This window comes from Chloroflexota bacterium (genome assembly GCA_009840355.1).
In the GTDB taxonomy this organism is placed as follows: Bacteria; Chloroflexota; Dehalococcoidia; order Lucifugimonadales; family JADFKI01; genus Bin90.
Genome location: VXNZ01000021.1, coordinates 1 through 57,671, shown reverse-complemented (window position 1 = coordinate 57,671; position 57,671 = coordinate 1). Strand labels below are relative to the sequence as shown.

Genomic DNA, 57,671 nt, shown 5'->3' with positions numbered 1-57,671 from the left:
ACGGCGGTCAGGCTGCGCCTCACATGCGCCAGATGATTTTCAACGAAGAGATGGCGTACCGCGGCGTGCCAGCCGGCGATTCCGGCGTGCGCATGGTCGGTCCCATCCTGATGCTGTACGGCTCGGAGGAGCAAAAGCAATACTTCCTGCCACGCATCGCGCAGGCGGACATCGACTGGTCGCAGGGATATTCCGAACCCGACAGCGGCTCGGACCTCGCATCATTGCAGACGCGCGCAGTAGAAGACGGCGACGACTTCGTTGTTAACGGCTCGAAGATATGGAACGGCGCGCACTCCGGCTCGGACTGGATGTTCATGCTGGCGCGCACCGAACCGGACGCGCCCAAGCATCGCGGCATCAGCTTCCTGCTTACCGAAATGCAGCAGCCGGGCGTAACCGTAGAGAAAATACCGATGATGTGGGACGCACATCGCGCGCTGGTAACCTTTGAAGATGTGCGCGTGCCGAAGAAGAACCTCGTGGGCGAACTAAACCGCGGCTGGTATGTCGGCGCGGCATTGCTGGACTTCGAGCGCTCCGGCGTGGACCGACCCGCGCGCGCCAAGCGACTGCTCGAAGACATTGTGAACTTCTGCAAGGAAAACGAACGCAACGGACAGCCGCTCGCCGCCGATGTATCCGTCCGGCAGCGCATTTCAGAGATGGCAGTGCAAATAGAATCCTGCCGTCTGATGTGCTACAACGTCGCATGGATGCAGAGCCAGGAGATGATTCCAAACAAGGAAGCGTCTATCACGAAAGCATACGGCACCGAGATGATGATCCGGCTGTACAGCCTCGGAATGCAGGTGATGGGCTTGTACGGTCAGCTCGACCCTGAATCGAAGTGGGCGCCGCTGCGTGGTCGCATCGAAAACGGCTGGATGCGCTCACACGGAGGCACAGTCGCCGCCGGCACATCCGAGATAAACCGCAACGTCATAGCGTCAAGAGGATTGGGCTTGCCGAGGTAGGGGGAGGCGTCAGGAAATCTTTGCGCTTTCGATAGTGAAGTGATCGGTGATGAGATCGCGGAAAAACGCTTCTGATTTGGCGACAGACCATCCCGAATAATTGCGGCAGTGGTCATAATCGCAGAGAGCTAGAAACAAACTCCAGAACGCACCGTAGTCGACGCCGGGAAGGTTCTCGTCCTCAAGCCTAGTAGGGATGTTGTCATACGCCCATCGGCGAAGTTCTACAATGGAGATTTCCCCATCGAAGTAACGCCGAATCCGTTCCTGAACTAAGGCTTGATTCATGTCTTCTAACCGACCTGAAGGAATTTTTGTTTCACCGACCATTATACGGGAAGCTTTCAACTCTGGGCAATTCTGGGAGCGAGCGTTAAGGGGAGAGTTTTACACACGGCTAGAACGCGATACTCATTACACTCCGGAACAGGCGCGAGAGAAGGGCTTTCGATATTGTTCTCGAAGTCAGGCTGTTCGCTATTATAACGATGTACATGAACTTATCGCTGTAGTTCATCAGGTAAGAAGCCCGGACGGCACGCTCGGAGCGAGCGGCCTGCCTGATCCTAAGTATCTCGACTTAGGCGATCAGATTCTGAAGACTAGAACCTAATCAATCAGCCGATTAAGAATCATAATCTAGGAGAAGCAAGCAATGGACCTTGGACTGAACGAAACCCAGCAGATGCTCAGGAACAGCGCGCGCGAGTTCCTGCAGGCGGAATGCCCGGACACTTATGTGCGCGAGATGGAAGAGAACGAGCGCGGCTATACGCCCGAGATGTGGCAGAAGGTCGCCGAGCAGGGCTGGCTGGGCTTGATTTTCCCCGAAGAATACGGCGGCGTCGGCCTCAGCTACCTTGACCTCTCCGTGCTGCTGGAAGAGACGGGACGCGCTCTGCTACCGGGACCGTTCTTCTCCACCGTAGTGATGGGCGGTATGGCGATTATGGACGCCGGCTCCGACGCGCAGAAGCAAGAGTTGCTGCCGCAGATTAGCGACGGGCAGCACATCGTGACTCTCGCGCTCACCGAGCCTAGCGCGCGCTGGGATGCCGAAGGCGTGCAGACGACCGCCACGCAGAGCGACGATGGCTGGGTATTAAACGGCGTAAAGCTATTCGTGCCGAACGCCCATGTCGCCGACACATTCGTGGTCGCGGCTCGCACCGGCGAAGGCGAGCAGGACATCACCCTGTTCCTGGTACCGCGCGGCGCTGACGGCGTGAGCCAGACGCTGCTGAAGACCATCGCATCCGACAGGCAGTCCGAGTTGGCATTCGACAATGTGAGCGTGCCTGCGTCCGCAGTGTTGGGCGAGGTCAACGGCGGCTGGAACACCATCGAGAAGGTTCTCGCATGGGGCGCCATCGGCAAGTGCGCAGAGATGGTCGGCGGCGCGGAGCAGGTGCTCGACATGACCGTCGAATACGCCAAGCAGCGCACGCAGTTCGGCAGGCCCATCGGCACATTCCAAGCGATACAGCACCACTGCGCGAACATGGCGACCGATGTCGAAGGCTCGCGCTACATCACCTATCAGGCTGCGTGGCGGCTGTCCGAAGGCGAGGACGCGACGCAGGAAGTCGCAATGGCGAAGGCATGGGTCAGCGACGCGTACCGCCGCATCTGCGCGCTTGGACACCAGTGCCACGGCGCGATCGGCTTCACCAAAGAGCACAACATGCAGCTATATTCGCGGCGCGCGAAGGCTGCGGAACTCGCATTCGGCGACACCGATTTCCATCTGGAAGTCGTGGCGGACAACATCGGGCTGTAACGCGGAAAAATGCTATGGATTGCACCATTCCGGGCTGTACCGGCAAGTATGAATCGCAGTACATCGTGCACACATACAGGCACGGCGAGCGAATCGTCTTGTTCGACAACGTGCCGGCGGAAGTCTGCGCGACCTGTGGCGATACGCTGCTGAGCTCCATAGCGATGCAGCGTATCGAGAACATGCTGCGGAATGGCTCGAAGCCGACAGGCGTTGTGCCGCTGTACGACTTCCTGTCGCAGTGAATGCTGTCCAGTGAACATCGAGACAAGCGCGGCGCGCGCAAGCCATCACATCGACCCTGAATCGGGCGCGATTCTTACGCCGATACAGCCATCGACGACATTCGAGCGCGCGCCTGACGGCGAATATCCCGGCGGCTACATCTATTCTCGCACGGGCAATCCGAACCGCGAGCAGCTTGAAAACACACTGACAACCCTCGAAGGCGGTGCGATGTGCGCCGCCTTTTCGTCAGGGTCAGCTGCGAGCGCGGCGGTCTTTCAGGCGCTCGCCGGCGGCGACCATGCTATCGCGCCGAACGACTGCTATCACGGCACCCGCGCTCTGCTGCGCGATGTGTTCGCGCGATGGGGCTTGCAAGTCTCGTTCGTGGACTTCACGGACGCAGCGCAGGTGCAAGCCGCCACATTGCCGAACACGCGCCTAATCTGGGCGGAAACGCCGTCCAACCCGATGCTGAAGGTTACGGACATACGGCGCATCGCAGACATAGCGCACGACGCCGGCGCCGTGTTCTCGTGCGACAACACATGGGCAACGCCAATGCTGCAACGCCCGATTGAGCTGGGCGCGGACTTGGTGGTGCACTCCACGACGAAGTACATATCCGGCCACAGCGATGTCATGGGCGGCGCGGTGGTATCGGCGCGCGACGACGCATTCTTCGGCAATGTGCGGCAGGTGCAGGTGACATACGGCGCGACGCCGTCCGCGTTCGACTGCTGGTTGACTTTGCGCGGCATTCGCACGCTGCACCTCCGTATGCGCGCTCACTGTGAGAACGCGCGGGCAGTCGCAGCATACCTCGCAGAGCATCCGCGAGTCGAAGCCGTGCACTATCCGGGGCTTGCCGCGCCTGCGGAGAAGGCAGTCGCGGCGGCGCAAATGTCGGAATTCGGCGGAATGCTGTCGTTCCAAGTCGTAGGCGGACGGCGGCAGGCGATGGAAGTTGCGGCAAAACTGCGGCTATTCACGCGCGCCACAAGCCTCGGCGGCACGGAAAGCCTGATAGAGCACCGCGCCTCGGTCGAGGGACCTGACACGCAGACGCCGGACAACCTGCTGCGCGTGTCGGTAGGCATCGAGCATATGGACGATCTGCTGGCGGACATGGCGCAGGCGTTGGGCGGAAACTAACAGGATGTACAGGATAGAGTGGTAGGCGCGGAGGGCGCAGGACTTTTGATGTCCCGCGCCCTTTTTTGCCCCCATCTCCTGCCTTCGCAGGGGCAGGCTCTAACCTTCCCCCATCAAAGGGAAAGGAACTTGTGAAATCGTCTTATCTAGTCGATGAATCCGAAGAGTTCAGCCGCGCGGTTTGAACTCTGCGCGCTACCTATCCCGATTCGGTCGGCAACGCTATCGGCGATGGCTTCGACATCGTCGATCGGCGCGTAGTCATGAGTGTCGAGCAGGTAGTAGGTAACCGAGCTGACGATGATGGAGTCGGCGTTCAGGAATCTAACCTCGGTCGCCGTGAACTCAAGCGCATCCGAATCGCTCTCGACTTCGTATCGATACCTGAATGCCAGCATGTCGTCGCCGATGTACGACGGGAATACCTGTTCATGATCAAGGACTTCAAAGTTTGAGCCCAATTGCTGCATAGCCGTTGAGTAGTTTAAGGAGTTCCACCGCGCGTTTTCGATGCTGTCGTATTGAATTGCGCCGCAAGCAATGGCAGCGACAACGCCATTGATCCAGGAAGTGCTGTGCCATCCGATTACGCCCCAGTAGCCCGGGTCGGCGGAACGGAAACTATTGGCATCGACAAGGAGGAAGCCGCTGAGATTGGCGTTGGCGATGTCGTCTTCGTTGCAGACGGCGGCTTCGAGGGTTGAAGGTGGGGTTGGTCGGGGCGGCGGCGCGACTGTCCCGCTGAAGATCACGGTCAGCTCGAACGTGCCCTCCGTGTTCGGGTCGAATGTGGTCGCCTCGATGGTGTGGTCACCGGCGCCAAGCGATGCCGTTATGCACGAGTCGTATTGTTCGAGGCAGGAAGCGTCGGCGCAAGCTTCGGTATTGACGAGTGTGGCGTGGTCGTCGTTTTCGTGCGATACTCTGCCGTCCCTGTCCGCACCTGCAAGCAAGTAGAGGTATGTGTCCGCGCTCGATTCCAGCGTTATGGTTACCTCAGCTTGCTCGCTCAGGGTGAGTGTATAGTAGCGTGAGTAGTGGTTTGGAGACCTGTTTTCAGAGGCGCAATCGTCTGCCCATTTGCCGTTCACTACGCCGTCGTCAGGTAGCTGCTCTACGCACTGGTCGTCGGGGGTTGGCGCACTTCGTGCAGGCGGAACACCGTTTTCAAAGTACCATTGCTCCGGGAAGCCAGTGTTCGGCGTTCTCAGAGGCCAGTCGTTGGCGGCGGTGTCCGGGACATTATTGAGATTGTTCTTCTTGACGATAACGCCCTGCACCATCGGCGACAGCCCGACGATGCCGATGTTGTACTGGTTCTCGACTATGGTCCTGTAGATTCCCTTGCCCAGCGCGTTACGCTCTGCTTCGGGCAGGCTGGGACCGCGCCTGTGCATCTCCAGCAGGTCTATCGATTCTTGCAGGCACGGGTAGGCATATTCATCATTGGCGTCTATCAACCACAGCCCACAACCCGGCGCGTGGAAATTGCCAATGCCCTCGGGCGCGCGAAGGTTTATGGAGCTGAAGGTGAAGCCCGATGTGAACTCGTTCCACACCATCACAGCCCATTCGTTCGTCTGCCAGCGTGTGAAGTGCTGGCTGCGCGTGGTCACGTTCACATCGGCCTTGACGCCGACAGCCTCCCAAGCACGCCCGACGACCTGCGCGGCGTCCGGCCACGTGCCGAATGCGTCAGTGACGGTGATGCTCATCACAATGCGCTCGCCATCGTTCAGGCGGAAGCCCTCTCGATCCTTGTCAGGGAATACGCTGTCAAGCAAGGCATTCGCCGCATCGGGGTCGTATTCGGTGCGGAGTCTTGCGATGTCGTCGCCCGGATAGTGTGGGTGACCAGGCGGGGGCACACTCTGCCGAATCTCGCCAAGCCCCAAGAACTGGATTTCTTGGATTGCGCTCCTATCGATAGCAAGAGACAGCGCCTGTCGGAACTCCTTAGTCCGGATAGCGTCGCCCGTAGGACCGGGCAGGCTCATGTTGAAGAAGAACGCGACATCCGAGCCTGCGAAGGCGGGCCAGGTCAGAACTTCATAGTCGCTGTCGGCTTCTCCTTGTTTCAGTATCGTGTACTGGTCTAGCTGGATGTGCCGACCCTGCATGTCAACATCGCCCTGTACCGCCATCAGCGTGCCAAGCTCGATACCATCCACCAGCGTCAACTGAATGTCGTCAAGGTACGGAAGCTGGTTGCCGGCCGGGTCAACAGCCCAGAAGTACGGGTTGCGCTCTGCTCTGACTACCCGGTCGCCCAGGGGATTGGCGTACTTCCATGGTGCGATGGTGGGCTTTTCAGGGTTCAAGTTGTACTGGGTCTTAAAGTCGTAGTATTGCGTCCAGCTCTCGAACTCCGCAGCCTCGGCATTTGCCCGGGCATCCGGGTTGTATTTCGCATGGAACTGCTTCATGTAGTGCGAAGGCGCCCAAGGCACGTTCTTCGTCGAGCCGTAGCAAGCCTCGTCCGCCTGCGCCACTATCTCCAGAAACAGGAAGTTCGGCACAGGGAACTTGAACATAACTGTGGTGTCGTCCACCTTATGTATCGAGCCTACCTCAGCGCCAATCTTCAGGAAGAATGGCGGATTCGGATTCAGCTCTTCGTTCAGAATCACATCTTCGTACTGATACACGAAGTCGTCCGCAGTGAAGTCGTCACCGTCAGACCACTTCATCCCCTCGCGCAGAAAGAATGTCCACTCCCTACCGTCGTCCGAGACCTCCCACCATCTGGCAACCGACGGGATGAGCGAGAAGCCATCCTGTGAGTAGCGGACGAGCGACGCCCTCGAAAGACGGAAGAAGTTGCAGCCGTCGGCGGGACCTAGGTAGAAACGCCTGAGTGTGCCGCCGTATTTCCCGATGCCGTCCTCCAGCGTCGGGATAACCATGGGCTCGGATGGCAGACGCTCCCAGACCGGCGGAAGCTCGCCGGCCGCGACTTTGGCGGCGAGGTCGGGAGATTCACCATAAGCGCTGGGCGTCGTCTGTGGTTGCTGAGCGCTGGCGGTAGGCGGATTTGAGGACGCCAAGAACAACAGTGTCATAGCTAGAATGACGGCAAGAAGAGTTAAGGCAGTGCTAGAGTTTATATACGCAAGAGTATTTCGCATTAGGTCCGTTCCTTCGGCAGAATTGGGCCACGGTGTCGGGGCTGATAATGTCAATAATCAAAGGATGTTAGATAATACCATTCTTCTATGTCACAATGTGGTAACTTTATTGTGAAGTTATATGACTTCTTGTGACTGTAATTGCCTCAGCCAACACCGAATCGGATTCTGAGTTGTGGGCTGGGGTGTGGACTGCTCTGCATTTCAAACTGAGACGCTGAAGATTTAACAAATCCGTCTTTCCGTTCGGGTAGGGGCGAGCGGAAAGAGCCGCGATCTTGATCTGCGAAATCGTCTTGTTGATGGGAGAAAGCACGGGGGTTGCGATTATGTGCTACTATGGCGTTGCGGGTGTCGAAGGCGCTTCAGCCATCATATTGAGTTGAAAGCTTCAAGCGTGTGCCTGCCCTTGATGCAAGGATTTTAGATTCCTCACTTCGCTCGGAACGACAGGTGTGGGTGTTCGGAATGACAATATAGGTAATGCGTTCTTTTTCGACTTTCGGGTACATCGCGAAGCGATTCAGCTCCGACTGGAAGCTTCTGCTCAGCATCTTTGCAGGCATCATCATAGCGTCCACACTGGTTGCGGGCGCGCCCGTGTATCTGAACTCGCTGGCGCGTCTCACGCTCAACACTTCCATCGACCGCTCCTCCATCCTCTTCCTGAACATCTTCGCCTACGCGCCGAACATTCCCCTGAACGAAGAGCGCCTGAATGTCACCGACGCCGAGATAGACAGGCTCATCGAAGATAACATCTCGGACTTCTATGTGAGCCGCGAGCGCTTTCTCAAGGGCAGCACGATGCTCGTTGGCACGCCTTGGCGTCCGCTTGCCAATGCCGATGTTGATCTCGTGTCGCGCGGCTATCTGCAATACTTGTCCAATGTGGAACACCATGTCGATTTCACATCCGGTCGCGCGTACACGGACACGGTTACGCCGGTCGGTGACGGTCTGCATGTCGAAGTGCTGATTGGCGCGACTCCGGCGAATGTGTTCGACCTGCAAGTGGGCGACACGCTTGAACTACGCCCTTCGCTCGGCAGCGATGTGGCGATTTTCGCCGAAGTCGTCGGTCTGATAGATCCTACCGACCCCACCGAAGACTACTGGCAGCAGAACGCGAATGTGTTCATGGAACCCGCGCCGCTGGAAGAAATCCCCGATGTGGGCATCGAGGTCGATCCCGAAGAGCCGCCCATCGCGATGTTCGTAACGCGGCAGGCGCTGTTGGACAGCCTCGGCGAGGCGTACCCCGGCAGCCTGGTATCTTCGTCGTGGTTCATCTTTGTGGATAAGGCGCCGCTCAAGCGCATTCGCCCGGAAGACTTGCGCACGCGCATCGACAATCTGGAAAACGGCATGGCGGTGCAGATGCAAGGCAGCGCCGTGTTCACGGGCATCACCGCGCTGCTTGACCGCTTTGAACGGCGCAGCTTCTTCACGAGCATTCCGCTGCTGCTGCTGCTGACAATCATGGTCATCACGGTGCTGTACTACATGTCTATGATGGTGTCATATCTGGTGCAAAGCCGCGAGGACGATGTCGCGCTGCTGCGAAGCCGCGGCGTGAGCATGGCGCAGCTGGTGCGCCTGTACTCCATCGAAGGGCTGGTGATAACGGCGGTCGCCGTCATAATCGCGCCGCTGCTTGCCATGGGTGTCATCGCCATATCGGGCAAGCTGCCGTACTTCACGGAAATCACGGGCGGCGACTTGCTGCCCGTCAACTGGCGATGGACGCCGTTCTTAGTCGCTGCCGGAGTGGGCGCGCTTAGCCTTGTGATATTCGTCGTGCCAAGCGTCATCGGCGCGCGCACCGGGCTTATCATCCACAAACTGCGCTCGTCCCGCCCGCCCGAAGTGCCGTTCTTCCAACGATACTACCTCGACATCATGGTACTCGCTATCGGCGGGCTGGTCTTCTGGGAGCTGAACGCGCGCGGGCAGCTGGTAAGCGGCGGTCTGTTCAGCGGCATCGAAATAAACGAGGCGCTGCTGTTCGCGCCCGTGCTGCTGCTGACGCTTGTCGCGCTGGTTTTCATGCGCTTCTTCCCTCTGTTCGTGCGCTTCATTAGCGGCGAATCTCCCGGCTTGGTACACCTGTATGTGTGGGTCATAACCGCGGCGCTCGCGGCTACTCTCGCGTTGGACGGCATGCGGCAGGGCGACCTTACAGGCGCGATTCTGCCAATCTGCATTGCGCTTGCGGGCGCGGGCGCGTACTGGGCGACGCAGCGCGCCGGGCGGGTTCGCAGCACGCTGTACGGCTTTGCCGCGCAACTCGTCGTCATCGCCGCTCTTATATATTTCTACCCGCCGACGGACGGCACGGTCGCCTACCTGCCCACGCTCGGCTTCGCCGCGATAATAGCGCTGCAGCTGCTTTTCTACGGGCTGGTACTGCTGTCGCAAAGGTCGCCCGTGTGGGTGTCGCTGAGCCTGTGGCACATGGCGCGCAACCCGCTGCAATACAGCTGGCTGGTGCTGCTGTTGGTGATGGTAACCGGACTCGCGGTGCTCGCCACGACGGTCGGAGGCACGCTCAATAGGAGCTACCAAGAGCGCATACTCTACGACACGGCAGCGGACATGCGCGTGTCCAACATACCCGGCTTTATCGCGCGCAGCGTTGACGGGCTGCGCGACCGCTACCTTACCATCCCCGGCGTAACTGCTGTGTCGCTGGCGTGGCGTGACCGCGGCACGCTTGGCGCGAACTACTCGGGCAACACTTTCCGCATGCTCGGCGTGGAATCGGACGATTTCCACTATCACGCGTGGTACAGAGACGATTTCTCTCGCAGTTCGCTGCCGGAAGTGATGCGCGCGCTTAGCCCGCTCACCGTCAGCGAGTCCATCGACCTGCCTGACGATACCGAAGGCATAGGCGTCTGGGTTAAGCCTGCGGAAGTGTATCCGAACATGTTCATGTGGCTAGTATTGCAAGACGCGGACGGCGTGTTGGACACCGTGTCGTTCGGCAATATGGGGCCCCCGGAATGGCACTTGCGCACGCTGCGAGTGCCGCCGCGACTCAAGCGTCCGTTGCAATTGGCGTCCATTCAGATATACGAGCCGGTCTTCGGTCCCGCCGGCACGGCGGGCAACATCCGCATCGACGACCTGCACGCCATCCGGCGCAACGGCACAACGCAGGTGCTGGAAGACTTTGAGGACAGCCGCTCCACATGGCTGCCGCTCGCCACTTCGACAATATCTTCGGACTCGCTGGCGTACGCGAGAGACGATGTGTTCGAGGGTGAGCAGACCGGGATGTTCTCATTCGGCAAGGACACGGACAACGGACTGCGCGGCATATACCGCAGTCCGAGTGGAGGTCCTGTGCCGGTTGTTGCGAGCAACTCGTTCTTGCGGACATCCGGCGCGCGCATCGGAGACGCACTCATCGTGGAGCTGAAGGGACGCTTTGTGCCGGTGCAAGTGCGCGATTCCGTTGACTTCTTCCCCACGCTCAATCCCGCCGGCGCCGGCTTCCTGATTGCCGACATGGAAACGCTGGTCCGCCATATCAACATCCTCAGCCCGGCGGTCGTGGCGTCTCCCAACGAGATGTTCATCGAAAAGGCGTCCGGCGCGGGTACATCGGTACGCGATGTGGTAACGCGGCTTGTCGGGCGCGATCTTGTGCACGACCGCGAGACGCAGTTGGATCAGGTGCGGCTAGACCCGCTCATCACCGCAGGCTGGCAGGCGATGGTGCTGCTCGCGATGATTATCATCGTCTTCACCGCAGGGCTAGGCTACATAACATACCTGCTCGCGTTCGCCAATCGCAGCCGCAACGAGATGGGCTTCTTGCAGTCTGTCGGGCTGTCGTCGCGGCAGATGGCGGGCTTGCTGATGCTCGAACACTTCATCATCGTGGCGGTGGGCATAGGCTTGGGCACGGGCGCGGGCTGGCTAATGAGCGACCTTATGGTATCATCGGTTGCGGTTACCGAGAACGGCAGGGAAGTGATACCGCCGTTCATACTGGAAACCGACCTGCGCTTCCTCATAGCGCTGTACGCCGTGCTAATCGGCATATTCGCCTTAGCCGTTTATCGCCTAACCCGCAGCATGCGCAACCTAGACTTCCACGCCATATCACGGCTGGAATAGCAATACCGCCTAGCCGCTCCCGGCTGACAGACTGATAGACTGACCCACTGAACGACTGACTGACTAACATGCGCGCAGCACTTTCAGCAATAATCGCGGCCTGGCCAATGGTGGCTAAGCGCAGCCTGTCGCACTGGCGGCTGCTGTCCACGGTCGTCATTGGCGTGCTGCTGTCGTCCACGGTGATGGCGGGCACGGTCATCTACTTCGACGCGCTGCGCGAACTTGCGCTCAAGAACTCGCTCAATCAGGTAGAGCCGCTGCAGCTTGACATATTGCTGAAGGCTGAGCGCGGTCCGACCACGGTCGAAGAATACGGGAGGGTCGCCGATGCGATGACCTACCAGTACGAAGGGCGGCTCAACTGGCTGTTCCAAGATGTGCAACGCAGCGCGAAGACCGCGACATTCTACCTAACCGTGCCGGGCAACGAAGAGAACGCGGGCAGGGATGACGCGCGCGCGTTCTTTACTTTCAACCCGCGCCTGACGGACAACATCACGCTGCTGCCCGGCGGCAGATTCCCCAACGAACAGCCCATCGAACTCGCCGGCGCGCCGCTCGCACTCGAAGCGCTGGTGCCGGCGGACGCAGCCGAAATGTTCGGCGTTGGCGTTGGCGATAATATATCCGCCGTTCCATACTGGCGCGACCGCACTCCATACACCAGCGTTGTCATCAGCGGCATATTCGAGCGCAATGACCCGAACTCGGAGTTCTGGCATCAGCACGACACGCTGTTCAGGTCAATCACTTCCGGATCATTCCGCACGATGCCGTTCTTCGTCTCCGAGCAGATGTTTTTCAACATACTCGGCGCGAACTTCACCGATATGGACTCGTCGTACGCGTGGCATTTGGACACCGACCGCGATAGGCTGAACGCGGGGAACACCACGATAACGCACCTGCAAGTGCGCACGATGCGCTCGCAGCTCGCCACGAACCTGTTCGGATTTCGTCAGCTGACAACGCTCGATTCCACGCTCGCCGACTACGACAGGCGGCTGTTCTTCAGCAAGATCCCTATGTTCGTGGTGATGGTGCTTATAGCGGTTGTCATTATCTACTATGTCGTAACGCTGTCGTCGCTGCTAGTCGAACAGCAGCGCGGTGAACTAGCGCTGCTGCGCAGCCGCGGCGCAAGCTCCGGGCAAATACTCGTCGTGTTCATATTGGAGGGCGCGACGATCTCGCTTATTGCCATAGTGGTCGCGCCGCTGCTTGCCGCGTCTATAATCAGCCTGATGGGATTCACGCCCGCCTTCGCAGACCTGAGCGGCGGCGAACGGCTAAATGTGTTCATCACAAGAGGCGCGTATCTGATGAGCGGGCTGGGCGGACTGTTCAGCTTTGCGGCGCTGCTCATACCCGCAGTGCGCGCGTCTCGCATCGGCGTTACGCGGCACAGGCAGCAATCCGCGCGTCCCACGGGCCCGCCGTTCTACCAGCGCTTCTACCTCGACGTAATGCTGCTGGTGATTAGCATCTTCCTGTTCCGCCAACTGCACGATCAGGGCTCAGTGGTAGCGACCGGGCTGTTCGGTACGGTCGCGGTCAATCAGGCGCTGCTCGCCGTGCCTGCGCTGATACTCGTCGCGTTCGCCGTGTCGCTGCTGCGGCTATTCCCCCTATCCATCCGCTACATCAGCGGAGATTCGCCTAATCTAATGCACCTCATTGTCGGCGTGGCGGCTGCCGTGCAAGCGGCGACCATCATATTCGGCAGCGCAAATGGTGGCGCAAATGGTGGCGAATGGGACTGGACGGCGCGCGGCATATCTCTGGGTATAGTGGCGCTTATGACCGCGATGTACGCCGCGACGGAACGCCTGCGAGACGGCAGACTGCGCGCGATAGGACTTGCCGCGCAGTTCGTCCTGATTGCCGCGCTGGTGCTCAGCCCCGCGACCGTGCCTGTGCTTGAGTTCCTCGCGTACAACAACGGCAGCACGGCGATAACGCCCGGCATCGTGGGTGGTGTGCTGCTGGTAAGCGTGTCGGCAGGCGTGAATTTCTTCGTGCCGCTGCCGCTCGGTCTGATATTCTTGGCGTTTGCGGCGTTCGCGCAGAGAGCGCCGGTCGGTTTCTCTATGGGAATGTGGCAGATGGCGCGCAACCCCACGCACTACGCGCGGATGTCGCTGCTGCTCATCCTGATGGCGGGCTTGGGCATATTCGCCGCGAGTTTCGGCGGTACGCTGGAGCGCAGCTTCAGAGAGCAGGCGCAGTACGCTACCGGCGCAGACATCCGCGTGGAAGGGCTGACTGTCAACAGCCGCGGCAGCAGCGTCCCGCTCGTTGAGACATACGAGAACATCGAGCTGGTAGATGAGGCGTCGCCCGTCGTGAAGGCGTTCGGCACGGACTTGTCGAAATTGCTGGGCGAAAGTTACACAATGGTCGCGGTGGACGGCGATACGCTCAACCGCGTGGGCTGGTTCCGCGGCGACTTCTCGGAACGCCCGATGTCGCAGTTGCTCACGCAGCTCGACCACGCCAACCCGCCCATCGGCATTGACCTGCCAGTAGATTCGCGCGGCATTGGAATTCGCGTCAAGCCGGATAGACCGCGTGAAAGCCTGGCGCTGTCCATCCGCATCAAAGACGCCAACGACAGGTACTTCACCTATGTGATGGGACTGCTTGGCGGCAATGGCGACTGGCTGACGCTTGAGCGCGGACTTGCGCGAGGCACGAACTTCCGCCGCTTCATACCGCTACAGCCCACGCAGCCGCTGACGATGGTCTCGCTCGCGATACACGACACAAACTCGCGTGGCAGACTGCGCGCCGGCAACATCACCATCGACGAAATCTGGGTGCGCGACGGCTCAAACCGCGTAACCGTACTCGAAGACTTCGATGCCGTATCAGACTGGACGGTGCTGCGCGGCGCGCGCGAGTCCATCACAGACATCCTGCAGCCCGTGAGCGCCGGCGACAACGGCGAGGCAGAACAAGGCGCGGCGCAGTTCATCTGGTCGGAAGGTCCCCCGCTCACTGGACGCGGCATATACCACGGTCCGGAGGCAAGCCCGCTGCCCGTGCTGGCGAGCCGTTCGTTCCTGTCGGACACCGGACACAGCGTCGGCGAGGAGTTCACGGTCTCGATTTCAGGACACCGCACGCCGATACGCATCATAGATTCGTTCGAATACTTCCCGACGCTCGACACCGTTGGCAAGCGATACCTCGTCGCCGATGTCGCGTCTGTCGTGCGCTACACGAACCTAGAGCCGACATCCGCCGAAATTAAGCCCAACGAGATGTGGCTGCGCACGACATCCGATACGATTTCCGGCGCGGCGGGCAACGGTTATGACCGGGCGATGCTGGTGGCTGACATGCGCGACAACGGCGAGCCGTTCCAGAGCAGGGCGGTGTACGACCGCGCGGAAGCGCTGGAAGAGGCTACGGTCGATCCGCTGGTGCAGGCTGGCTGGCGTGCGCTGCTGTTCATGGCATTCGGCGCGGTGCTGATACTGAGCTGCCTCGGCTTCCTGGTGCATTCGTATGTGTCGTTCCGCGAGCGCGAGATGCAGTTCGGTCTGATGCGCACGGTCGGCTTTTCCATGCGGCAGCTGGTAACGCTGGTCTGGCTGGAGCAGGCGATAGTCATCGGTGCGGGCATGGCGCTCGGCGCGGAGATGGGACGGCGGCTCGGCGCGATAATCATGCCGTTCCTGAGCCACAACGAGCGCGGCACACAGGTGCTGCCGCCCTTCGTGCTGGAAATCGACTGGGGCACGCTGGCAATCACCTACGGCTTCATGATCCTAGTGTTCACCGCAATAATACTGGGCATGATTTGGTTCATCCGCCGCATCTCCCTGCAAAGGATATTGAGGCTGGGCGAGCTTTAGTCTGATACAGACATCGATGTACAGCACAAAAGGAAAAATACATGACCTACGCAAACCGAGAAGCGTATATCGTCTGCGAAGACCTGTTCAAGATATACAAGATTGCCGATCTGGAAGTGGTGGCGCTGCGTGGGCTTGACCTGAATGTGCAGCGCAGCGAGGTGGTGGCAATCGTAGGTGCGAGCGGCAGCGGCAAGAGCACGCTGCTGAACATCCTCGCCGGCTATGATTCGCCGTCGGCCGGGCGTGTGAGCGTGGGAGACAAAGACCTGCTGCGAATGACGCCGAACGAAACAGAATTGTACAGGCGCGACGAAGTGGGGTTCATCTGGCAGCAGACGAGCCGCAATATGTTCCCGTATCTGACCGCCGTGGAAAATGTCGCGCTGCCGATGATGCTGACCTTTACATCGCCCGGCGAGCGCAGAAAGCGCGCTGAAGAACTGCTCGAACTCGTCGGGCTAGGACATCGCATGGGGCACACGCCCGAGAAGTTGAGCGGAGGTGAGCAGCAGCGCGTCGCCATCGCAGTCGCGCTCGCCAATCACCCGCCTCTGCTGTTAGCAGACGAGCCTACCGGCGAACTCGACGACAACACCGCCGCCGAAATACTCGACCTGTTCGGCGAGATTAACCGCGAACTGGACACCACGATTCTAATCGTTACGCACGACCCGGACATCGCGTACAAGGTCGGGCGCGTGGTGATGATTCGCGATGGCAAAATGGCGACGGAAGTGCGCCGCAGGGTAACATTCCAGCGACTGTCCGGCGCCGCATCCACCGACGACCCGCTCGAAGAGTTCATCTTGGTGGACGGCAGCGGCAGGGTGCAGATTCCGCGCGACATCATCGACCGCCTGAAAATCGGCGAACGCGCACGTATCGACACCCAAGACGGCATGGTTACGCTGACACCGGACGATGTGCAATAGGGACTTTTGTTATCAGTTATCAGTGGTCAGCGCGGACATTTCCGAATAAGACGACTGATTGCCGATAACTGAAAACTGAAGACAAAAAACTGACAACCAATCAGGAGCAAGGCAGTTGAGCAGAGTACAGAGACTACTGGCAGCCGTTGATGTGGAGCGCAGATACGACTTAGACTCGGAAGAGGTGCACGCGCTGCGAGGCGTGAATCTGAACGTGTTCCCCGGTCAGTTCATTGCGGTCGTGGGCAGGTCCGGCTCCGGCAAAACATCGCTGTTGAACATCATGGCAGGCTTGGACAAGCCCAGCGACGGCAAGGTGCTGTTCGAAGAGCAAGACCTTGCCGAGATGAGCGAGCAAGAGTTGACCGACTTGCGCCGCCATCGCATCGGGTTCATATTCCAATCGTTCGGGCTGCTGCCCCTGCTGTCCGCGTTCGAGAACGTGGAATTGCCACTGCGAATTCGCGGCATGAACGCCGGCGAACGCGCCGAGCGCACCAAGGAGGCGTTGGACATTGTGGGGCTATGGACACGTTCGCGGCATCGTCCATACGAACTATCCGGCGGCGAACAGCAGCGCGTAGCCATCGCGCGAGCCATCGTCATCCGCCCATCGCTAATCCTCGCGGACGAACCCACCGGCGAACTAGACTCCAACAACGCGCACGCAATCTTCGGCCTGTTCAAAGACATGGTGATAAAGCAGGGAATCAGCGTGGTCTCCGCCACCCACGACTCGACGCTGCTATCCATGGCAGACGAAGTAAAAGAAATCCGCGACGGGCAGCTCCTAGAGCAAGCCGAAATAGGCTTGCGCTTCCGAGACTGACGACGGCTGACATCACGGCTAACATCGATGGACAGAATGGGGAAGATATGGGGTTGCTATAAGTGAGCCAAGAAATACGCTGGAAATATCGCTTCGACAACTATTCACGTGCGTACGCTCTACTTCGAGAGGCGCTTGAGGATGGCGTCGAGCCGTTGAACCAACTCGAACTTGAAGGAGTTGTTCAGCGATTTGAATTTACCTTTGAATTGTCTTGGAACCTCCTGAAAGATCGATTGCAATATGATGGCGTTATAATACCAACTCTCACTCCTCGTAATGTAATCCGTGCGGCTTGTAATGCTGAGTTGATTGACGAATGCGAAGATTGGATAGACATGCTGATAGATCGTAATAAAATGTCGCATACTTACGATCTTGAAAGTTTCAAGGAGGTGGTAGATAACATATTCTCACGGTACCTTGCTCTATTTGACGCTCTTTATCAGAAGCTAATGTTAGAGAGGTTGAAGAATGAACACCCCTGACTTACCAGATCGAACTGTGCAAATGTTGACAGATTTATTCTCTTCGTATCCCGAATTGAAGGAAGTCAGACTGTACGGCTCGCGAGCAACGGGCAATGCGAAGCCGCGCTCGGACATCGATCTTGCCACTATTGGAATCATGGACGTACATCGACTTGGTAGGCTCGCGCTTGACCTCGAAGACATGCCAATCCCACAAAAATGCGACCTGACGGCATACGAAAGCATCCGATACAAGCCGTTCAAGCGGCACATCGATACTTATGGCATCACGATTTACCAGAAGTGACATGCTGCGGTATTTTTGCCTTCCACTCCGCGTGAAGGCTATGATGGAGCATTAGTATGAAGTGTGATGTGCCGATTTGAAGAGTCGCCCTACGCCATCGGCCGGACATTCTCAACATCTAGCAATGTCGCGCCGTAGCTTTCGAGGGAGCTGTCGCTGACCATGAAGTGCTGCGCGGCGGCGTTGATGTTGCGCAGGCAGCGTTGCAGTATATTGCTACGGTGTATCGCCGAGCCGCCTTCGTAACGGAACGCCGTCGTCGCCACATCCACCGAGACCTGCGTCACATACGCGGACACGGCGCGCATCTCGGATTGTACATTCGCATCCGGCACTTCGCCCGCGCAGCAGATTGCGTAGGCGCGCTCGAAGACATCGTGCGCCAGCATCCGCGCGGCACGCAGCCGCATGTCGCACACGCCTATGTCCCCGCGAAACGCCTCGCGGTCCGCGAGCGATGCCGTTGGTGGGTTGCCGCGCTTCTTGAACGGCGCCTTGTACATTATCTCGTCGAGCGCCCGCCTTGCGATGCCAAGCGCTACGCCGGAGTGTTCGTTCGCCACGAAGCCGGGCCTGCCCATGCGGTAAATCCCGCCACCGCGCTTTGGCTCCCAAAGCGCCGTCTCCCACACGAACGCATCCGGCACGAACAGGTTCTCCACCGAGATGTCGTTGCTGCCGCTGCCTTCCAACCCCATCACCTGCCAGTTGTCGTGGATGCGCCCCTCTGACACGGGATAGACCAGCGTAACGCCCGTCTCCTCGGTGTTGCCTCGCGCGGGAATGCTCGCGCCCGCCGTCATCCACTCGGCGTGCCGCACGCCACTCGCGAAGGGCCACCTGCCGCTGAGCATATATCCGCCATCGACCGGAATCGCCTTGCCCGTGAGCGCGGTGGATGTCGCGGCGGTGGGAATGCGCCCGCCCGGGAACATTTCCGGCACCGCGTCTTCGCTGATGAACGCGCCCGGTCTGCCGATGGCGGTCGCGCCAATCATCAGACACCATCCGGCAGCCGCATCGATGTACGCAAGCTCTTCGATGATTTCGATCTGCGTAACCGGGTCTGCCTCCGCGCCGCCGAGCGCCATCGGCAGCTTCAGCGTGAACAATCCCTCATCTCGCACCGCATCAACGGCATCCGGCGCAAGCGTGCCCAGCCGCTCCGACTCATCGGCAGACGCCGCCACGCGCTCGCGTATCGCATCTACGGCATCCAGCAAATACTGCCGCTTCTCATCGCGCTCCGTGGGAAACTTCGGAAGTGTCATGCCCATACTCTACCATGAATTTCGCAACACAGCGCAAGGCTGATACGATTTCACAAATCCCTAATGTTGTCGTTCCGAACGCAGCGAGGAATCTAAAATCATCACACGTAAATCTGTTTCCGACGATGAGAGAGGATAGGTTGGGAGTGAAAGAATCGCTGACCGCTTGTCGCAGACGCAGCCATCCCAAACTCACCGCAGCGACACGAGGAACGATACCGCGTCCTGGCGCTGGTCAGGTGGCAGTCCGAGGCGCAGCGAGGCGCTGATGTCGGAGCGCGCTTGGTCGGTTGCGCCGATTCGTGCCATTATCTTGCCGCGCGTATAGTATGCGCTGCCGCTGAGCGAGTCCAATTCCACCGCGCGCTCGGCGTGCTCTAATGCGCCCATTACGTCGCCGTCCTGCAGCAGGCGTTCCGCGCGGACGACGAATATCTGCGACTGCTGTGTGTCGGATACATCCGTGCCGGTGTACCAGATGAACGCTACGAGAAATGCAGCGAACGCGGGCACGGCAAGCCAGCGCGCGCCGAGCGGCAGCTGCGCGACGATGCGGCGTATTGTGCCGAACGGCGTTTCGACGATTTCATACATGTACCGTGGCGCGAGCGCCAAGCCCATCACGAAGCCGCCCGCAAGCCCGCCGAAGTGCGCCCAGTTATCGATGTTGGGGATTAGCAGCCCGATGACGAGGTTGATGGCGGCGATGGTGGCGATACCCGTGAGATTGCGCCTGCCCATCTCGCCTAGCGTGTCGCGGTGCACGATGAAGTACGCGGCGAGCGCGCCCAGAATGCCGAATATCGCGCCGCTCGCTCCCACGCCAATCGCCGTCTTGTTGAACATATAACTGAGCGCACCGCCGGCCAGCCCTGCCAGCAGGTAGATGACTGTGAAGCGCACATTGCCGTACACCCCTTCGACTAACCTGCCGAATATGAAAAGCGCGAAGCAGTTGAACAGCAGGTGAATGATGTTGGCGTGCAAGAACATCGCGGTGAAAAAGCGCCAGTACTCGCCGGTTGCGATGAGCGGCCCGAACATCGCGCCAAAGCGCAGCAGCACGTCCACATCCTGGTTGAACGAGCCGCTCGCGAGCTGAATAATCAGCCAAACGCCGATATTGATGGCGAGAAATATCCATGTGATGACAACAACGCCATCCGCGCCGGGCATCGTAAGTCCCGCGCCGAAGCCCGCTTGCTCTCGCCGCTCTCGCTCTGCCCCGTCTTCGCGCTGAGGCTGCTCGTCGTCCTGCTCGAACCTGTTCATCGTCCGCCCTTGTCGCGCTGCAATGCCACGCCGCGCTGCCGTTCCTACGAAATAGTCCTAATTTCACGATAGCACCGGCGCACTACAGGTTCAAGCGCGCAGCGTCCGATGCGGTTACTTTCCCCGCTACTGAAATAATGCCGAATCTCAAAGTCCCTTCCCCTCGCGGAAAGGTCATGCTAGAGGCAATTAACAGGGTGGACAGGATAGTCAGTATGATTGGTCTATCGTTGCCCGGACGGAATCGCCTTACTAACTGGCAATGTCTAGGATAAGCCGCCACGCACGCTGTACAATACCTCCTGCTATGGATGTGCGCGAAATAACGATAGACGAGTTGGTGGAGCGGTATTCCGTGCTGCTGTTCGACGCCTTTGGTGTGCTGTCGTATTCGGTCGGCGCGCTGCCCGGCGCGGCGGCGCTCATCGACCGGCTGAACCGAGTTGGCAAACCGTACTATGTGCTGACAAACGACTCCTCCGCGCTGCCGGAAAGACGCGCGGCACGGTGTCGCAGCGAAGGCTTGAATGTCGATGCGGCGCGGATTATCACTTCGGGCGGGTTGTTGACCGGATACTTCGCGGCGAACGACTTGCGAGGCTCCAACTGCGCGGTGCTTGGTACCGTGGACAGCGCCGAATTTGTGCGCCGCGCTGGTGGCATCGTCGTGGATGCCGCTGACGAATTCGATGTGCTTGTCGTCGGCGACCAGGATGGCTTTCCGTTCGTGGACGGCGTGAACGCGGCGCTGACTACGCTATTCCGAATGATCGACGGCGGTGATACGCCGCGCCTAGTGCTGCCCAATCCTGACATCGTATTCCCGGACGACGACGGCTTCGGTATGGCGAGCGGCAGTGTCGCGCTGATAATCGAATCCGCATTAGAGCAGCGATACCCGGACCGCGCAGAGTTGCAATTCGACAGGCTTGGCAAACCCAACGGCGCAATCTTTGCCGAGGCGCACGCCCGCTCCGGCACGATGGACATGGTGATGCTCGGCGACACGCTGGAAACGGACATACGCGGCGCAAATAGCTTCGGCATCGAATCCGCGCTAGTAGCCGGCGGCGTAACCCCCGTTGCCAAAATCGCCGCGTCCGAGGATATGCCGACATATTGGATTAGAGACTTGCAATCGCGGTAAGTCCACGATTGCCATTCCGAGCGAAGCAAACTACGCATAGTTCGCAATGACACGTCCGCTTTCTGATATTATTGCGTGGTGAATTTGCCAGCGATCGCGCTTGGCAGAAAACGCTATCAGCGAAACGCTGCGTAACAAACTTTGCGAATGAACTATTGGACTAAGACATCACAAGGACTTGTTGGATGATTAAGAATTTTTCGGTGCTGTATGTGGGCAATATCGACCTAGACGATGTGGGCAGCGGCGGCACGCCCTCGGACGAAAGGCGCTATCCTAACGAACGGCTGACAGAGAGCATGGAAACCGCAGAGCAGGTCGCGGGACTGATGGACGAGCTCGGCTTTTACGCTCTGTGGATGGCGGAGCACCACTTCCAGCGCGAAGGATACGAGACGATTCCGAATCTCATACTGATGGGGACGCATTTGGCGGGCAAGACCGAGCGTTTGAAGTTCGGCTGCGCATTCAACATCGTGCCGATGTGGCATCCGGTGCGGCTCGCCGAAGACTACGCGATGGCGGACATCCTGACGAACGGACGCATCATATTCGGCGTCGGACGCGGGTATCACAGCCGCGAGGTCGAGTCGTTCGGCGCGCCCGTCATCGACAACGACGCCAACCGCGCGCTCTTCGAGGAGCAGATGGATGTCATATTCAAGGCGTTCAACGAAGAGTCGTTTTCGCACAAGGGCAAGCACTTCACCATCCCGCCGGAAGTCGAATATCGCGGCTACGACCTGCAAGAAGTTACGCTCGTGCCGCGACCAAAGCACCTGCCCGTGCAGATGTGGCAGCCCATCGTAAGCGGACGCACCATAGATTTCATCGCGCGCAACGGCATCAACGGCGTAGTCGGGCTGACCGGCGAGACGCTCGTCGAAGGTATTTTCGAGCAGTACAAAGATGCCAATGCCAAGTACGGCCGCGACCTCGAATTGGGGGAGAACCTCGCGCTCGAAGTGGGCTTCTACATCGCGGACGGCCGCCAAGAAGCGATGGACAAGTTGCGACCGTATCACGACGAGCGCTACAAATGGTTCGCGCCATTCGGCTTTGTGCGCTATGCCGACGAGCAAGGGCGCGTGTGGGGAACGCCCGGTGCGCCCGCACGGACGCCGCATATCGAAGACGGCGTGCAGCAGCGCGCGTGGATATGCGGCACCGCCGAAGAGTTCGTCGAGTTCCTGCGCGAGCTAGAGGCAAAATACCCCGGCTTGGAGCACATAATGCTGCACTGGGCAGAAGGCATGCCGCGCGCCGAGTTCATGGAGCAGCTGCGCCTCTTCGCGGAGGGCGTAATGCCTGAATTCGTGGGAAGATGATGCGTGGGACCGTGATGCATGGGAACATGATAATGGCGCGGGAGAGGCATCCGGCCGTGATTTGATGCGCCCCGCCAACCGGACGCAAATTACACATGAAGTAGAAGGAATTATTATGAGCACACTCGAAGGCAGTCCAAACCCATTCGGCGGCTTTGTGGTGAATCCGGGGGCGCTGCCGGTGGATTCGTCTCGGTTCAGGCGGCGGCTGGCAGATGCGATGGACGACTGGCAGGATGTCGGCTACAAAGTTGCATGGCTGGAAGTTCCGGTCGCCAACGCTGCGCTGGTGCCAATCGCGGCTGAGGCGGGCTTCCGTTACCACCACGCTGGCGAAGACTATGTGATGATGACGCTGCAGATCGAGAAGGGCGCGTACATTCCACCGCACGCCACGCACTACATCGGCGCGGGCGGCGTGGTGCTGAGCGAAGATAGGCAGCTGCTAGTCGTGTCCGAGCGGCATCAGATTCGTCCACGCAGCGGGCCGTCGTACAAGCTGCCCGGCGGCGCGCTCGTACAAGGTGAGCATTTGGCGGATGGCGTGGTTCGCGAAGTGCTCGAAGAGACGGGCGTGCGAACGCGCTTTGAGGCGATGGTGTGCTTGCGTCACTGGCATGGGTACAGGTACGGGAAGTCTGACATCTATTTTGTGTGCAGGCTGTCGCCGCTCAGCACTGAGATAACGATGCAGGAGGAGGAGCTGGAGGCGGCGCTTTGGATGCCGGTGGACGAGTATTTGGCGGCGGATACGGTGCATCTGTTCAACAAGACCATCGTGTCAGCGGCGCTGAACTCGGAAGGTGTGTCGCCGGGATTCATCGAAGGCTACGGCGACCGTCAGCAGTTCGAATTCTTCCTGCCAAAGACCATCATGCCCGAAGGCGTAGAATACGAAGAGACGCCGTAGTAAGTCTGTGAGTGTGGCAGTTTTTCAGTCTGTCAGCAAGGTGGTACGATAAGCCCACTACGAACGGGAATGATTTGCGAAGATTAGAGGTTTGAGATGGCACAGGCAAAGCGGGTGATAATTGACGCCGACCCGGGTATTGACGACACGGCGGCTATTCTGATGGCGTTGGCGAGCGACAAGTTGCAAGTGGAAGCAATTACTACGGTGCATGGCAACGCATCAGTGGAGCAATGCACGGTGAACGCGCTGCGGATACTGGAAGCAGCCGGACGCACTGATATTCCGGTGTATCAAGGCGTGGGGCGGACACTGACCTATCAGGTGCCGACTTACGCGTCCCATATTCACGGCGACGACGGTATCGGAAATATCGAATGGCCCCTGCCAATCAAGAGCCTTCGGGTGAGGCATGCCGTACCCGAACTCATCGACCGCGTGCTGACGGCACCGGGCGAACTAACGATAATGGCTATTGGCCGGCAGACCAATGTCGCGCTCGCTATGAGCATCGAGCCTCGCTTTGCCGAGTGCGTCGGCGAGATTGTGGTGATGGGTGGAGCGCTCTTCCAGCCGGGCAATGTAACCCCGCTGGCGACCGCAAACATCGCAGGCGACCCGGAGGCTGCTGACGCCGTGTATCGATCGGGCGCGCGTGTTACGCAGGTCGGCTTGGACGTGTGCAACCAGGTGGAAGTGTCGGGCGCGCAGCAACAGCGCGTTTGGGATGCCGGAACGCCCGCGACGAATTTGCTGCAGCAGGCGACGCGCTTCATCAACCGCGCTTATAAGAACGACAACCGCCTGCACAACCCGGATGGCGTGCAATACTCCGACCTCAGCCCGATGGCGTATGCGATCGCGCCCGAGCTATTTGGCTTGCGCGATATGCATGTGCGAGTAGAAACGCAGGGCGAATTCGCGCGCGGCTTCACGGTGGCGGACCTGCGCAAGAACTCGACCGCCAAGCCGAATGTGTCCGTAGCCATGGAAGTGGATGCCCCCGCCGTCACCGAGCTGTGGACAAACCTGGTCAGCACGATTTAGGCGCGCGGCTGTCGGATAGCAAGCCTCCTAGTGTGCAAAGGCTACTGACCTTGCAGGCGGCGTAACTGCTCGCCGAGACTGGCGTTTTCCGCCTCTGCGGCTAGTCGTGCTTGCCGTTCCGCTAGGCTAGTCTCGCGCTCCAAGTCTAGGCGCTCTTGCATTTGGCGCAAATCTTCGTGGGCGATTGTCAGTTCGTTGATGGTGCTTCCCGTATCAGGATCTAGCACGTCGAACTCGCCTTCGTGATAGTAGAAGTCTAGGTTAAGCAGCCGCGCTGTGCGATATTAGCGATCCGTCCTCGCCGATTTGGATGTCGATTGGCTGATACTCGCCATCGACTAGGCGCAAACCCTGCATCGGCCGCCCGTAGATGTCGCCGTCCGCCGGATCGAACAACCAGTATTCTTTGACGCCCATTTCTGCGTACAGGTCGCGCTTTGCGCCTAGATCGTTCTGGGCAGTGCTTGGCGAGCCGACTTCCATCACGAAGTCCGGCGCCTTGCCCGCCTCCCATAGCCAGTAGTTCGGCAAACGCCAACGTATCGCTTCCGCGTCCACATCGAACGATATGAAGTAGTCCGGCTGCACACGCCTATTGCCGTCCGACTTGTCGTAGGCAACATAGACCATGCCTGCGATAAACACATCCGCTAGCCCACCGTATCGCTGCCAGAGCAGTCCTTTGATTTGCATGAGGGCGGTTTCCCCCACGGCAGCGTCCTCGGCAATCTCCGGCTCTTCATAGAATATGTCGGGGAACGTCCTTGTCTTCCACTCATTTGGGATTGTCCGTGAATTCGCCATTATAAGGCTCCGAGTGTCACTTTCGGCTAGTCAGACTGTATTGTAACGGGTTCACCGTTAGGTTTCGCCGTTGTTATGCTGATATAATGGCACAGGGTTTCGGGTATCATGCCCTACCGCCGCGTACATCAACCGCAACAGACTGCTGCCGAGCCGACTATGCAGAACTCACACGATTCCACCGACACAACCATAGCCACAGCCAATTCAAAGACCGCCCACAGATGGAAGGGCTGCCCCGACAGCAGCCGTGTCGTCATCAAGGCGGGCACTGCGCTGCTGACCGGCGGCGGCGACAACATCGACATTGAAGTGATGGCGGCGCTAGTCGGACAGATTGCCCGGCTGCACGCTCGGAACAGCGATGTGCTGCTGGTGTCGTCGGGGGCGGTGGCAGCAGGACGGCGCGTGCTCGGTGTGTCCGCGGAGGGCGGCAATCTGCCGCTGAAGCAGGCGCTCGCCGCCGTCGGACAGGGACACCTGATGCACACCTACGAGCAGCTCTTCAGCTGGCAGGAAATCCCCATCGCGCAAGGGCTAATCTCGCAGCGCGACATATCCGACCGGCTGGGCTACATCAACATCCGCAACGCACTGATGGAACTCTCGCGGCGCAGGGTCGTGCCTATCATCAACGAGAACGATGTGGTCGCCATCGAAGAACTGTCCGGCGAGGTGTTCGGCGACAACGACAGGCTGTCCGCGCTCGTGGCGAATCTGGTCGATGCCGACCTGCTCATCATACTGGGCAGGGTTGATGGCTTATTCACTGCCGACCCGAATATCGATTCTAACGCGCGGATGATTCCGCTTGTTGAGCGAGTCACGCAGGAAGAGGTGGAACGGCTGGGAGGACCATCGCTCGACGCGCTGGGACGCGGCGGCATGCGCACGAAACTCCAGGCGGCGCAGCTCGCGGCGAGCTCCGGTGTCGATGTGTTCATCGCCAACGGCAAGACGCCGAACATCATTGAGCGCATAGTGGACGGGGAGCACCTCGGCACATTTTTCCCGGCGCGGCGCGGCAGGATGGAAAGCCGCAAGCGCTGGATGCTGAGCGGGCTGTCCATCAAGGGCGAAATCGGTGTCGATGGCGGCGCGGCGCGTGTATTGCAGCGGCGGCACGGCAGCCTGCTTCCGGCAGGTATCATAGCGGCGGACGGCACATTCCGACGCGGCGATCTCGTATCCATCGTAAACGACAACAGCGTGCAGATTGGCATGGGCATCACCAACTACAGCGCCGGCGAAGTCGCAGAAATAAAAGGCAAGCACTCACGACAAATAGCCGACATCCTAGGCGTCACCTACGGCGACGAAGTAGTCCACCGCAACAACATGGTTATTGTTTAGCTGCCCGTGTTGTGTAAGTGTAGGAGTATCTGCTTAAACTAGGTTCTGTGGACATTTGCGCAGATACGCTTATCATGTCGAACGCAGTGAGGAATCTAAAGCATGTCCCTGCGAAGGCAGGGGTCATTGTATATCAGCCTATTTTCGACTTTAGATTTCTCGCTTTCGCTCGAAATGACAAGCAAATTAGAGACATCGTCAAAATGCCCACAAAGCCTAGCAGAAAGAACAATTGAATCAAATATAAGCACAAACCTTTGGAATGCGGAGTTTTCCGATGCAGAGTACAGCGACAATCGAACGAACATCCGGCACGGCGAGCGATGAACTCGAAGTCAAGGGACTAGTGGCTCGCAAGGCGGCGCGCAGGCTGGCGACCATCAGCACGGAAGTGAAAAACGCCGCGCTGCACAATGTAGCCAACGGCTTGAAGGCGCGCGAAGAAGAGATACTAGCCGCCAACGAACTAGACATCGCCAATGGCAAGGCTCGCGGGCTGGAGGACTATTTCCTTGACCGTTTGCTGCTCACGCCTGACCGCTTGGAAGGCTTGGCGAACGATGTGCGAGGCGTCGCCGCGCTGCCTGACCCGATTGGCGAGATGATCGACATGCGCAATGTGCCGAACGGTATGAGCGTTGGCAAGCGGCGCGTGCCGCTAGGCGTCATCGGCGCGATCTACGAGAGCCGGCCGAATGTAACCATCGACATCAGCTCCCTGTGCTTGAAGTCGGGCAACGCCATCATCCTGCGCGGCGGCAGCGACGCCATAAACTCCAACACCGCGCTCGCGTCGCTGGTCAAGGATTCAATAGCGGATGCAGGAATTCCGGACGACGCGGTGCAAGTGATGGAGACGACCGACCGTGCCGTCGTCGGGCAGATGCTTACGGCGAAGGGCATCATTGACTTGCTCATTCCGCGCGGCAGTCAGGCGCTCATCAACCGCGTGGCGTCAGAGGCGACGATTCCGGCGATAACCGGCGGCGTCGGCGTGTGCCACACATACGTTGACTGCCAAGCAGACATAGACATGGCGTTGGACATCGTGAACAACGCCAAAGTATCGCGCCCCTCTGTGTGCAATGCGCTGGACACCGTGTTGGTGCACTCGGCGCAGGCGCAGTCGTTCCTGCCCGCGCTTGCGAAGCGTTGGGAAGATGCCGGCGTCGAGATGCGCTGCGACACGCGCGCGCTCAGCCTGCTCGGGTCGTCCGCCGGTTTGCGCGCGGTGCATGTTACCGAAGAAGATTGGAGCACGGAGCATCTGTCGCTGACGGCAGGTGTGCGCGTGGTGGACTCGCTGGACGAGGCGCTGGAGCACATCGAGATGTACGGCTCCGGCCATTCCGAGGCAATCGTAACCGACGACTACGCAGCCGCAATGCGCTTCCTAGACGAAGTGGACGCCGGCGCGGTATTCGTGAACGCATCCACGCGCTTCAACGACGGCGGGCAGTTCGGGTTAGGCGCAGAAGTCGCCATCAGCACTGACAAAATGCACGCTCGAGGACCAATGGGTCTGAAAGAACTGACATCGTACAAATGGACAGTGCTGGGCAGCGGACATATCCGAGGATAGTTATCTAGCCCCGTTCGCAATAGTCTCTTCCCCGCAAGAGAATGGCTAGGATGGGGACAATGAATTACAACGCCACCCATTTGACCGATGAGCAAATCGTTGAATATCCAATAAAAGCAGCATCCGATATGAGTGCAAGGGCAGACGTTCAAGGTAGGCAAGGTAGGGGATAACAGTGGCAGATTATGACTTCGTACGCGAGTGCCGCACACCGTTCTCGGAATGCTACACGGTGATCGAAGGCAACAGAAACGTCGGCAGGCTGGATGTGCACTTTGCCGATGTGATTGTACACGGCACATTGAGTGTCGATGAAAGCCTGACCGGCGAAGACGTCCACGAACTCATCGACATTTTGGACAGCGAACTGCTGGATTCCGCAGGCATCGTGCGGCAGGAAGTTATCATCCATGTGCACCAGGGACGAGACCTCGGCGTGTACAGCACCCGCGAATACGACAACAACGGCGGATTCCAGAATATGAGCTAGGAGGAGTGCGATGGTTTCAAAGACGCAGACACGCTTGACCGCCCAAGACTACTTCGACCTGCCGGAGTCCGACGAACGGTACGAACTCATAAACGGGGAGCTTTGCATGGCGCCAACGCCTATCCCAGAGCATCAGATTTTTCTGTATTACTTCACCAAAGTATTTGAAGAGTTCATCACGAGGCACAACCTAGGAAGGGTCATTATGTCGCCTCAGGATGTTCTGCTCGCTGACGATGTCGTGCTTCAGCCGGACATGATGTTCATTTCCAACGCGCGATTGAGCATAATCAAATGGGGAAAGTGCATCCAAGGCGCCCCCGATCTGGTGGTCGAGGTCTTGTCGCCGTCAACCACGCGGCATGACCGCACAGTGAAGCGAGAACTGTATGCAGGGCACGGCGTGCGCGAGTATTGGATAGCCGATATAGTCGCGAGAACGATAGAAGTCCATGTCGCGCAAGGCGGGGAATTTCTTCCTGCGGTAGTGTACGGCGAGGGCGATGTTGTGAAGTCGCCGCTGCTGCCAGACTTAGAAATCGATGTATCCGGCGTATTTGAGAGCGCAAGATTGTAGGAAATGTATATAGGAGAGGATAAAATGGCAGATTCCAACTGGGCAGAGATTTACAAGGAACTGGGCGCAACGCCGATAATCAACGCCATTGGCAGCGTTACGATGCTGGGCGGCTCAACGCCCGCGCCGGAAGTGCGCGAGGCGATGGACAAGGCGGATGCAGCATACATCCCGCTGATGGACTTGCAGGAGCGCGCGGGACAGGCGATTGCCGACATGGTGGATGTGCCAGCCGCGTACATCACATCGGGCGCGGGCTCCGCGCTCACGCTCGCCACGGCTGCGCTGATGGCGGGCGACGACGACGACAAGATTCAGCAGCTGCCCGACACCACCGGCATGAAGAACGAAATCCTCATCCAGCGGCGGCAGCGATATATGCAGCACTACTGGTACGACCGCTGTCTTGAACTCGCCGGCGCGAAACTTGTGGACTTCGGCTCTGATGAGCAGACGACGCGCGAAGATTTGGAGAACGCCATTGGACCCAACACTGCGGGCGTGCATTACTATGCCGTCGAGCAGTCGCCGGACCCGCAGGCGTTGTCTTTGGAAGACACCATCGAGATAGCGCACGCGCACGGCGTGCCGGTAACCGTGGACGCGGCGGGGCAGATATACCCGCTGGAAAACTTCGGCAAATATGTGCGGATGGGCGCCGACTTCCAGTGCATCGCGGCAAAGTACATGGGCGCGCCGCAGTCTGTCGGGCTTGCGCTCGGCACTGAGGACATGATTCGCAAACTCAGCTATCAGGCATTCGCCTCTTACGAGGGCAGGCGAGTGCGCGGCGTGGGCAGGCCGCAGAAGATTGACCGCCAGGAGATGATTGGCGCGGTCGCCGCCACGCGCCGCTGGATGACAATGAACCACGAAGAGCGTCTCGCCATCACCGAGAGCAGGACGCAGACCATAATCGACGCTCTGCAAGGCATCGACGGCGTGAGTGCGGTGATGCTGGACAACATCATCGGCCATCAGCCGTTCGGACTAGACCTGCGCGTTGACCCAGCCGTAACCGGCATGACCGTGCAGGAAGTCGTGGACAAGCTAAAGGCAGGCGACCCGCCGATATGGACGCGCGTCCGAGACTGGGAAGACTGCATCACCATTCACACCTTCGGCCTAAACGAAGGCGAAGAGCATGTGGTCGGAGAGAGGATAGCTGCGCTGTTCAACAAGTAGAGATAAGTTTGCCAGTTAAGCGGTGTTCCGGTACGTCAGTTCGTCTGGTCGTAATCGTCCTTGCGGTCGTGGGCGCGCTGTTCGCGCAGGCGAACGGCGGGACTGCCGGCGCGCAGCCCGACACGTATGCGCCACCCGCGCATTACGTAGATGACTGCGTCGATCCTGTGTATCCCATTCCATTCTTGCTTGCCGGCTCGACCATCGAGGGAAAGTGGAATGATGGATGTCTCTCCGGGAACAGACCTGTCGATGCGGACAGACCCAGCGATGGCGACTACTACGCTCGCTACCATCCCTTCAGCCTGAGCCGCACAACGGAGGTGGTGATAACGCTGGAATCGTCAACGGACACATATTTGTATCTGCTAAGCGGCGCAGGCAAGGACGGTGAGGCGCTGCGCAAGAATGACGACATCGATAGGGGAAATCTGAACTCGCGCATAGAAGCGACGCTTGATGCCGGCGTGTACACGATAGAGGCGACGACCTATGATCCGGCTGCGGGTATCGGAGAACTCTTCATGCTCACGCTGGAATTCACGGCCGACGACCCGGGGATACCCGTGCCGCCCGGCGCAAACCTCTTGGACTTTGAGGTGCTGGTCGCGCTCTACTACGCCACTAACGGCGACGACTGGCACAACAATGAGAACTGGCTGAGCGACAGGCCGCTGCGCGAGTGGCATGGCGTGCATGTGGATGCAGACGGGCGGGTTGTCGTATTATCGCTTGGGCACAACGAACTCGTGGGTACGATACCGCCTGAGTTGGGGAATCTCAGCCACCTGCAATATCTGGTGTTGGGGAACAACCGGATTAGCGGCGAAATACCGCCCGAGTTGGGGAATCTCAGCCACCTGCGAGAACTGGCGTTGGGATACAACCGGATTAGCGGTGAAATACCGCCTGAGTTGGGCAGGCTTGCCAACCTGAATTCGTTATGGCTTGAAGGGAACGAGCTCACCGGCGGCATTCCGTCCGAGCTAACGGAAATCCATAACCCGAAAGGCTTGTTTCTGAGTCATAACTACCTTACGGGTGAGATTCCGTCCGAACTGAGTCTTCTCGGCAGTCTGGTATATCTGGAGTTGGAATTCAACCAACTGACCGGGCCCGTCCCGCCGGAGTTGGGAAATCTCACCTATCTGAACTCCCTGATACTGAACGACAATTCATTGTCGGGTCAGTTGCCGCAGAGCCTGACCAACTTGCGGTATTTGCAGACTCTGCATTTTCACGATAACGCCGGGCTTTGCGCACCGGACGACGCCGAATTTCAGGACTGGACGCTGACCGTCCCCAACTTCACGGGTGATACATGCGACGAGCCTCCGGTGGTAGATGACTGCGTCGAAACACTGAGCGCAGACGGCACTATCAGCGGCGTGTGGACTGACGCCTGCCTATCCGACAACAGACCTGCAGACGACAAAAGACCGAGAGGTGGCGACTACTACGCGCGATACTATACTTTTCGCCTAGTCGAACGCTCGGATGTAACGATAACGCTGGAATCGGAAACCGACACATACTTGTATGTGCTGAACGGGGCGGGCGCCGGCGGAAATGCGCTGCACTCGAACGACGACATAGACTATGCCGCCGGCGACTCGAACTCACGCATCGAGGTTCCGCTGCAAACCGGGGAATACACGATAGAAGCGACGACCTACGATTCGGACGCAGGAGGCAGATTCACGCTGACGGTGAGCGGCATAGATGCGCCGCCAACGCCCCCGGATCCTACGCCGCTGCCTTCTGCCGATGCCGACCGCGCCGCGCTGGTCGCGCTCTACAACGCCACGAACGGCGACGACTGGCGCGCCAACACGAACTGGCTGACCGACGCGCCGCTGAACCAATGGTACGGTGTGCGAACGAACAGCGAAGGGCGCGCTACCGAATTGAGGATTGGATGGAATAATCTGATGGGGCAATTGCCGTCCGAGTTGGGTAATCTGCGCGATTTGCGAGAATTGTGGCTGAACAATAACAGTCTGTCCGGCGAAATACCTCCGGAGTTGGGCAATCTGACAGATCTAGAGGCACTGGATTTTGGGGATAATAAATTGACAGGCGCGATACCAGTAGAGATGGGCGACATGGTCAATTTGACCTGGCTTAGCGTGGGAAGCAATCAGTTGACGGGGAAGGTACCGGATGAACTAGGCAACCTCGTAAATCTCAAGCACCTAATTCTTCATGCCAATCAGTTGATGGGAGAACTGCCGGAAAGCCTGACATCTTTTAATCAACTTATAGAGTTTCGCTTCGATAGCAACTCCGGTCTGTGCGCTCCGGACAGTACCGAGTTTCAGGAATGGCTGCAATCAATTGCTACGGTCGTAGGCATCAATTGCTCCGACAACTATGGATGGTCTCACAGGCCCGTGTTTGACGGTGGAATTGACTTAGGAGTTACTTACATAGAGCGGCTACCACGCTACCCAAGTTACATGGTTACTTACTTCGCAAACCAGTATGAATGTCCGTATCCATTCGACGAACCTAGAGGTCCGATAGTATGTCCTGAGCAGGACAATGTGAAACGATGGCCGGATGCAGGCGAAACGGTTGACCTGAGGGCGCATATATGGAACTTTGGCGATACGGCGTCGGGTCCGTTCAATTATCGTTGGCTGTTGGGCGAGATAGTTGTATCCACGGGACGGCATGAAGGGCTGGAGACGGGCGGAAGTGCCGAAATCCCGCTCTCGATGCGGTGGCCAGGCAGTGGAAGCAACCCGACCGTTACATTCGAGATAGACCCTGATGACAGCGTTCTTGAGTTGCTGGAAAACAACAACACGCTTGTTGACTGGATAAAGGGGTACACTCTGGGGTTTTACTTCACTCCCGTTGCCTACGAATCTCTCAGATTATCCAATGAACCCGGTCAGGCGATCCAGTCGCCAGAGCATTGGATACACGGTAACGTATCTCGCCTGAATGAGCTGTTAGCCGAAGCGGGTCTTGATGAGCGTGTTCGGGCTGAACTTTTCCATATATCGGAAGATCGCAACTTAGCCTCCAGCCATAACTTGCGCCGTTACATGGACGGCTGGTGGGGTACTATCGATAACGAAGGTTCGTTCTTCACTCTTGACGGTTATCAGAACCGTCCGGAAATCGATTGGGGATTGCTCCACGAACTGCTGCATCAACTCGGTACTATTGACCTCTATCAAATGCGCCCAGGACCACAAAACATCTTGCTTAGGGACGCCAATAGACCCGGCTACAAGGCTGGATGTGGCGAAGATTACTGGACCCATGAATGGATCTGTTATGAGTTTCCCAAGGGAATTGGTGACATCATGTCAGGTTCCCCTGATCAAATAGTCGGCGCGCACACTGCCGGCGGTTTGCGTAGCAACACGGGCCATAGGCGCGGCTTCTATGGCGAATACCTGTACGACACGCCGCAAACCACATCCGTCAGGGTGCTGGATTCGGACGGCAGCCCGACGCCTGATGTGTCCCTGCGCTTCTATCAGTATGAACTACAGCCGGAAGGGCATATCTTGGACGCTACGCCGGAGTTCACGCTGACTACCGACACCTCCGGTGTCGCCGTGCTGCCGAATCTAGGAATCACCGGCATCGTTACGGCGACGGGGCATCAGCTCAAGCCTAACCCATTCGGGCATATCGACGTGGTCGGGACGAACGGCTTGTTCATCATTGAGATGGAGGGTGCGGCTTGCACTAACTATGAATGGCTGACGATAGTTGACTTGAACCTGGCATACTGGAACGGACAGACCGGAAGCGCGCTGTTCGATAGGACGTTTCGCTGCCCGCCGCCTAGCGGCTCTGGCATGCCAAGCGGCATTCCCGCCGACGCCGGTATAGAGCATCGAATGCCGCCGACATATTCGCCGTACACGCAGTTCGCGCCTCAGACGGACTCGCGTTCAACGCCTGCGCGCTAGTAACTCTGGAACAGCCTGCCCCACTCCGTCCGCATCGCGGCTTCAACTCGCTTTTTGCCGATTAGGGGCAGCCAGTAGCCGTTGTGGTACAGGTTGGAGGCGGCGATGGCTAGGTTGACGAGCGGCGAGCGCGCTATGGCGTTCTCCAGAGGCTTGAACGGTCCCCAATAGACCGACTTCTGGCCGCTGCTGAAGAGCGTGTTTTCGCCGCTGCTGAATCCCCAGTCCACGCTCGATATGTCCGCGCCCACGATCTCGATCTCGCGCATATCGCCGCATCCCAGCCCTTTTTCGTGCGCCAGCCGTATGAACTCAATGCCGAGTGGATCAAAGCCCATCATCTTGGCGGAAACGGCGTCGATAGCGACCTGATCCGCGCTCGCGAGTATCACATTCTTCGCGTGCCACCGCATCGCTCTGGGACCAGGGCCGTCGCCGGCGAATGTGCCGTCGGTCACGGCGAAAATGCCCGGGTGAATCTGCCTCTGTATCTGCAGCAGGTCAACCAGCGTCTCGTGAATAGCGGAGTGCGTCCAGTGGCGATTGTGGTTCAGCAGCCCGCCGAATGCGTTCTTCATCGCTCCGGTAATGGTCGTGAACACATGCGTCTTCATCGTGGGCAGGTGCAGCACGTTCTTGCCGATGAAGTCCGCCGGAATCTGAAAGCCGTTCGGATAGATGCGGTCGAGCGCGAGCATTCTATCCTGCGGCTGAAAATCGACCCAGTTCGCGTCTTCGAGATACAGCGCGTCCAAGTCGTGCAGCCGCTCGACGGTCTTGTGCTTGTTCCTGACCGCGCCTTCTTTCGCGTCCACGACCACCGTGCCGTTGTGCGCCGGAATCAGGCGGTCGTATCCATCGGCTCTCAGCGCGCGTATTGCGCCGTCCAACTGCCAAGGTGCCGTGGAGCAAGCCGGGTAGTAGTGCTGCCAAGATATATTGATTTTCAGCAGCGTGGCGTAGTCTTTGGGCAGTGCCCGCTCGTAGCCCGCGAGCCGCATCGCTGCGCCGATGTCGTCTAGCACAGTCTCAGGTGTCGTATGCACCACCGCGACTGTGGGCGTTGTGCGTGCTGCGTCCGGCTGTGGCGCTGGCTTAGGTTGTGTTAGGGTTGTCATTCGCACTCTTCTTATCGTGGATATTCGTTCCCCCATCCTAATCTGAAGGGACTGGGTTGCGGGAATATCCATTAGATTGACTTATTCATAAGTCTGTATGCAGGGGCTGGATAGAAGGCCTACTCAAGGAAGTCCCGCAGCTTCTTCGACCTGTTCGGATGCCGCAACTTCCGCAGCGCCTTCGCCTCAATCTGACGGATGCGCTCGCGGGTAACGCCGAAATCTCTGCCGACTTCTTCTAGCGTGCGGCTGCGGCCGTCTTCTAAGCCGAATCGCAGTTGCAGCACGCGCGCCTCGCGCTCGCCCAGCGTTTGCAGCACATCATCGACCTGCTCTTTGAGAAGCTGATATGACGCCGCTTCCGCCGGCGCGAGCGCGCTGCGGTCTTCGATGAAGTCGCCGAGATGGCTGTCCTCTTCCTCGCCGATTGGCGTTTCGAGCGATACAGGCTCTTGCGAGATTTTCAGGATTTCGCGCACTCGCTCGGGCGTAACATCCATGCCGGAGCCAATCTCTTCGCTGGTCGGCTCTCGGCCGTATTCCTGCACGAGGCGGCGGCTGACGCGCAGCAGCTTGTTGATGGTCTCGACCATGTGCACGGGTATGCGGATGGTGCGCGCCTGGTCCGCGATCGCGCGCGTTATCGCCTGTCGAATCCACCATGTCGCATAAGTGCTGAACTTGTAACCCTTGCGATAGTCGAACTTTTCGACCGCGCGTATAAGGCCGATGTTGCCTTCCTGAATTAGGTCCAGCAGCGACATGCCCCTGCCGATGTACTTCTTGGCGACGCTGACCACAAGGCGCAGATTTGCCTCGGCTAGGTGGCGTTGCGCGCGCCTGCCGGCGACCTTTGTGCGGCTGATATGCCGCGTGAAGGCGAGTTCGTATGTCTCGATTTGCTTGTAATAGCCCGGCGTTTCGCCCAGCGTACTGAGCTGGCTTATGGTCGGCGAGACCTCGAAAATGTCGTGAATCTCGTCTGGTAGCAGGCGGCTGTTCAACGAAAGTTCACGAATTTCCTCTTTGACATCGTCCGGTTCGCGGTTGAGGATTTCGGCGATGAAGTTGAGCATTTCCTCGCCCAATTCGCCGTCGAGACATTCGGTCAGTGCTTCGTCGGTGAGCATCTGGTAGAGGGTTGAGGGCTTGGGGAGATTATAGTAGCGGCAGAACGCGCCGAGAAGTGGTTCGGATGCGGCGACGTTTATCATGAACTGGTGGATGGTCTGCCAAGCGCGGGGACGCCTGCTGAGAAGGGATTGCAGTTCCGCTTCGACCTTCTCGATGTGCTTCCACTCTTCCATTTCGCGGGCGAGCTTGCGCTCATCGGCGGCTTTGAGCAAGCCGACCCTGCCGATTTCGCGTAGATACATGCGAACCGGATCGTCGATGATGTCAACGTTTTCCAGCTTCTTGACCCACTCGCTGTCAATGTCCGGCTCGTCGGATTCCTTCTCTTCATCGTCGTCGTAGCTCGCGCCGTTGCGGTCAGATGCGCCGTTGCGTCCGGATAGGATAATCTCAGGCTCTCCCATCCGGTATCCGTCTTCCCGCGATTTGCTAGTCTGGATGAGGTCTCCGGTCGATACGCCTTGTGGTATGCCCATCACCATATCGTCAATGCCGTCGCCGTCCAAGTTCGCGTTCATATACTTATCGCCCCCAATCGCTTCAAAAAGGTTTCGTTCCGTTGCCGCCGTTGCGCTCGCCGCCGCACCGTTATGCTTCCGGCCCGCTATGCATCCGGGATAACTCATCCCAGCCCTTACAGTGGCACATCGGGCCGCTGCCTCCCCACCCCAGGGAATACGAGGCGAGCGCATATTTGTTTCCGTTAGTCTTGCCTATTGGATTTCGTCTGTCCGTGTTCACCCGCTCTTGACTAAATTTTCCGCTTAATAATCCGGTGTCATCGTATTTCGGTCGCCCGTATGCCCTCGTTCAGGCTGGTGATTTGCGCCGCGAGTTCGCGCGGTGGCGGTGTCGCGTTGTCGATGGTGGCTAGCAGCGTCTGCTGAAGTTCGAGCAGGTGCCGCCGCTTAAGACTTTGCAGACACTGGCGCAATGCGTCTCGCGCGCGTTCGGAACGAGGGCCGTCGGAAGGCGCGATGTCCGCTGCCAGCAGCGACTGCATGTGCGCCAGCAGCGTGTCGTCCAGCGCGTCCTGCAGTTCGACGATGTCCGCGCACAACTGCCATCGCGCGAATATCTCGCGGTTCGCGCTGCTGCTGAGGTACTCGGACGAGAATTCGTCCAGATATTCGCGCAGCTGCGGGAAGTTCAGCAGCAAGCCTAGCATATAGTCTTCGCGGGTGTTCTCGCGGTTGCTGTCTAACGCAGATGCAGTGATTTGCTGCTGACTTGACGATCGTGCGGGCTGTGCGGATTGTGCGTCGTATTGGCGGCGCTGCTGACGGGCGCTTGCCTGCATCGTTCGCGGCAGACCGGCTTTCAGCGCGTCAAGCGTGATGCCGAGCGTGTCCGCGAGATCTTGCATATAGCGCTGCTGGTCAAACGGGTTCTGCGTTGCCGCGATGAGCGGGTATATCGCCTCGACGACTTGACTCTTGCCCTGCCCTGTGCCGGTGTCGAAGCGTGCCGCAATCGCCGGTATGAGGTAACTCATCAGCGGCGGCGCTTCAGTTGTCAGGCGCTCCCACTCTGCGGGATCATGGCGGATCAGCTCGTCCGGGTCTTTGCCTTCAGGCAACGCGGCTATGCTCAGGGTGATGGCTTCGCGCTGCTGCATGACGCTGTGCGACCTGCCACGCGACGCGGACTGCACGCCTATCACCTGCCACGACGATTCGAGACTGCGCAGTGTTGCTTCCTGCCCGGCGTTGTCCGGGTCTAGCGCGAGCACAAAATTGGTCGCCAGCGATTTCAGCTGAGCGACCTGATTTTCCGTGAGCGCGGTACCCATAGACGCGACGACATTGTGATAGCCGTGCTGGTGGGCGGCGATGACATCCATATAGCCTTCGACGACGATGCCGGTGTTGGACTCGCGGATCGCGTCCTTCGCGCGGTGGATGCCGTAGAGCATGCTGCGTTTGTCGAATATGGGCGTGCTGGAAGTATTGATGTATTTCGGATTGTAGCCGGGCGCGTCCGGCGGCGGCTCGCTGAGCTGGCGTCCGCCAAAGCCGCTGACTTTGCCCTGCCTGTCGTGAATCGGGAACATCAGCCTGTCGCGGAAAAAGTCCCATGCCCTTCCCGATTCGTCATTGCGGTAGATAAGTCCTGATTCGACGGCGAACTGCTCCGGTACTCCAAAGCCGTTCAAGTAATTCTTCAGCCCGTCCCAGCTGTCGGGCGAGTAGCCGAGTTGGAAGGCATCGATCATCTGCGCGTTGACGCCGCGTCGCTTCAGATATTCCATCGCCGCCGCGCCTTCAGGAGCGCGTAACCGTTCCTGATACCATGTTGTCGCGAGCTGGTTGACGCGGTGGAGTTTGCTGCGATGGTCGTTCTCCTGCTTGCTATTCGGCGAGAGTTCGACGCCTGCGCGCTGCGCGAGGATGCGCAATGCCTCAGGAAACTCGACATTCTGATGCCGCATAACAAACGAAAAGGCGTCTCCCCCTGTGGAGCACGCCCCAAAGCAATGCCAACTCTGCCTCTCCGGATTGACCACGAAAGACGGCGTCCTCTCGGCATGAAACGGGCAGGGCGCCTTGAAGTTTCGGCCCGCCTTCTGCAGCGTGACATAGCCGGACACCACATCAACGATGTCCAATCGGGCGCGTATGTCGTCAACAACTGTCATGGTTTTGGTCTTCCGATTGGTTGGTCATGTCTTTCACTCTTTCGGTCAGCTTATTCGCTACTCGCGCATCTCAACTCGTGGTTCCTGTGGTGGCAGAATCCAGAATTTCATCCAGTTCGGCAGCGCAGCAATGTTCTCCGGGCGGCGGCGGGCTGTCAGCCGCAGGGTCGTGAGACTGGGAGTAGGCGTATTCGGCGAGCCTGGTCAGCGGCTCGCGGATGCTTTGGAGATGCCACGCCATATGTTCAATTGCCGCGCGCATGTCCACGAAAGAATCGCCGACAGATTCCCAGTCGTGGGAGGTCTTGAGCATATTGTGCAGATGGTCGGTGAACTCCTTCTGGGCACCCCATAGATCGCCGAGGTCGGTGCTGACGCTGGCGAGTTCGGCGTCCAGAGAGTCGGGCAAGCCGAGTTCGCGCAGGCGGATGACGACATTGTGTGCCATGACCGCGGTGCGACGCGCCTGATTCAGGTCGGCTTCCATTTCGGTTGCGGCGGAGTTCTGGTTCAAGGTTTTCTCTTTCTGCTATGACGGGCTGCGATGACTTTGCGCGTATAGGAGTGTGCAGGACGGGTAGGATGTCTGCTATTCGGTGCCGATGGCGGCGTAGTGCGATAGGTACATCATCCACGGTTCGCGTATCAATTCCAAGGCGCTTTGCTGCGGCGTTTCGCTCATCTCGTTTATGTTCTCGAACGTCACCCTCCAGATATTGTCAACCTCGCTCTTCCACGGCGCATATTCCACGCCGTGCGCGTCTCGCTGCATGGCTTCGAGATGTTCGCGGATTCGCTTGATGTGCAGCTGCGCAGTTCGCAGGCGGACACGGTCGGCAGGGCTGATGTCGTTCATTATAGCAATCTTTCGGAGAATGTCTTGGCGATGCCGGGCGACAGCTTCTCGGCGAGCCGTATGGCGTAGTTGTCGGTCATGCCGGACACATAGTCCACAACCGCTTCTTCCGGCGAGCGGCTGCGCTGTGCGTATTCCGGCGGGATTTTGTGATTGAGTTCGCTGAAATAGCCGTGCAAAAAGCGCACGATACGCCGCGCGGCATAGCCCTCCGGCGTGTCGTCAGTGGGCAGATACACCGTGTTGAACATAAACTCGCGCAGTTCCATAAACGCGCCGCGCACTTCTTCGCCCATGGTGATGGCTGGTCTATTGGGGTTTGGGGAAGTAATGCTCTCCGCGTGCTTGGGCAGCGATCCATTTACACTGGCAATTGCGGCATTTCTATCAACGGCGTCCGCATCTGTGCCACTGTCGTATGCGTCGTCGTCTATAGTTGAGTCGCATGACATCCCCGTGGCGTCCCAAGAATGTTCGATGATGTCGCATACGACGGTGTCGATGCGCTGGGAGTGGTGCTTGCCGAGTGTGGCGGCTACGGATGCGGGAAGGTCGGCGGGAGAAATGATGCCTGCGCGGAAAGCGTCGGCGAGATCGTGGTTGAGATAGGCAACGGCATCGGAGATTCGCACGACTTGCGCTTCGAGCGTGAGGTCTTCGTCGAGCGCCGCTATAAAATCGCCGCGCGGCTTGGAATGCCTGAGAATGCCTTGTCGGACTTCGTGCGTAAGGTTAAGCCCGTGCCCGTCTCGTTCTACACGCTCCACGATGTTAAGACTTTGCTGGTTGTGTCGGAAGCCACCGGGCAGAAGCTTGTCCAGCTCGTCTTCACCGATATGCCCAAACGGTGTGTGCCCAAGGTCGTGCCCAAGCCCTATCGCTTCGGCGAGGTCTTCGTTGAGATTGAGCGCGCGCGCAATGGTGCGCGCAATCTGGCTGACTTCAAGAGTGTGGGTAAGGCGGGTAACATAGTGGTCGCCCAATGGCGCGATGAAGACTTGCGTCTTATGCTTGAGCCTGCGGAACGCCTTGCAGTGGAGGATGCGGTCTCGGTCGCGCTGGTATTCGGTGCGGACATCGGATGGAGGCTCGGGGATGGCGCGTCCGGCTGATTGGCTGGACTGCGCCGCAAACGGGGACAGGTATCGCTCGCGCGCTTCGAGTCGCAGACGGACGCTGGATCGCCCCTTCGCTTTATGCGAAATACCGTCATCTTGCGTGACGCTGCCCTCTAATGCCATTTGCGTACCAACCAATGCCATCTACAAGCAAACGCAGCGCACACGCTGCGACCATGAAAAACACCTAAATACCAGTATAGCATACAATTGATAGTCTGAGTTAGCGCGGTTGTGCTGAGACGAATTCACAAATCCCTAATGTTGTCATTCCGCGCTGTTTTTGTCATTCCGAACCTACTCCCATGTCATTCCGAACGCAGTGAGGAATCTGAAATCGTTGCATGCAAACCTGTTTCCGACTTTAGATTTCTCGCCTCGCTCGAAATGACAAGAGTAAATTGCAAATGACAGGTATAAATTGCATTTATGAAATCGCCCGCCACGGCAGCCGGTGGTTTCTGAATGACTACGGGGCTAATTTGACAGGATAGGGACAAAATGCCCGCCTACTGCTCCCTGTATATTACCGCTACCAGCGCGTTTAGTTCTTCGCCGTCGGCGCTGATGCCCTGTACTTCGATTAGGTTAGGTCCCGGTTCTAGCGTTATGGTGGTGGAGAATACGCCGGATATGTCCACCGGTACCGCCACGCCCTTGACTGTTATGACTGTGCCTGCCGTCGTGCGGCCGATAAGCGGGATGGTTGGGTGCGTTACGAAGCTCTGGTCTTCCGGTTGCGTAACTATCAGGAAGAACGGCTGCGGCGGCAATATCAGCGATATGACCGATACGCTGGCGCTCTCAGTCGCGCCGTCCGGCGTTTTCGCATCGACCGTGATGGTGTTGAAGCCGGGCGACAAATCTATCATCTGCCTGAACCTGCCGCCTTCGTCAACTTCGACCGGCTCGCGGTTGACCTGTACGGCGGCGTCCGGACGCGCGTAGCCGTGTACGACAACGCTGTCCGCGCGCACCGCCGTGTTGTCCTCAGGTCCCTGCAAGTCCAGCAAGCCTTCGATGACGGGCGTCGGCGTGGCTGTCGGCAGCGGCGTGCTGGTGGGTGGTGGCGTGGGTGTAGGAGCCGGTGTTGCTGTTGGCTGCGGCGTTGGTGTTATCGTAGGTACGGGCGTCGGCGCGATTCTCGGCACGGGCGTTATGCACGCGGACAGCGCCAACAGCGCGAGCGCGAGCAGCATCAGCGCGACGATTGCGTGAACTGTACGACCTGTCGGCTTCAAGAAATCTCTCCGGCAGTCGCACTCACGGACGCAGGCTGATGAGATGGCAGGGTCAGCACGAAAGTCGTATGGTCGTCGGACCCCGAAGATGTATCGCTTTCGATGGTCAAGTCGCCACCGTAGCCGATAGACAGCGTGTACGCGATGTACAGCCCCAATCCGGAGCTTGTCTTCTCCTCACGGCGCGCGACCGCGGGCGTCCAGCCGCGATCGAATACATGCGGGCGGTAGTGTGCCGACACGCCTTCGCCGTCGTCCCAGACATGGATGCTGAAGCGGTCATCCTCTCGCGTCAGCCAGACATGGACTTGCGAATCGGCGAATCGAACGGCGTTGTCCACGAGGTTCGTAACGATATGCTCGATTGCCGCGCTGTCCGAGTACACGATGCCGAATTCGGGCGGCTCTGCCCACCAACTTATGCTCTTGTTCGCCTCGCCTGCGACGAGATTGTAGCGGTCTATGATGCGGCGCACGACTTCCGGCACCTCGACCGGCTGCGGCTCGAGCGAAGCGTTGGGCGCTTCCAGCTGGATGAGAACGCGGATGTTGGACATCATCAGGCGGAAATTGGGCGCTTGCATCTCTATCTCGTCCAGCAGCTCGGTTACCTCCTCAATGTCGATATGACCGTTCGCGCCGTTCTCGGCTGCGCGTAGGTATGCTCGCAACTCGCGTTCCTTGCCCAGTATGCGGCGGAGCGGTCTGCCTAGATCGTGGTCGAACAGCTCGAAGTACTGTTGCGTGACGCTGCCCCAGTCTTGCATGTCGCGCTGGGACTGTTCGCTTGGGCGGCGCAACGCCTGAGGCAGTGCGAAGGCGAACAGAAGGACCGCCAAACCGAGCGCGAGCAGTGCCGCCCCGACGTAGGTGAGCGGCTCCACGCCCCATATGCTGGCGAACAACGCTTCGCCGATGATGGGGGCGAGCACGAAGCACGCGATTGCTGCGGCGAGAATCAGAAGCCCCGTGAACTTCGCTATTGCTAGTGCTGGGATGTGGCGCAGCATGTCATTCGGGCGGCGCGAGGCGATAGCCCCTGTCGCGTACATTGATGATGAGGTCGCTCGCGCCGAAGCGCACGCCCATCGCGTTGCCGATAGCGACCTTGATTTCGCGGATGCGCACGCGGATAGACGCGCGCGGATCTTCGCCTTCGGTGTATCGCATCAGTTTGGCGAACGGCACGACTTCACCGGGGCTGCTATACCAAGTCGATGCGAGTTCCTGCAGGATGTCGAAGCGCAAGCCATGTAGCTCCGTTACCGGCGTGGCGCTGTCCTCGTCGTGCACATACACAACCTCGTTCGCGTTGTCGATGGAAATACGGTCGCCTATGCGTATCGTGTCCGGCGTCGTGCCCATCAGACGGCGCAGCCTCATGACGACCTCTTCCGGGCTTGCAAACTTGTCGATGAAGTCCACCTGCGCGTCCCACTTCAGCGTGCCGCGTACAGCGATTTCCCTGTCGGGCCCCTTCCAATACTGCGTGAACATCAGCACCGGCAATTGCGGGTGATGCTCAACTATCTTCTGCAAGATAGCCAAGCCCTTGAACCTATCCGAGCCGTGCTCGCCGAAACGCACGTCCAGAACGACGCCGTCCGGTCGGTCTTCTTCAATGGCGTAGAGCGCTTCCGCCTCGAAGTCGTCACCTGACACGATAAAGTCGAATGGCACGACGACATTAGTGCGCCAGCCCTCCTCGTCCAAGCGCTTGCGGACGCTGCGCACGACTTTGGAGTCCCACTCATCATCCACGATGAGGATGCTACGCTGAAGTCTTGACTCTGTCATACCGAATATCCTCGGCTACAAAAGCAGTCTATCCAGACATTATAACCATTTCATTATAGCGTTTTAAGGGGTTGAAGTATTACTTGAGACGATTTCATAAATCCTTAATGTTGTCATTCCGCGCTGTTCTTGTCATTCCGAACGCAGTTAGGAATCTGAAATCGTTGCCTGCAAACCTGTTTCCGACTTTAGATTTCTCGCTTCGCTCGAAATGACAGGCATAAACTGCATCTGTGAAATCGTCTCGTATTACTTGGCGCGATTTCCTACTTCAATGGGCAAGATAATCAGGTTGGGATGGGGTGCTTGATTTAGCATCTGCAGATTGTGCAGTTTCTAATCATATTGTCAAAAGGTATCCAAAAAAGGCTTTAAGTGTGCAATGGCGTTTTCGTAATCTAGTTAGCGTAATGTTTACGAAAGGAGCCGATATGAAGGGCAGCGCGGATCGGCACCCCGGCAAAAGGTCGGGATGTGTAGAGAACCACGTCTGGGGACGAGTTAAAGCGGGCTTCATGTTGTTCGTTCCGATACTCGTTACCTACCTCGTGCTGCGCCTTTTGGTGAGTTACACAGACGACCTGTTGGCTCCACTGCTGAACCAGCTAGCGCCGGTGCTGGACTTGCTGCCCTTCATACCTCCGGGTCTCAGCCTGTTGTTACTGTTCATAATCTTCTATTTCACCGGCTTAGTGGTGTCGCCGCGCGTGGGAAGAATGACGATGGCGGCGCAGCATGCGGTCTTCAGCCGCATACCTGTGGTAAAGAGCATATATGGATTGACGGAGCAGGTAACGGGGTATTTGTCGTCCTATGATGAGTTCAGCCGCGTGGTGCTGGTGGAATGGCCAAAGCCGAATGTGTTCGCGCTTGGCTTTGTTACCGGGCAGTGCGAGTTGCGGGGCGATGAGGACGAAAGGATTGCGATATACATACCGACTGTGCCGAATCCGACTTCGGGCATGTTCGCATTGATGAGCAAGACGGAAGTGTACGACACGGACATAAGCGTGGAGGAGGCGCTCAAGCTTGTGCTGTCGGGCGGGATTGCTCTTCCGGAGAAGCTGCGAGATGTCGATGTGAAGGCGCGCTGGAAAGATGAAACTGATGCCAGCATACAGGAGCAGTTCTCACTAATGTTGGACGGGCACCGCAACAAGCGTCGAGGATATATGGGATACAGATACCGGGACAAGGATGAGTTGTATCGCATTCCTGCGAAGAGATTTGGTGGATTTGGTGATTGATGGTAGCGTTGGAGATTTGTGGAATCGTCTTGTGTAAATCTGGTGGAGGATTATTGAGTGCAGTCAATTAAGATTACAATAGACTTGGATCCACAGAAGATACCGGATCTTGTGTGCACCGACCATTCCCTGCTTTCCGACGACATCACCGAGCAGATAGCCATCGCCACAGCCAAGGCACTGGGCATCGAAGACTACCTGTCGCAGCCGGACAGGATATACGAACTGCGCCGCTGGATGTGGGAGCGCGACAACTCGTCGTTCGCCTTTGACGCCTATTCGCCTGAAGAAGTCGCGCTGGAAATGCCCGCCGACTGACGACAGGCGTAATTCTAGCAGGAAGGACAGGACGCGTAGGATAGAACATATCCGGTTTGTCCTGTCCGCCCCGTTAAGATAATTCTATGGCTATTGCATCGAACAACAGTGATTCCGACGCGCAGCCAGCATATATCGCTGATTTTTGAGAAGACATCATCTCGGCCGGGTGTGGAGATCGAGCAGGATCACGCGGCGCGTCTGATGGAGCGCTACGACATATTCAATTTGCCCGTGGTGGATGATGACGGCAGGCTTGTCGGCGTTGTGTGGATGGACGACATGATCTAAGTGCTGGAAGACCAAGCCACCGAGGATATGTTCCGTATGATAGGCGCGGCGGAAGAAGAACGCGCGCTCAGTCCGTTCTGGCGCTCGGTGCGCAATCGTCTGCCGTGGCTGGTGGTGAACTTGGCGACTGCGGTGCTCGCGGGCTTTGTCATCACGATGTTCCAGAGCACGATAGGGCAGGTCGTGGCGCTCGCCGCGTTCCTGCTTGTGATAGCAGGCAGGGCGGCATCGCCGGCACGCAAACACTGACGCTGATAATCCGCTCTATCACGCTAGGCGAAGTATCGCCGTCGAACACGACCCAACTGCTGCTCAAAGAAAACGGCCTCGGATTAGTGCACGGCTTGGCGCTCGGGCTGGTAGTGGGCGTAGTTGCGTTCATCTGAAAGGGTAGCGAATACCTTGCGCTAGTCGTAGAAATCGCGATGCTCGCAAACCTAGTAGTAGCAGGCATAAATAGCGTCATAGTTCCGCTAGGCTTCCGCGCATTGAAGATAGACCCCGCGCTATCATCGGCGGTTGCCGTAACAACGCTGACGGATGTGTTGGGCTTCCTTGTGTATCTTGGGCTTGCGACGGCTGCGATCGGGCTTATAATTCAGACGATGTAAGCTGGCTGTCCCCCCATCCTGCCTATATTGTCTCGCAATCCGAGATTTCTCGTTCACCTCCGCCGTGTTATACTTTGGCGGGCGAATCGACACTTTGTGCAGCCTAGCCGGACTCTGCTCCGATAGGCTTGTTGAAAGGATGATAAGAATGCTGGAACGATTCAAGGTGCCGTATGAAGACCAAGTGCGCGTGCCGGAAGACTCTCTGCGCGAGACGGTCGCGGCGGTCTTCGAGAAGATGGGCGTGAGCGAGGAAGATGCCGCTGTCGGCGCGAACACGCTCACAATGACCGACCTGCGCGGCGTGGAGACGCACGGCGTGTCCAACATGCTCCGCGCGTATGTGCAGCAGTACAACCAAGGCGGCCTTAACCCGCAGCCGAATTGGCGCATCATCAGCGAAGCGCCTGCCACCGCGGTGATGGACGCCGACCAAGGGCTTGCGGTCATTCTGGGACCCAAGGCGATGCAGATGGCGATAGACAAGGCGCGCGATGTGGGCGTGGGTGTGGTTACGATGTTCAACGCCGGTCATTCCGGCGGCATCGGCCATCACGCGATGCTCGCCGCCGAGCAGGATATGGTCGGCTTCGTGACCACCGCGGGCGGAGCGCAAGTCGTGCCGACATTCGGCTCTGTCGGACGGCTGGGGACGAACCCGATAGCGCTCGCGGCGCCGGCAGCCACCGAGCCGCCGTTCCTATTTGACGCTGCGACCTCGAATGTCGCGGGCAACAAGCTCGGCTTGGCGCGCAGGGTGGGCGCATCCCTGCTGCCCGGCTGGATAACCGAACCCGACGGCGCGCCCATTCTCGAAGAGACCGATGTGCGCGGACGCGGCGAATACTGGCACCTTCCGATGGGCGGCACGCGCGAGATGGGCTCGCACAAGGGCTACGGGCTTGCGCTGATGGCGGAAGTTCTTGGCACGATGCTGTCCGGCGCGCTGCCGAGCATGGTCGATCCGGACGGCGGCTCGAAGCACTCTTTCGCCGCCTTCAACATAGCCGCGTTCACCGATGTGGACGACTTCAAAGAGCGTATGGATCGCATGCTCCGCCTGCTGAAAGAGACTCCCCCCGCGCCCGGACACGACAGGGTGATTTACCCGGGGCTGTCCGAGTACGAAGAGATTCAGGACAGGCGTGAGAACGGTATCCCGCTGCACAAGGAAGTCATCGAATGGTTCGACGACATCTGCGGCGAGCTGTCCATACCGCGACTGCGCGTGCTGTGAAGTCTGTCAGTTCGTCAGTCTGTCAGTCGGTCAGACTTCACAGCACGGTATCGCTCCCATTTAGGTGAGCAAGGACATTTATTTCCGTTCGTGGTGAGCCTGTCGAACCACGCGAGTTTGCCGACACGCCCTTCGACAAGCTCAGGACGAACGGGTTGTTATTCAAACCACCGAAAAGGAAACGCCGCCTCAGTCTGCTCATATATCTATGCTGATACCATTAGCCGAGATACTGACAGACTGAAAAACTGAAAAACTGATGAACTAACTCACCAGCCCTTGTCCCTGGCGGCTAGGTAGTCGCGGTAGCTGGCGTCGTGGTCACCGTTCATAGCGTGCAGGATGCTCCGGTGGCGGTACGCGCTCCAGAAGTCAGGGTCGATATCCAGGGCGCGGGTCAGGTCGGCGATGGATTCGTCGAGCCTGCCTAGTTCGGAGTACGCCAAGCCGCGATTGTGGTATGCGTCGCGGTAGTTGGCGTCCAGGTCTATCGCCGTGCTGATGTCCGATACGGCGCTCGCGGCGTCGCCCGTGCACAGATGCGCAATGCCGCGATTGTTCCACGCCATGCCGTTAGACGGTTCTAGCGCGATAGCCTGCGTCAGGTCTGCCTTCGCATCCTCGTACCTGCCCTGATTCGAGCGCGCGTTGCCACGCCGGAACCACGCCTGCGCGTCCTGCGGATTGCGCTCAATCGCTTGCGTGGTCTCGATGACTATGCGCGCGAGTTGTTCCGGGTCGTGTTTTCCGCCGCTGCCGCGCTGCTGCATGATAAAATATCCTTATATCCATCCTGTTGACTCTGCCACTCTGTACTGCCCTTTCATGTTAAGCCTTTTCTCTTCCCGTGTCATTTTGCCGCTCGCCGTGTTGCCGCTTGCGCTGATGCTCGCGTCCTGCGCCGGCGGCGCGGACGACGATACGCTGCTCGTATTCGCCGCCACAAGCCTAACGGACGCGATGACCGAAGTCGCCGCCGAGTACGAGGCGACAAGCGGCACGAATATCGAAATCAGCTTTGGGCCATCGCGCGCCCTGGCACAGCAGATAGTACGCGGCGCGAATCCGGACCTGTACTTCGCCGCCGGTCAGCCGCCGATGGACTTGCTGCAAGATGGCGGGCAAGTCGCGCAAGATGGCGTGGTGCGCCTGCTGTCGAACAAAATCGTGCTCATCACCGGCACGGACGCGCCGAATTTCGGCAGCATCGACGCGCTTGCGGACAGCGGTTTGAATCGCATCGCAATGCCCGACCCTGAGATTGCGCCTGCCGGCAATTACACCAGAACCGCGCTGCAAAATCTGGGGCTATGGGAGCGTTTACTGCCTAGCATCGTATTCGCCAACGATGTGCGCGCCACGCTGGAATATGTCGAGAGCGGCAACGCTGACGGCGGATTCCTGTACCAGACCGACGCCGCCACATCCAATACCGTCACAATTCAAGACATCGTGCCGCTTGATGCGTATCCCGATGTGGTATATCCGGCGGCAGTAATCGAAGGCGCGGACAACGCCGATGGCGGCAAGGCTCTGCTGGAGTTCCTGCAGAGCGATTCCGCGCGTGAGATATTCCGCTTGCACGGGTTCACGCCACTCGAGTAGAGAACCTGAACAAACATGGATGTACAGGATTGACGGGATAGCCGATTGGAACTGCTAGGTATTCTGGGGCTGACAGTGCAGATTGCGGTGGTGGGGACGGCGATCAATCTGCCGCTTGCGCTGGGCGTGAGTTGGCTAATCGTGAAGCGCCGCATACCCGGCCGGCTGGTGTTCGACGCGCTGGTGTCGTTGCCGCTCGCCGTGCCGCCGGTCGTCGTGGGCTACGCGCTGCTGCTGCTGCTGGGCAATCGCGGACCGATAGGCGGACTGCTGCAAGACGCGCTTGGCGTGGAGTTGGTATTCACATGGTTCGCCGCCGCGCTCGCCGCCGCGGTCGTGTCGTTTCCGCTGATGGCGCGCGCCGTGATGGTCGCGATGGGCGGCGTGGACGAACACCTTGAGATGGCGGCACGCAGTCTTGGTGCGAGCGCGATTCGCGTCTTCTTCACAATCACCGTGCCGCTCGCGTATCGCGGCATATTAGCGGGCGTGCTGCTCGGATTCGTGCGCGCCATCAGCGAGTTCGGCGCAACAATCATCGTCGCGGGCAACATCCCCGGCAAGACGCAGACGCTGCCGCTCGCCATATACTCCGAAGTGCTGCTCGGCGACGACGCGATGACGATGCGGCTGATTGCGGTGTCGGTCGGACTGGCGGTCGTTACGCTGCTGGCACACAACTGGCTGTTGGACAGGGCGGCGAAGAACCGGAATTGACATCGATGGACAGGATAGGCGGAATGGACAGCGATAATTTAATGGTGGCTTATGTCTGATTCGCTGCTGGACTTAAAGATAAGCAAGAGTTTTGCCGGCTTTTCGTTGCAATGCGAAGCTCGGTTTGGCGATGGCATTACGGCGATATTTGGGCCGTCGGGCAGCGGCAAGTCCACACTGCTGAACTCGATCGCAGGGCTGGTGCGTCCCGACGACGGGCATATCGCATTTGATGGCGATGTGCTGTACTCGTCCGGCGAAGGCGTTTATGCGCCTCCGGAAAAGCGGCGGTTCGGGTATGTGTTTCAGGATTCGGCGCTGTTCCCGCACATGAGCGTCGCGGACAACATTCACTACGGCTACAAGCTGACCGCGCGAGCGAACAGGCGCATAGAGCCGTCGCATCTGGTCGAATTGCTGCAGTTGGAACGGCTGATGGATCGCGGCGTGGGCAATTTGTCCGGCGGCGAACGTCAGCGGGTTGCGCTGGCACGGGCGCTCGCCACATCGCCGCGTCTGCTGCTATTGGACGAGCCGCTTGCCTCGCTCGACGGCGGGCTACGCGGTGTGATACTCGGCTATCTAAAGCGCATCCGCCGCGAACTTGGCACGCCGATGGTCTATGTCTCGCACTCCATATCAGAAGTGATGGCGCTCGCCGACAACGCGCTGGCGCTGCGAGACGGCAGGGCAGTCGCATACGGCAGCGCGACTGAGACGCTAGTGATGCCGGAAGTGTCCGCATTCGCGCAGTTCGACACGCTGGAAAACCTGCTTGAGACGAAGGTGGCACAACGCCATGACGACGAGGACATCGCGGAACTGGAAATCGGTGATGCGCGCGTGATTGCGGCAGGCGTGCGGCGCGGCGAAGGCGATGCGCTCACGGTGTCCATCCGCGCCGGCGACATCATCGTATCGCGGCAGATACCGCCGCAGACCAGCGCGCGCAACGCCATCCGCGCAACGGTGTTGCAGATTCACATAGTCGATTCTCGCGTGCTGCTATATGCGGACATTGGCGTGAGTGATGTTGTGCCTGTTGTGGTGGAAATTACGCCGAATTCGCTGCGCGCGCTGGAACTGCGCGATGGCACGGAGATATATCTGATAATCAAGGCGAACAGCGTGCTGCCGCTAGAAGGTGGCGGGGGTTGACGGGATACGCAGGATGACAGGGCGGAAGAATCTATCGTCATCTCCCCGCGAAGAGAATCCATTGGAGTTCTCCGCATCCCTGGCATTTCAAGCGGAGGTAGTAGCCTGTGCCGTTGGATGATGGGCGCGACAGCAGCGGTTCCACTTCGACGAATGTGCTGCGGCGCTGCGGCGTACCGCTGGCGAGCGCCTTGTCCCTGCACTTCGTATTGCACATTGCTATATGCGTCATTCCGTTAACCGCCTTGTGAATTAAGCAGTCCTAACAATTTACAACAGAGCGCCAGCATACGACAACCTGACTTGCATTGCCTATGCAGGTGCAGGTTCTAACCTTCCCCCTTCATTGCCAAAGGGACTTTTGGCACCCGTAAAGAACACGCAGCTGCGTCTGATATAACCACGAGTCCCTTTCGGGCGGGATTATCTCATTGAGAAGCCTGTATCGGTCGGCTATACTTGACTAAATCCAAAATATAAGGGGAGGGTACGATGGCAGTTGATATGGTCGCCGAGACTGGTACATTCTTAGTGAAATCAGGGCTGGCGCAGATGTTGAAGGGCGGCGTGATAATGGATGTCGTTACGCCGGAGCACGCGAAGATTGCGGAGGACGCCGGGGCAGTTGCGGTAATGGCACTGGAACGCGTTCCCTCGGACATTCGCAAAGCCGGTGGCGTGGCGCGCATGTCCGATCCCGCGATGATAGCGGAGATAATAGACGCGGTTACGATTCCGGTGATGGCGAAGGCACGCATAGGGCATTTCGTGGAGGCTCAGATCCTTGAAGCGATGGGCGTGGACTACATAGACGAGTCCGAAGTGTTGACGCCCGCAGACGAGAACAACCACATCAATAAGCACGACTTCAAAGTGCCGTTTGTTTGCGGCTGCCGCGATCTTGGCGAGGCGCTGCGACGGATCGGCGAGGGCGCTGCGATGATTCGCACCAAAGGAGAAGCGGGCACCGGAAACATCGTCGAGGCGGTTCGCCATGCGCGCAAGGTCATCGGCGAGATGCGGCGAATCCAGAATATGACGGACGATGAACTCATGGCGACGGCGAGAGACCTTCGCGCTCCATACGAACTGGTGCGGCAGATACACGATACCGGCGACATGCCCGTGGTCAACTTTGCAGCCGGTGGCATCGCAACACCCGCGGACGCCGCCCTAATGATGCAGCTCGGCGTTGACGGCGTGTTCGTGGGTTCCGGCATATTCAAGTCCGAGTATCCGGAGATTATGGCGGAAGCCATCGTGAGAGCCACCACGCACTACAACGATGCTGGAATCCTCGCTGACATATCGAAGGGCTTGGGAGCGGCGATGCCGGGACTGGACGTGCGGAGTATGCCCGAAGAGGAGCAGCTTGCGGTACGAGGCTGGTAACTTGTCGAGCGGCGCGCCCAGGATAGGCGTATTAGCAGTTCAAGGCGACTTTCTGGAGCATAGACAGGCGCTGCGCCGCCTGGGTATCGACGCGCCCGAAATCCGGCTGCCTGACCAACTTGACGAGATTGACGGGTTGATTATTCCCGGCGGTGAGAGCACGACAATTGTGCAGTTAATTGACATGTACGGCTTTCGCGACTCGCTGCGGCAGAGGTCGCGGGAGGGCATGGCAATCTGGGGCACCTGCGCCGGCATGATTGTCGTCGCCGATAGGCTGACGGACAGGCGTCCCGATCCGCTGCGCCTAATGGATATAGAAGTTAGCCGCAATGCCTTTGGCCGCCAGGTGGATAGCTTCGAGGCGGACATCGAGTTCGAGGAAATCGAAGGTGCGCCCTTCCACTGCGTTTTCATACGCGCGCCGGTGGTGAACAGCGTGGGCGAGTCGGTTAAAGTGCTGGCGGCTCTCGATGACGGGCGTCCCATAGCGGTGCGCCAGGGCGGTATGCTCGCGACCTCATTCCATCCCGAACTGACTGACGATTCACGCATTCACGAGCTATTCGCCCGCATGGTCGAGCAGCGATCCTAGCATATTTAGCGCGTTCGTTAACGCCTTAGTCATAGCTCTGGGAATAAATCGGTCGTTACTCTCTTCCTACCCCTCTCCGATATGGAGATGGGGCATATCTTGACACATATCTTGGCAATTATACTCAGCCTTAGCTGTGCAGGGTTCTACTTTACGCCGATTTGCAATGCTATGATAAAGTGTATGTATTCGGCTGGCAGGTTGATGACGGATACTGAGGAGGTTCCTTGACTCAGTTGTTAAGAACACAGTTGGACGCGGACCTTGAATCGCTGATCGATACGCTTCCGCCGCACATCCGAGAATTGCTGCTGGAGCGCGAAGATGTGAACGAACTGCTGGAGGTAGTGCTCGACCTCGGCAGGGAACCGGAGGCGCGCTTTCTCAGCGAGAGCCTCGTGCTTTCCAGCCAAGAGATTGCGCAATCGGACATCGATTTTGTAATCGATAGAGTCAGCACTTTCGGCGAGGACAATCGCGCGGGCATAGAGCGCACGCTGCACCGCATTTCCGCCATTCGCAACCGTTCGGGCCGCGTCGTCGGACTGACTCTGCGCGTGGGCAGGGCGGTGTACGGCACGATTCGCATCATCGAAGACCTGGTGCTGAGCGGCAAGAGCGTTCTTCTGCTCGGCAAGCCAGGCGTGGGCAAAACGACCATGCTGCGCGAGATTGCCCGCGTGCTTGCGGACGACGCCCTCAAGCGCGTCATCATTGTGGACACTTCTAACGAAATCGCGGGCGACGGCGACATACCCCATCCAGGCATCGGCAGAGCGCGGCGAATGCAAGTGCGCCTGCCCGCGCTTCAGCACGCCGTGATGATTGAAGCAGTGGAAAACCACATGCCTGAAGTCATCGTCATCGATGAAATCGGCACGGGCGACGATGCGGACGCGGCGCGCACCATCGCAGAGCGCGGCGTGCAGCTTGTCGCCACAGCGCACGGCAATACGCTCGACAACCTCATCATGAACCCGACGCTGTCCGATCTCGTCGGCGGCGTGGAAGCGGTTACGCTGGGCGACATCGAGGCGCGGCGGCGCGGCACGCAGAAGACCGTCCGCGAACGGCGCGCGCCACCCACATTCGACATTCTCGTGGAAATACAGGGCTGGAACGAAGTCGTAGTGCATGAAGATGTGTCCGATGTCGTGGACAGGATGCTGCGCGGACAGCCGATCGCGCCGCAGATGCGCACGATTGACGAACTCGGCAGGCTGCAGCGCGCGCACGCCGAGGCGAAAGTGCCGGCGTTGTTCAATGGTGGCAGCCAAAACGGCAGCGCGCGCCGCGATACGCCACGACGCGGTTGGAGCATACAAACGCAGGACGAACAGCCGGACGCAGTGCCGCTCGAGTCGGTCAGCATATTGCCGTATGGCATCAACAAGGGCAAGCTGATGCAAGCCGTTCGCAGCCTCAACGCGCCCGTCGAGCTTGTCGCGGACTTGGGCAAGGCGGATATGCTGCTCACCACGAAGAACTACTACCGGCGCAGCACGCAGGCGCTGCAGCTCGCAGAACAGCGCGGCAAGCCCGTGTATGTGCTGCGGAAGAACACTCTCGCGCAAATTCAGCAGTTCGTGCAGGCGCTAGTGCGCAAGCAGTCTCAGGACGCGCAGCACAAGATGGAACACTCCGACGCCATCGACGAGGCGGAGCGCGCCGTGTCGATGCTGGAAGAAGGCGAAACCAAGCATGTAACGCTCAGTCCGCAGGCGGCGTTCGTTCGCCATTTGCAGCACAAGGTCGCGAACGAACGCGGCGTCTATTCGTCCAGCGAAGGGCGCGAGCCTAACCGCCATGTGGTGATGTACAGGCGGTAGGCGGCATGGCGGTGTTCATATCGTTCGAGGGCGGCGAGGGCAGCGGCAAATCGACGCAGGCATCAGTCCTGACCGACAGGCTTACTGCGCTCGGCATCGGCGTGGAGTTCGTGCACGAACCGGGCACCACCGAGCTTGGCTGGCAAGTGCGCGACATACTCAAGCGCGGCTTGCCCGGCGATGGAGATATGTCCGACCACGCCGAACTGCTGCTGTTCTCAGCGGCGCGCGCGGAGCTTGTGCTCAAGGTGCTGCAACCCCTGCTGTCGTCCGAGCAGCCGGACATGCCGCGCGGCGAACAGCCCGATGCACAGCCCGACACGCCAATCCCCGACATGATAATCATAGCGGACAGGTATGTCGATTCCACGACGGCGTATCAAGGCTACGGGCGTGGCATACCGTTGGCGCAGGTCGAAGCGGTGAACGCGCTCGCCACGCAGGGCATTATGCCCGACCTGACATTCCTGCTCGACCTGCCGCCGGTCAGCGGGCTGACGCGCATCGGCAATCTGCAATTAGGCTTCCGTTTGGACGACAGCGTGCTGCACGAGAGCGCGGCGAGAGCGCAGGAAGGCGCGCGCTTCGAGGAAGAACCACTGGAGTTCCACGAGCGCGTGCGGCAGGGCTACCGCGAATTGGCGGCGCGCGAGCCGGACAGGTTCTGCATAATTGACGCCACGCAGCCGCAGGAGCGAGTCAGCGAAATAATCTGGGCGGAACTTTGCCGGCGCTTCTTTTAATACAACAAGATGGACAATATAGGACAGGATACGATATGACACAGGAACAGATTCACGAATACTTAAAGCTGCCGATGATTGCGGACCTTGCGACTGTGAACCCGGACGGCTCGCCGCATGTGGCGCCGGTCTGGTTTCGGTGGGATGGCGATGTGGTGAAGGTGTTCACGCAGACGACGGCGGTCAAGGTGCGCAACATTCGCAACGACGCGCGCGTGTCCATGGCGGTGTCCAAGCAGGACGCGCCGTATGGCTATGTCATCGTCAACGGCACGGCGAAAATCTCGAACGACGGCATCCCTGACGAGGTACGCGCGATGGCGATCCACTATAAGGGCGAAGAAGAAGGCGAGATTTACATTCGGCAGGCGCTGCAAGAGATGGAGTTTTGCCTGCTGACGATTACGCCAACGAAGATAATCGGCTGGCTCGACGAGTAGATTAACGGGCCGCCTATCCCGCTAATGCCTCGACCTTACCAAGTTGATGGGATGCGATGTCGAGCGGCTGGTCGTAGAGGACGGCGCGTGGGACTTCGTTGACCATTGCTTGCGCCTTGCCTGCGCCCACTATCGCGGCGATAATTTGCAGTGCTTCACCTAGTTCTGGCGTGCGCGGCGGGCGTGGGGAGTGCGTGTCGGATGCGAGCATGTGCGCCACCGTTGCGCAACAGTTCCAGCGAGAACAGGCGTATCTCTTCGCCATAGTGCCCCAGCAGGCTGCCCCGCGTCAGCTGGCTGAGCATACCCTCGTCGATGTAGCGTTCCAGCAATGCGGGCTTGCGGATGAACAACTCGATGCGCTCCGGATGCGCGAGCACCGGAGTCAGCCCTTGCGCTTGCAAGTCTCGCAGCGTCCCGTCCGCGTAGCCGTGCTCTTCGATTGTGCCGGAGAACGGCATTTCCACCAGGATGTAGCGCGTGCCGTTCATGGTGATCGCCTTGCCGTCGGCATAGTCGTCGGGCAGCGATTCATCCATGTGATTTTCCATGCCCACATACAGCGACAGCGGTATGCCCTCGTCGTCGAAGCAATCTTGCAGTTCGGCGGCGAGTTCGTAGAGGCGCGGCACGGACGACAGCTCGGTTACATCCTTGCGATGCGGCGTGGCGAGCATAACGCGCGTGCCGTTCGCGGCGGCGATGCGCGCTATCTCAATGGCGTCTTCGATGCAGGTCGGGCCGTCGTCGGTGTCGTGCAGAATATGTGAATGCAGATCGTACATTATTCACATCGCCTTATTTCACATCGATGGACAAGATATAAGACGATTTCACAAATCCCCTCCCCCTTGACGGGGGAGGGTTAGGGTGGGGGTG

Annotated in this window: 51 protein-coding genes and 3 pseudogenes (1 of these 54 running past the window's edge); 34 read left to right on the top strand and 20 right to left on the bottom strand. The window is 58.8% G+C overall.

Annotated features, from left to right (window positions below; translation table 11 throughout):
* Window positions 1–977, top strand: partial view of an acyl-CoA dehydrogenase gene (locus F4X57_05545; protein MYC06617.1) — the 3' portion only. The gene continues 193 nt to the left of window position 1, outside the view; 977 of the gene's 1,170 nt are visible here — the last part of the coding sequence; the start codon falls outside the window, past its left edge; its stop codon occupies window positions 975–977.
* 9 nt (window positions 978–986) lie between these two features.
* Here the strand turns inward: F4X57_05545 and F4X57_05540 are convergent, their stop codons facing one another.
* Window positions 987–1,307, bottom strand: a complete 321-nt coding sequence (locus F4X57_05540; protein ID MYC06616.1) for a hypothetical protein — start codon at window positions 1,305–1,307, stop codon at window positions 987–989.
* 325 nt (window positions 1,308–1,632) lie between these two features.
* Here F4X57_05540 and F4X57_05535 point away from each other — a divergent pair, with 325 nt between their 5' ends.
* From F4X57_05535 to F4X57_05525, 3 genes are read left to right on the top strand one after another with little or no spacing between them, the layout of a single operon-like run.
* Window positions 1,633–2,757: an acyl-CoA dehydrogenase gene (locus tag F4X57_05535; GenBank protein ID MYC06615.1), complete on the top strand. Its 1,125-nt coding sequence runs from the start codon at window positions 1,633–1,635 to the stop codon at window positions 2,755–2,757.
* Window positions 2,758–2,771: 14 nt separating this feature from the next.
* Complete coding sequence (locus tag F4X57_05530) at window positions 2,772–3,002, top strand: YgiT-type zinc finger protein (GenBank protein MYC06614.1); 231 nt, start codon at window positions 2,772–2,774, stop codon at window positions 3,000–3,002.
* Window positions 2,950–4,137, top strand: a complete 1,188-nt coding sequence (locus F4X57_05525) for an aminotransferase class I/II-fold pyridoxal phosphate-dependent enzyme (GenBank protein MYC06613.1) — start codon at window positions 2,950–2,952, stop codon at window positions 4,135–4,137. Before F4X57_05530 ends, F4X57_05525 begins: the two co-directional genes overlap by 53 nt.
* A gap of 146 nt (window positions 4,138–4,283) precedes the next feature.
* Here F4X57_05525 and F4X57_05520 read toward each other — a convergent pair whose 3' ends face one another.
* A complete protein-coding gene (locus F4X57_05520) occupies window positions 4,284–7,265 on the bottom strand; it encodes an ABC transporter substrate-binding protein (protein MYC06612.1) in 2,982 nt (993 codons plus the stop codon).
* A 483-nt stretch (window positions 7,266–7,748) separates the two neighbouring features.
* On the opposite strand from F4X57_05520, the gene F4X57_05515 reads away from it, so the two are divergent.
* The 6 genes from F4X57_05515 to F4X57_05490 all read left to right on the top strand — a co-directional run bounded on the left by F4X57_05515 (window position 7,749) and on the right by F4X57_05490 (window position 17,803).
* A complete protein-coding gene (locus F4X57_05515) occupies window positions 7,749–11,396 on the top strand; it encodes an FtsX-like permease family protein (GenBank protein MYC06611.1) in 3,648 nt (1,215 codons plus the stop codon).
* Window positions 11,397–11,464: 68 nt separating this feature from the next.
* Window positions 11,465–15,262, top strand: coding sequence for an ABC transporter permease (locus tag F4X57_05510; GenBank protein ID MYC06610.1), 3,798 nt, complete (start codon window positions 11,465–11,467; stop codon window positions 15,260–15,262).
* A gap of 41 nt (window positions 15,263–15,303) precedes the next feature.
* A complete protein-coding gene (locus tag F4X57_05505) occupies window positions 15,304–16,197 on the top strand; it encodes an ABC transporter ATP-binding protein (GenBank protein ID MYC06609.1) in 894 nt (297 codons plus the stop codon).
* A 115-nt stretch (window positions 16,198–16,312) separates the two neighbouring features.
* A complete protein-coding gene (locus tag F4X57_05500; GenBank protein ID MYC06608.1) occupies window positions 16,313–17,026 on the top strand; it encodes an ABC transporter ATP-binding protein in 714 nt (237 codons plus the stop codon).
* Between the two features lie 62 nt (window positions 17,027–17,088).
* Window positions 17,089–17,514, top strand: coding sequence for a nucleotidyltransferase (locus tag F4X57_05495; GenBank protein MYC06607.1), 426 nt, complete (start codon window positions 17,089–17,091; stop codon window positions 17,512–17,514).
* Window positions 17,501–17,803 carry a nucleotidyltransferase domain-containing protein gene (locus tag F4X57_05490; protein MYC06606.1) on the top strand — a complete coding sequence of 101 codons (303 nt, stop codon included), beginning with the start codon at window positions 17,501–17,503 and terminating at the stop codon, window positions 17,801–17,803. Before F4X57_05495 ends, F4X57_05490 begins: the two co-directional genes overlap by 14 nt.
* An 89-nt stretch (window positions 17,804–17,892) precedes the next feature.
* Here the strand turns inward: F4X57_05490 and F4X57_05485 are convergent, their stop codons facing one another.
* On the bottom strand, window positions 17,893–19,080 hold the full coding sequence (locus F4X57_05485) for a hypothetical protein (protein MYC06605.1): 1,188 nt from the start codon (window positions 19,078–19,080) through the stop codon (window positions 17,893–17,895).
* Between the two features lie 186 nt (window positions 19,081–19,266).
* The gene (locus F4X57_05480; GenBank protein ID MYC06604.1) at window positions 19,267–20,346 is read right to left on the bottom strand and encodes a rhomboid family intramembrane serine protease; all 1,080 of its coding nucleotides are present in this window, start codon (window positions 20,344–20,346) and stop codon (window positions 19,267–19,269) included.
* A gap of 262 nt (window positions 20,347–20,608) precedes the next feature.
* Between F4X57_05480 and F4X57_05475 the strand changes: the two genes are divergently transcribed.
* From F4X57_05475 to F4X57_05460, 4 genes are all read left to right on the top strand, one after another.
* Window positions 20,609–21,493 (top strand): HAD hydrolase-like protein, encoded by an 885-nt coding sequence (locus F4X57_05475; GenBank protein MYC06603.1) that lies wholly within the window; start codon window positions 20,609–20,611, stop codon window positions 21,491–21,493.
* A 185-nt stretch (window positions 21,494–21,678) separates the two neighbouring features.
* Window positions 21,679–22,821, top strand: coding sequence for an LLM class flavin-dependent oxidoreductase (locus F4X57_05470; GenBank protein MYC06602.1), 1,143 nt, complete (start codon window positions 21,679–21,681; stop codon window positions 22,819–22,821).
* 64 nt (window positions 22,822–22,885) lie between these two features.
* The gene (locus F4X57_05465) at window positions 22,886–23,731 is read left to right on the top strand and encodes an NUDIX domain-containing protein (protein ID MYC06601.1); all 846 of its coding nucleotides are present in this window, start codon (window positions 22,886–22,888) and stop codon (window positions 23,729–23,731) included.
* Between the two features lie 96 nt (window positions 23,732–23,827).
* Window positions 23,828–24,778 (top strand): nucleoside hydrolase, encoded by a 951-nt coding sequence (locus F4X57_05460; protein MYC06600.1) that lies wholly within the window; start codon window positions 23,828–23,830, stop codon window positions 24,776–24,778.
* A gap of 41 nt (window positions 24,779–24,819) precedes the next feature.
* Here F4X57_05460 and F4X57_05455 read toward each other — a convergent pair whose 3' ends face one another.
* Together F4X57_05455 and F4X57_05450 are read right to left on the bottom strand one after the other, a co-directional pair.
* On the bottom strand, window positions 24,820–25,005 hold the full coding sequence (locus F4X57_05455) for a hypothetical protein (protein ID MYC06599.1): 186 nt from the start codon (window positions 25,003–25,005) through the stop codon (window positions 24,820–24,822).
* A 34-nt stretch (window positions 25,006–25,039) separates the two neighbouring features.
* Window positions 25,040–25,582 (bottom strand): Uma2 family endonuclease, encoded by a 543-nt coding sequence (locus F4X57_05450; protein ID MYC06598.1) that lies wholly within the window; start codon window positions 25,580–25,582, stop codon window positions 25,040–25,042.
* Window positions 25,583–25,741: 159 nt separating this feature from the next.
* Here F4X57_05450 and proB point away from each other — a divergent pair, with 159 nt between their 5' ends.
* The 6 genes from proB (at window position 25,742) to F4X57_05420 (ending at window position 34,707) form a co-directional block, all read left to right on the top strand.
* Window positions 25,742–26,935: a glutamate 5-kinase gene (gene proB / locus F4X57_05445; protein MYC06597.1), complete on the top strand. Its 1,194-nt coding sequence runs from the start codon at window positions 25,742–25,744 to the stop codon at window positions 26,933–26,935.
* A 277-nt stretch (window positions 26,936–27,212) separates the two neighbouring features.
* Window positions 27,213–28,517: a glutamate-5-semialdehyde dehydrogenase gene (locus F4X57_05440; protein MYC06596.1), complete on the top strand. Its 1,305-nt coding sequence runs from the start codon at window positions 27,213–27,215 to the stop codon at window positions 28,515–28,517.
* 175 nt (window positions 28,518–28,692) lie between these two features.
* Window positions 28,693–29,007 carry a hypothetical protein gene (locus F4X57_05435; protein ID MYC06595.1) on the top strand — a complete coding sequence of 105 codons (315 nt, stop codon included), beginning with the start codon at window positions 28,693–28,695 and terminating at the stop codon, window positions 29,005–29,007.
* Window positions 29,008–29,017: 10 nt separating this feature from the next.
* Window positions 29,018–29,584 carry a Uma2 family endonuclease gene (locus tag F4X57_05430; GenBank protein ID MYC06594.1) on the top strand — a complete coding sequence of 189 codons (567 nt, stop codon included), beginning with the start codon at window positions 29,018–29,020 and terminating at the stop codon, window positions 29,582–29,584.
* Window positions 29,585–29,608: 24 nt separating this feature from the next.
* Window positions 29,609–30,769 carry an aminotransferase class V-fold PLP-dependent enzyme gene (locus F4X57_05425; GenBank protein ID MYC06593.1) on the top strand — a complete coding sequence of 387 codons (1,161 nt, stop codon included), beginning with the start codon at window positions 29,609–29,611 and terminating at the stop codon, window positions 30,767–30,769.
* On the top strand, window positions 30,658–34,707 hold the full coding sequence (locus F4X57_05420; GenBank protein ID MYC06592.1) for a hypothetical protein: 4,050 nt from the start codon (window positions 30,658–30,660) through the stop codon (window positions 34,705–34,707). Before F4X57_05425 ends, F4X57_05420 begins: the two co-directional genes overlap by 112 nt.
* Here the strand turns inward: F4X57_05420 and F4X57_05415 are convergent.
* The 10 genes and pseudogenes from F4X57_05415 to F4X57_05370 all read right to left on the bottom strand — a co-directional run bounded on the left by F4X57_05415 (window position 34,704) and on the right by F4X57_05370 (window position 44,609).
* Complete coding sequence (locus F4X57_05415; protein MYC06591.1) at window positions 34,704–35,825, bottom strand: DUF362 domain-containing protein; 1,122 nt, start codon at window positions 35,823–35,825, stop codon at window positions 34,704–34,706. The two genes, F4X57_05420 and F4X57_05415, sit on opposite strands and share 4 nt — an antisense overlap.
* Before the next feature lie 119 nt (window positions 35,826–35,944).
* Window positions 35,945–36,661, bottom strand: a pseudogene (gene rpoD, locus F4X57_05410) (RNA polymerase sigma factor RpoD).
* Window positions 36,662–37,123: 462 nt separating this feature from the next.
* Window positions 37,124–37,477, bottom strand: a pseudogene (locus tag F4X57_05405) (hypothetical protein).
* 260 nt (window positions 37,478–37,737) lie between these two features.
* Entirely contained in the window at window positions 37,738–39,597 is a 1,860-nt protein-coding gene (locus F4X57_05400; GenBank protein ID MYC06590.1) for a DNA primase, read from the bottom strand.
* Window positions 39,598–39,667: 70 nt separating this feature from the next.
* Window positions 39,668–40,111: a hypothetical protein gene (locus F4X57_05395; protein ID MYC06589.1), complete on the bottom strand. Its 444-nt coding sequence runs from the start codon at window positions 40,109–40,111 to the stop codon at window positions 39,668–39,670.
* A 75-nt stretch (window positions 40,112–40,186) separates the two neighbouring features.
* Entirely contained in the window at window positions 40,187–40,453 is a 267-nt protein-coding gene (locus tag F4X57_05390) for a hypothetical protein (GenBank protein ID MYC06588.1), read from the bottom strand.
* Entirely contained in the window at window positions 40,453–41,709 is a 1,257-nt protein-coding gene (locus F4X57_05385; protein MYC06587.1) for a deoxyguanosinetriphosphate triphosphohydrolase, read from the bottom strand. The genes F4X57_05390 and F4X57_05385 overlap by 1 nt, the downstream gene beginning before the upstream one ends.
* Before the next feature lie 887 nt (window positions 41,710–42,596).
* Window positions 42,597–42,707: pseudogene (locus tag F4X57_05380) on the bottom strand (energy transducer TonB).
* A 101-nt stretch (window positions 42,708–42,808) separates the two neighbouring features.
* Window positions 42,809–43,864, bottom strand: a complete 1,056-nt coding sequence (locus tag F4X57_05375) for a HAMP domain-containing histidine kinase (GenBank protein MYC06586.1) — start codon at window positions 43,862–43,864, stop codon at window positions 42,809–42,811.
* On the bottom strand, window positions 43,824–44,609 hold the full coding sequence (locus tag F4X57_05370) for a response regulator transcription factor (protein MYC06585.1): 786 nt from the start codon (window positions 44,607–44,609) through the stop codon (window positions 43,824–43,826). The genes F4X57_05375 and F4X57_05370 overlap by 41 nt, the downstream gene beginning before the upstream one ends.
* A gap of 410 nt (window positions 44,610–45,019) precedes the next feature.
* Here F4X57_05370 and F4X57_05365 point away from each other — a divergent pair, with 410 nt between their 5' ends.
* From F4X57_05365 to F4X57_05340, 6 genes are all read left to right on the top strand, one after another.
* The gene (locus F4X57_05365; protein MYC06584.1) at window positions 45,020–45,856 is read left to right on the top strand and encodes a DUF502 domain-containing protein; all 837 of its coding nucleotides are present in this window, start codon (window positions 45,020–45,022) and stop codon (window positions 45,854–45,856) included.
* A gap of 57 nt (window positions 45,857–45,913) precedes the next feature.
* Window positions 45,914–46,174, top strand: a complete 261-nt coding sequence (locus F4X57_05360) for a hypothetical protein (protein ID MYC06583.1) — start codon at window positions 45,914–45,916, stop codon at window positions 46,172–46,174.
* A 108-nt stretch (window positions 46,175–46,282) separates the two neighbouring features.
* Window positions 46,283–46,465, top strand: a complete 183-nt coding sequence (locus F4X57_05355; protein MYC06582.1) for a CBS domain-containing protein — start codon at window positions 46,283–46,285, stop codon at window positions 46,463–46,465.
* Complete coding sequence (locus tag F4X57_05350; GenBank protein ID MYC06581.1) at window positions 46,466–46,714, top strand: magnesium transporter; 249 nt, start codon at window positions 46,466–46,468, stop codon at window positions 46,712–46,714.
* A 176-nt stretch (window positions 46,715–46,890) separates the two neighbouring features.
* Complete coding sequence (locus F4X57_05345) at window positions 46,891–47,076, top strand: hypothetical protein (GenBank protein MYC06580.1); 186 nt, start codon at window positions 46,891–46,893, stop codon at window positions 47,074–47,076.
* 139 nt (window positions 47,077–47,215) lie between these two features.
* The gene (locus tag F4X57_05340) at window positions 47,216–48,313 is read left to right on the top strand and encodes an Ldh family oxidoreductase (protein ID MYC06579.1); all 1,098 of its coding nucleotides are present in this window, start codon (window positions 47,216–47,218) and stop codon (window positions 48,311–48,313) included.
* A gap of 269 nt (window positions 48,314–48,582) precedes the next feature.
* On the opposite strand, the gene F4X57_05335 is transcribed toward F4X57_05340, so the two are convergent.
* Complete coding sequence (locus F4X57_05335; protein ID MYC06578.1) at window positions 48,583–49,083, bottom strand: tetratricopeptide repeat protein; 501 nt, start codon at window positions 49,081–49,083, stop codon at window positions 48,583–48,585.
* On the opposite strand from F4X57_05335, the gene modA reads away from it, so the two are divergent.
* From modA to modC, 3 genes are read left to right on the top strand one after another with little or no spacing between them, the layout of a single operon-like run.
* Entirely contained in the window at window positions 49,025–49,918 is an 894-nt protein-coding gene (modA, locus tag F4X57_05330; GenBank protein MYC06577.1) for a molybdate ABC transporter substrate-binding protein, read from the top strand. The genes F4X57_05335 and modA overlap by 59 nt on opposite strands.
* A 45-nt stretch (window positions 49,919–49,963) precedes the next feature.
* Window positions 49,964–50,635: a molybdate ABC transporter permease subunit gene (gene modB, locus F4X57_05325; GenBank protein ID MYC06576.1), complete on the top strand. Its 672-nt coding sequence runs from the start codon at window positions 49,964–49,966 to the stop codon at window positions 50,633–50,635.
* A gap of 51 nt (window positions 50,636–50,686) precedes the next feature.
* Window positions 50,687–51,793 carry a molybdenum ABC transporter ATP-binding protein gene (gene modC, locus F4X57_05320; protein MYC06575.1) on the top strand — a complete coding sequence of 369 codons (1,107 nt, stop codon included), beginning with the start codon at window positions 50,687–50,689 and terminating at the stop codon, window positions 51,791–51,793.
* Between the two features lie 37 nt (window positions 51,794–51,830).
* Here modC and F4X57_05315 read toward each other — a convergent pair whose 3' ends face one another.
* Window positions 51,831–52,025, bottom strand: a complete 195-nt coding sequence (locus tag F4X57_05315; GenBank protein ID MYC06574.1) for a hypothetical protein — start codon at window positions 52,023–52,025, stop codon at window positions 51,831–51,833.
* 260 nt (window positions 52,026–52,285) lie between these two features.
* On the opposite strand from F4X57_05315, the gene pdxS reads away from it, so the two are divergent.
* The 5 genes from pdxS to F4X57_05290 all read left to right on the top strand — a co-directional run bounded on the left by pdxS (window position 52,286) and on the right by F4X57_05290 (window position 56,792).
* Window positions 52,286–53,185: a pyridoxal 5'-phosphate synthase lyase subunit PdxS gene (gene pdxS / locus F4X57_05310; GenBank protein MYC06573.1), complete on the top strand. Its 900-nt coding sequence runs from the start codon at window positions 52,286–52,288 to the stop codon at window positions 53,183–53,185.
* Complete coding sequence (gene pdxT / locus F4X57_05305) at window positions 53,079–53,780, top strand: pyridoxal 5'-phosphate synthase glutaminase subunit PdxT (protein MYC06572.1); 702 nt, start codon at window positions 53,079–53,081, stop codon at window positions 53,778–53,780. Before pdxS ends, pdxT begins: the two co-directional genes overlap by 107 nt.
* 236 nt (window positions 53,781–54,016) lie before the next feature.
* Window positions 54,017–55,609: an AAA family ATPase gene (locus tag F4X57_05300; protein MYC06571.1), complete on the top strand. Its 1,593-nt coding sequence runs from the start codon at window positions 54,017–54,019 to the stop codon at window positions 55,607–55,609.
* Window positions 55,610–55,614: 5 nt separating this feature from the next.
* The gene (locus F4X57_05295) at window positions 55,615–56,352 is read left to right on the top strand and encodes a thymidylate kinase (protein MYC06570.1); all 738 of its coding nucleotides are present in this window, start codon (window positions 55,615–55,617) and stop codon (window positions 56,350–56,352) included.
* Window positions 56,353–56,387: 35 nt separating this feature from the next.
* Window positions 56,388–56,792: a PPOX class F420-dependent oxidoreductase gene (locus F4X57_05290; protein ID MYC06569.1), complete on the top strand. Its 405-nt coding sequence runs from the start codon at window positions 56,388–56,390 to the stop codon at window positions 56,790–56,792.
* Between the two features lie 13 nt (window positions 56,793–56,805).
* On the opposite strand, the gene F4X57_05285 is transcribed toward F4X57_05290, so the two are convergent.
* Window positions 56,806–57,003 carry a hypothetical protein gene (locus tag F4X57_05285; protein ID MYC06568.1) on the bottom strand — a complete coding sequence of 66 codons (198 nt, stop codon included), beginning with the start codon at window positions 57,001–57,003 and terminating at the stop codon, window positions 56,806–56,808.
* Window positions 56,948–57,577 carry a hypothetical protein gene (locus F4X57_05280; protein ID MYC06567.1) on the bottom strand — a complete coding sequence of 210 codons (630 nt, stop codon included), beginning with the start codon at window positions 57,575–57,577 and terminating at the stop codon, window positions 56,948–56,950. Before F4X57_05280 ends, F4X57_05285 begins: the two co-directional genes overlap by 56 nt.
* Between the last annotated feature and the right edge of the window lie 94 nt (window positions 57,578–57,671).

Excerpts from the sequence above, each read along its gene's own strand:
- F4X57_05415 (MYC06591.1), bottom strand. The coding sequence starts at position 35,825 with ATGACAACCCTAACACAACCTAAGCCAGCGCCACAGCCGGACGCAGCA.
- F4X57_05280 (MYC06567.1), bottom strand. The coding sequence starts at position 57,577 with ATGTACGATCTGCATTCACATATTCTGCACGACACCGACGACGGCCCG.
- pdxT (MYC06572.1), top strand. The coding sequence starts at position 53,079 with ATGCTGGAATCCTCGCTGACATATCGAAGGGCTTGGGAGCGGCGATGC.
- proB (MYC06597.1), top strand. The coding sequence starts at position 25,742 with ATGCAGAACTCACACGATTCCACCGACACAACCATAGCCACAGCCAAT.
- F4X57_05340 (MYC06579.1), top strand. The coding sequence starts at position 47,216 with ATGATAAGAATGCTGGAACGATTCAAGGTGCCGTATGAAGACCAAGTG.
- F4X57_05460 (MYC06600.1), top strand. The coding sequence starts at position 23,828 with ATGGCACAGGCAAAGCGGGTGATAATTGACGCCGACCCGGGTATTGAC.
- F4X57_05345 (MYC06580.1), top strand. The coding sequence starts at position 46,891 with ATGCTCGCAAACCTAGTAGTAGCAGGCATAAATAGCGTCATAGTTCCG.
- F4X57_05365 (MYC06584.1), top strand. The coding sequence starts at position 45,020 with ATGTTTACGAAAGGAGCCGATATGAAGGGCAGCGCGGATCGGCACCCC.
- F4X57_05475 (MYC06603.1), top strand. The coding sequence starts at position 20,609 with ATGTCTAGGATAAGCCGCCACGCACGCTGTACAATACCTCCTGCTATG.
- F4X57_05440 (MYC06596.1), top strand. The coding sequence starts at position 27,213 with ATGCAGAGTACAGCGACAATCGAACGAACATCCGGCACGGCGAGCGAT.
- F4X57_05470 (MYC06602.1), top strand. The coding sequence starts at position 21,679 with ATGATTAAGAATTTTTCGGTGCTGTATGTGGGCAATATCGACCTAGAC.
- F4X57_05530 (MYC06614.1), top strand. The coding sequence starts at position 2,772 with ATGGATTGCACCATTCCGGGCTGTACCGGCAAGTATGAATCGCAGTAC.
- F4X57_05520 (MYC06612.1), bottom strand. The coding sequence starts at position 7,265 with ATGCGAAATACTCTTGCGTATATAAACTCTAGCACTGCCTTAACTCTT.
- F4X57_05480 (MYC06604.1), bottom strand. The coding sequence starts at position 20,346 with ATGAACAGGTTCGAGCAGGACGACGAGCAGCCTCAGCGCGAAGACGGG.
- modA (MYC06577.1), top strand. The coding sequence starts at position 49,025 with ATGACTATGCGCGCGAGTTGTTCCGGGTCGTGTTTTCCGCCGCTGCCG.
- F4X57_05525 (MYC06613.1), top strand. The coding sequence starts at position 2,950 with ATGGCTCGAAGCCGACAGGCGTTGTGCCGCTGTACGACTTCCTGTCGC.
- F4X57_05335 (MYC06578.1), bottom strand. The coding sequence starts at position 49,083 with ATGCAGCAGCGCGGCAGCGGCGGAAAACACGACCCGGAACAACTCGCG.
- F4X57_05375 (MYC06586.1), bottom strand. The coding sequence starts at position 43,864 with ATGTACGCGACAGGGGCTATCGCCTCGCGCCGCCCGAATGACATGCTG.
- F4X57_05430 (MYC06594.1), top strand. The coding sequence starts at position 29,018 with ATGGTTTCAAAGACGCAGACACGCTTGACCGCCCAAGACTACTTCGAC.
- F4X57_05370 (MYC06585.1), bottom strand. The coding sequence starts at position 44,609 with ATGACAGAGTCAAGACTTCAGCGTAGCATCCTCATCGTGGATGATGAG.
- F4X57_05315 (MYC06574.1), bottom strand. The coding sequence starts at position 52,025 with ATGACGCATATAGCAATGTGCAATACGAAGTGCAGGGACAAGGCGCTC.
- F4X57_05465 (MYC06601.1), top strand. The coding sequence starts at position 22,886 with ATGCGCCCCGCCAACCGGACGCAAATTACACATGAAGTAGAAGGAATT.
- F4X57_05285 (MYC06568.1), bottom strand. The coding sequence starts at position 57,003 with ATGCTCGCATCCGACACGCACTCCCCACGCCCGCCGCGCACGCCAGAA.
- F4X57_05390 (MYC06588.1), bottom strand. The coding sequence starts at position 40,453 with ATGAACGACATCAGCCCTGCCGACCGTGTCCGCCTGCGAACTGCGCAG.
- pdxS (MYC06573.1), top strand. The coding sequence starts at position 52,286 with ATGGCAGTTGATATGGTCGCCGAGACTGGTACATTCTTAGTGAAATCA.
- F4X57_05515 (MYC06611.1), top strand. The coding sequence starts at position 7,749 with ATGCGTTCTTTTTCGACTTTCGGGTACATCGCGAAGCGATTCAGCTCC.
- F4X57_05420 (MYC06592.1), top strand. The coding sequence starts at position 30,658 with ATGGACGCGCGTCCGAGACTGGGAAGACTGCATCACCATTCACACCTT.
- F4X57_05400 (MYC06590.1), bottom strand. The coding sequence starts at position 39,597 with ATGACAGTTGTTGACGACATACGCGCCCGATTGGACATCGTTGATGTG.
- F4X57_05505 (MYC06609.1), top strand. The coding sequence starts at position 15,304 with ATGACCTACGCAAACCGAGAAGCGTATATCGTCTGCGAAGACCTGTTC.
- modC (MYC06575.1), top strand. The coding sequence starts at position 50,687 with ATGTCTGATTCGCTGCTGGACTTAAAGATAAGCAAGAGTTTTGCCGGC.
- F4X57_05425 (MYC06593.1), top strand. The coding sequence starts at position 29,609 with ATGGCAGATTCCAACTGGGCAGAGATTTACAAGGAACTGGGCGCAACG.
- F4X57_05540 (MYC06616.1), bottom strand. The coding sequence starts at position 1,307 with ATGGTCGGTGAAACAAAAATTCCTTCAGGTCGGTTAGAAGACATGAAT.
- F4X57_05490 (MYC06606.1), top strand. The coding sequence starts at position 17,501 with ATGAACACCCCTGACTTACCAGATCGAACTGTGCAAATGTTGACAGAT.
- F4X57_05295 (MYC06570.1), top strand. The coding sequence starts at position 55,615 with ATGGCGGTGTTCATATCGTTCGAGGGCGGCGAGGGCAGCGGCAAATCG.
- F4X57_05450 (MYC06598.1), bottom strand. The coding sequence starts at position 25,582 with ATGGCGAATTCACGGACAATCCCAAATGAGTGGAAGACAAGGACGTTC.
- F4X57_05510 (MYC06610.1), top strand. The coding sequence starts at position 11,465 with ATGCGCGCAGCACTTTCAGCAATAATCGCGGCCTGGCCAATGGTGGCT.
- F4X57_05485 (MYC06605.1), bottom strand. The coding sequence starts at position 19,080 with ATGGGCATGACACTTCCGAAGTTTCCCACGGAGCGCGATGAGAAGCGG.
- F4X57_05290 (MYC06569.1), top strand. The coding sequence starts at position 56,388 with ATGACACAGGAACAGATTCACGAATACTTAAAGCTGCCGATGATTGCG.
- F4X57_05535 (MYC06615.1), top strand. The coding sequence starts at position 1,633 with ATGGACCTTGGACTGAACGAAACCCAGCAGATGCTCAGGAACAGCGCG.